We start from the raw sequence: 55,137 nt of genomic DNA, 5'->3' as shown, positions 1-55,137 counted from the left end.
GCTTCGAAGTTTTCGCCGAAGCCCGATTCGTTGCCCAGCGACCAAATCACGACGGCGCTGCGGTTTTTGTCGCGCTTGATATTGGCGCGGGTGCGGTCGAGCACGGCGTTTCGATACGACGGGTCGCGGGCGAAATAACAGACGTTGTCGATGGCCTGCAAACGCATACGTTCGGTTTCCAAATCGTTGGAAACGTTTAGGAAAATGCTGGGCTCGGGCGATTTGACGTAAACCATGCTGGAGCCGTGGCTTTCGATGTCGCTCTCTCCGATGACGTAAAAGCCGTATTCGCTGCAAAGCTCGTTAAACCACGGCGAATTGGGGTAGTGGGCGGTGCGGATGGCGTTGATATTATGCTCTTTCATCAGGCGCAGGTCGGTTTCTGCCTGCGCGCGGCTGATGGTGTAGCCGGTTTGCGGGTCACTGCTGTGGCGGTTGACGCCGCGGAATTTCACCGGTTTGCCGTTGATTTTGAAGATGCCGTCTGAAATTTCCACTTGGCGCAGGCCGGTTTTTTGGGCGATGAATTCGCCGTTGCATTCCATCAAGAGCGTGTACTGCTGCGGGTTTTCCGCGTTCCAAAGCACGGGGTCGGCGATTTTGGCGCGAAACGACGTGTCGGTTTGGGCGTGCAGCAGCGTGCCGTCGGGCGCGTAGAGTTGGAACGAGACGGGTTGCGGCGTTCCTTCGAATTCGGTTTCGACGCTGATGGCCGCGCTTTTGAGGCCGTCTGAAAATTCTGTGCGGATAAAGAAGTCGGCAAGGCGGTTTTCGGGGCGTTCGAGCAGATAGACGTCGTCGAAAATGCCCGACATACGGAATTTGTCCTGGTCTTCCAGATAGCTGCCGTCGCACCATTTCAATACGGCGGCGACCAGTGTGTTGGCGCCGTTTTTCAGACGGCCTGTGAGGTCGAATTCGGAAGTGCTGTGGCTGACTTGGCTGTAGCCGACAAATTCGCCGTTGAGCCAGAGGTAGAAGCAGCTGTCCACGCCCTCGAAATTCAGGAAATAGCGCCGGCCGTCTTGCGGGGCGAGGTCGAACGTGCGGCGGTAAACCCCGCAGGGGTTGTCGTGCGGCACATAGGGCGGGTCGAACGGAAACGGGTAGTTGATGTTGGTGTAGTGCTGGTGGTCGTAGCCCTGCGCCTGCCAGCAGGAGGGAACGGGAATCGCGGCGTCAAAGGTGCAGTCGGACGGGTTTTCGGGCAGATCCTCCGCGCTGTCGAACCAGGCAAAATCCCACAGGCCGTCGAGCAGGGTGAAACGCGACGAATCTTCGCGCCGACCGCCCAAAGCCTCGGTTTCGGTGGCGCAGGGAATGAAGTAGGCACGGTGCGGCGTGGTGCCGACGTGGAGGATTTCGGGATTTTGATGGAACTGCTGTTTCAACATGATCATGCTCCTTTAAGGTCCGCCGGATATTGGGGCGGTTCGGCGTTTTCAGACGGCCTTCTGCGGTTGGGAAAACGCCGCAAAACGGGACGGATGGAAATAATGCCGTCTGAAAACCGCGCGGGGCGTTTCAGACGGCATCTGCCGGTCAGCGGTCGTCGTAGCCGTTCGGATGGGTGGAATGCCATTTCCAGGCGGTTTCGATGATTTTGCCGATGTCGTCAAACTGCGGCTGCCAGCCCAAGACGCTGCGGGCTTTGTCGGACGCGGCAATCAGCGTGTCGGGGTCGCCCGGGCGGCGCGGGGCGAATTCGGCGGGTATCGGTTTGCCGGTGACTTTGCGGGCGGCTTCGAGGATTTGCAGGTTGGAAAAACCGGTGGATGAGCCCAAGTTGAACGCGGTCGATTCGCCGCCGCGGCGCAGGTAGTCGACGGCAAGGATGTGCGCGTCGGCCAGGTCGAATGGGTGGACGTAGTCGCGGATGTTGGTGCCGTCGGGAGTGTTGTAGTCGTCGCCGAAAATCATCAGCTTGTCGCGTTTGCCCTGCGCGACTTGGAGGATAATCGGCAGCAGGTGGGTTTCGGGGTGGTGGTCTTCGCCGATGGAACCGTCGGGTTTGGCGCCGGCAACGTTGAAATAGCGCAGCGGCACGAATTTGATGCCGTATGCCTGATCCGACCAGCGCATCACGGTTTCCATCATCAGTTTGCTTTCGCCGTAGGGGTTGATCGGTTTCTGCGGGTCGTCTTCGCGGATGGGCATACGCTCGGGAATGCCGTAGGTGGCTGCGGTGGAGGAGAAGACGATGCGTTTGACGCCGCATTCGTTCATCACTTCCAAGAGGCTGACCATGCCGCAGGTGTTGTTGTCGAAATATTTCAGCGGTTCTGCCATCGATTCGGCCACCAGCGAAAAGGCGGCGAAATGGATGACGGCGTCGATGTCGGGATATTCGGCAAATACTTGGCGCATAAAGGTTTTGTCGGCCAAATCGCCTTGGAGGAACGTTGCGTCGGGATGGACGGCAGCGCAGTGGCCGGTGGCCAGATTATCGACGACGACGACTTTTTCTTTTCCCGCTTCAACGAGGCGGTCGACGGTGTGCGAGCCGATGTAGCCCGCGCCGCCCAATACCAATACGGTCATGTCTGTTTCCTTTAATGTAACCGGTCATTTTTGAATGAGGCCGTCTGAAAAAGTAAATCCGTTTTCAGACGGCCTGATTTTACAGAATGCCCACGCTTTCGACAAAACGTACAAACGCCGCCATGCCCTCGGACGTGCGTTTATAGACGCCGGCGTCTTCCAATACGCGGGCGAAAATTCTGCCGACGGATTGGCGCACGATATTTTGCGCCTCCGCCTCCGAAGAAACGGCGGGGTGTTCCGCTTTCAGACGGCCTGCCCAGCCTAGGTGGTAGCCCTCGACGCCGCAGGGTCGGCCGAGCAGGAATTTTTCCACTTCGCGCATTTCGTCTTTCAGGCGCGGCGGCAGAATGGCCAGCCCCATAACTTCGATCAGGCCGATGTTTTCTTTTTTGATGTGCTGGACATCGGGGTGCGGATGGTACACGCCGTCGGGGAATTCGGCCGAAGTGTGGTTGTCGCGCAGAACCAGATCCAATTCGTAGCCGCCGTCTTTTTGGCGGGCAATCGGGGTAACGGTGTGGTGCGGTTCGCCGCCGCTTTCGGCAATGACGTCTGCGCTTTCGTCGGAATAGCCGCGCCAGGCTTGGAGGATTTTTTCCGCCAGGTCGGTCAGGCGGGCTTTGTCGCCGCCGTTGAGGCGGATGACCGACATCGGCCATTTCACAATCCCCGCGCGGATGTCTTCAAAACCCGCAAAGGTAAAACTTTTTTCCACCGGCGCTTTTTCCATCGCAAAGGTGTGGCGGCCGGTCTGGTAGTGGTCGTGGGTCAGGATCGAGCCGCCGACGATGGGCAGGTCGGCGTTGCTGCCTGCGAAATAGCCGGGCAGGAAATCGGTGATGGCGAGCAGGCGTGCGAACGTTCGGCGGGAAATAACCATCGGCACATGGCGCGTGTCGAGGACGATGCTGTGTTCGTTGAAATAGGCATAGGGAGAATATTGGAAACCCCACGGCGCGCCGTCCAAATCCATGCGGATGATGCGGTGGTTGGCGCGGGCGGGGTAGCCGATGCGCCCCTGATAACCCTCGTTTTCCATACAGAGCTGGCAGGCGGGGTAGCCCGAGGGTGCGGCTTTTTTCGCGGCGGCAATGGCTTTGGGGTCTTTCTCGGGTTTGGAGAGGTTGACGGTGATTTCCAAATCGCCGTATCCGGTCGGCACGGTGTAGTAGATGTTTTTCGCAACGGCTTTGGTTTTGACATAGTCGTTGCGTTTGCTCAATTCATAAAACGCCGCCACCGCGCCGGCAGGGTCGTCGGCGTATTGCTCGTAAAAACGGCGGTTGACCGCGCTCGGCGGCGGCGTGATGAAATCCATCAGCGCCGCGCCCAGACATTCCCGCTCGTCGGCGGTTTCACCCGCCTTACCGTTGGCCGCCGCCAGCGCCACCAGCGCGTCTTTCAGATCGATCAGGTTTTCAGACGGCACATTATCTGCGCCGTCCCCGCCTTCGCCGACCAGTGCCAGAACGCGGTTGCAGAGGTAAACGAAATCCTCTTCTCCGTAACTGCTTTGGGCAATGACGGCGCGGGCAAACGCTTCAATCAGCTTCATGGCCTATGCCTCCGCATCTTCGTCAAGCACGCGGCTGCCGTCCGAAACCTCGGCAATGTAAAACGAGGGCGCATAGCCGACGGCTTCGGTATAGATTCTGCCCACGTTTTCCTGAAACGCGCCGACTTCCGCTTTGGCGACGATGGCAATCGCGCAACCGCCGAAACCTGCGCCCGTCATGCGCGCCCCCGCCACGCCCGGTTGCGCCCAGGCGGCGTGTACCAGCGTATCCAGCTCGCGGCCAGTCACTTCGTAATCGTGTTCCAGCGAAACGTGCGAAGCGTTCATCAGACGGCCGAACTTGGCCAGATCGCCGTTTTGCAGCGCCGCTTCGGCTTCGGTTGTACGGCAGTTTTCCCAAACCGCGTGGCGGGCGCGTTTGAGGCGGGCGCCGTCGCGAATCAGATAGCCGTATTCGTCAAACGTCTGCCGGTCGAGTTCGCCCAAGGTTTTGATATTCAACAGCGTATTGAGTTCGGCCACCGCCGCTTCGCATTCGCCGCGCCGCTCGTTGTATTTGGAATCGGCCAGCTCGCGGCGTTTGTTGGTGTTCATGATGACAATCACGTTGTCCTGCAAGTCCAGCGGCACCGTGCTGTATTCCAGCGTACCCGTATCCAGCAGGAGCGCGTGCCCCTTTTTGCCCATACCGATGGCAAACTGATCCATGATACCCGATTTGACGCCGATAAATTCGTTTTCCGTCTTCATGCCTGTTTTGACCAAATCCAAACGGCTGACGTCCAGACCGAACAGTTTTTCCGCAATAATGCCCGTGAGCATTTCCAGCGAAGCCGAGGACGACAACCCCGCGCCGTTGGGCAGGTTGCCGCACACCCACATGTCCATGCCCGTATCGATGCGGCAGCCGGCCTCCCGGAGAAACTTAATCACGCCTTTCGGATAGTTCGTCCACGAATGCGCCTTGTCGAAACGCAGATCCGCAAGCGGCACTTCGATCACGCCCGCATCCGCAAAATCGGCCGAATAAAAGCGCAGCATCCCGTCGGCACGTTTGCGCGCCGCGCCGTACGTTCCCAGCGTAATCGCGCAGGGGAACACATGGCCGCCGTTGTAGTCGGTATGTTCGCCGATCAGATTGATGCGGCCGGGCGAAAAAAACGCCGCGTCGGCTTCTTCGTTGAAAACGGCGGCAAACTGCCGTCTGATGTCGTGTACGTTCATAAAATCTATTCTCCGTAGGTTCGGGTTTTGAAAGAATATTACTTTTCCCCGCCTCATTCCAGCGCCTGTAAAGTTAAACGGCAGGTTGTTTGATTTGAATCAGGAGAGGCTTGCTCCGAACCGCTGAAACGGTTTCCCGCGCGTGCGGTTCTTTGCTAAGATGGCGGCAGAGTCGGGGTGCGGCGCAGCCGCTGAGATGATACCCGTGAACCTGATACGGTCAGTACCGGCGTAGGAAACTCAACTGCCGCGCAGCTTTGCGGATGCGGCAGAACAAAGGGCACAACCTGCGCGGGTTGTGCTTTTTTGTTTTTCAGACGGCCCCAAGCGCTAAAGATTGGAGGGGTTAAAAATAAGAAATACCTGCCGTCATGCCGTCTGAAAAAGTTAATTCTTCAACCGACGTCATTCCCGCGCAGGCAGGAATCCACGTTTGGTTTTTTTGAAACCTGTTTCAAAAAAATACATTGCTGGTTTTTAACCGTGGATTCCCGCCTGCGCGGGAATGACGTCCGTAAAAATTCTTGCACTGAGCGCAGTCGAAGTGTCAGACGGCCTTTTTGATGTTCAAAAAAACTCATGCCGTCTGAAACCCCGCCAAACCCAAAATGGAACCGATATGAAATTTTCCCTTTTAAACCAAGTACGTGTGCAGAATCCTTTGGTGCACAACATCACCAACGCCGTGGCCGCATATTTTGCCGCCAACGGCCTGCTCGCGCTGGGCGCGTCGCCGATTATGGCCGACGAAACCGAGGAAATGGCCGATATGGCCGCCATTTGCGGCGCGTTGCTGATCAATATCGGCACGCTGCGGCAGCCGACCATAGCCGCGATGCTGGCGGCGGGTGAGGCGGCGAATACGCGCGGTGTGCCGGTGGTGCTCGATCCCGTCGGTGCGGCGGCGACGGCTTTGCGCCGCGAAACCGTGGCGCGGCTGTTGGCGGAAGTGAAGTTCGCCGCCATCCGCGGCAACGCGGCGGAAATGGTGTTTATCGCCGGTCAGGCGTGGCAAGGTAAGGGTGTGGATGCGGGCAGCGGTGCGGCGGATGCGGCGCAGATTGCGGCAAAAGTGGCGGCGCAATACGGCTGCATCGCGGCGGTCAGCGGCGCTACGGATTATGTTTCAGACGGCCTGACCACGTTTGCCGTGAAAAACGGCACGCCGCTGTTCCCGAAAATCACCGCCTCGGGCTGCCTGCTCGGCTCGGTTATCGCCGCGTTTCTGGCGGTGGCGGAGAGGGCGGATTCTCTAAACGCTGTAACCCAAGCCTGCACCGTCTATGCCGTGGCAGGCGAACGCGCGGCGGCGGGGCTGGCGGAAACGCAAAGCGGCACCTTCGGCGTGAAGCTGGTTGACGCGCTTGCGGCGCTCACGGCGGAAGATGTGGAACGGATGGCGCGGGTTGAGGCCGTCTGAAAACTGTTGGGATTTCCGACGCAGGCCGGGCTTTAACCCGGCAAATCCGGCTGTAATGCTTTAACGGCTGAACCGGTTTCACACCGCAAGGCCGTCTGAAAACCATTTTAAAAAAACAGGAGAAACACCATGAGCAACACCCAAACCGAAACTTCCGAATTCGTCCAAGCCCTGACCATTGCCGGTTCCGACTCGGGCGGCGGCGCCGGGATTCAGGCCGATTTGAAAACCTTCCAAATGCGCGGCGTGTTCGGCGCCAGCGTGCTGACCGCCGTAACCGCGCAGAACACGCAGGGCGTGTCGGCAATACACCTTCTGCCGGCCGACATTATCCGCGCCCAAATCGAAGCCGTGCGCGCCGATTTCCATATCCGCGCGTTCAAAATCGGCATGTTGGGCACGGCGGACATCATCGAATGCGTGGCCGACAGCCTGCAAAACTGCCGTTTCGGCAGGCTCGTTCTTGATCCCGTGATGATCGCCAAAGGCGGCGTGCCGCTGTTGCAGGATTCCGCCGTGGAAGCGATGAAACGCCGCCTGCTGCCGTTGGACGAAGTGCTCACGCCCAATCTGCCCGAAGCCTACGCGCTCACGGGCGTGGAAATTTCAGACGGCCAAAGCGCCGCGCGCGCCGCGAAAATCCTGCAAGACGCGGGCGTGAAAAACGTCCTCATCAAAGGCGGCCATCTGAACGGCAGCGGAAGCCGGAGCTGCACCGACCGGCTGTTTGCCGAAAACGGCGAAATGCTGGAGCTGAACGCCGAACGCTACCCGACCCGCCACACCCACGGCACGGGCTGTACCATTTCCGCCTGCCTGACTGCCGAGCTGGCAAAAGGTTTCAGCATCAAAGAAGCCGTCGGCACCGCGAAAAACTTCATCACCGCCGCCATCTCAAACCCGCTGGAAATCGGCGCGGGACACGGGCCGGTGAACCATTGGGCGTATAGGGATTGAGGCGCGGAAAACGACAAAAGGCCGTCTGAAATGTTTGGAGCTCCACGAATCTGTTCCCTCTCCCGTGGGAGAACGCTGTTTGAATTTGAACAAATGTCGGTTGCGATGTGTAGGCCGGGCTGAAGCCCGGCCTACATGTTTCGGGTTGGATAGAAACGAAATCGGTTTGGAACAATTTGATCCGGAAAAAGATTTTTTGTTTTAGGTTTGGCTCAAGCCGCTGCTGTTCGGACTGTTTGGAGCGTGGCAGAATATTCAGACGGCCTTTTGTTCCCACAAATATTTACAGGCCGAGACCTTTGCACAAATTAAGAAACGTCTGTGAAAGTTTCATACGGCCTTTTACCCATTTTCATGCTGTCTGAATCCATCAGGAGAACCCGTTATGAATCCGCAAAAAATGCGCGAAATCCTCAACCTTTATTTTGTCGCCGGCACGCAAGACTGCCGCCATCTCGGCGCGTTGCCCGAGGAAAACCTGCTCGGCGTGTTGGAGCAGGCGTTGCGTGCGGGGATTAGCTGTTACCAGTTTCGCGAAAAAGGCGAAGGCTCGTTGACCGATGAAGCACGGATGCGCGCGCTGGCGGCGGCTTGCCGCGATTTGTGCCGCCGCTACGGCGTTGCGTTTGTAGTCAATAATGATGTTTATCTGGCTTTGGAACTGGGCGCCGACGGCGTGCACATCGGTCAGTCGGATATGCCGGCGGCGGAAGCGGCGGCTTTGTGTCAAGGCCGGCTGTTTCTCGGTTTGTCGCATTCGAATATGGCGGAAATTGAAAAAAGCCTGCCGCTTTCAGACGGCATCGACTATTTCGCCGCCGGTCCGATTTTTTCGACCGTTTCCAAAGACGATGCTTCGCCGCAAACGGGTTTGGACTTTATCCGCGCCATCCGGCAAGCGGGTGTGGACAAACCGCTGGCCGCCATCGGCGGCATCGGTGTGAACGAGGCAGCGGCAGTGCGCACGGTAGGCGTGGACGGCGTGGCGGTGGTTTCCGCGATTACGCGCGCGGCGGATATTGCGGCGGCGGTAGCGGCATTGCGGGGGTAGGGCGGTTTTTCAGACGGCCTTTTTTGATTTTCCCACCCGCCGCAGGCCGTCTGAAAATCCCCAAGTTTCCGCTGGAAAAATCCCGTTGCGCCCGTTTTCAGACGGCCTCAACAGGCGTAAAATCCGTAGGAATTTACAGTTTCTTAACCCTTTATTCAGAAAGAGTCAGCCATGTTTTTCGACCGTATCGAAGCCGCGCCTGCCGACCCGATTTTGGGTTTGGGCGAAGCCTTTAAAGCCGAAACCCGCCCCGGAAAAGTCAATTTGGGCATAGGCGTGTATAAAAACGCCGCGGGGCAGACCCCGATTCTGAAAGCCGTGAAAGAAGCGGAAGCGCGTCTGTTGGCCGGCGAAACCACAAAAAATTACCTGACCATCGACGGCATCGCCGCCTATAACGCGCAAACGCAAAACCTGCTGTTTGGCGCGGATCACGAAATCGTTGCGTCCAAACGCGCCAAAACCGCGCAGAGCTTGGGCGGAACGGGCGCGTTGCGCATTGCCGCCGAGTTTGTCAAACGCCAAACCGGCGTGAAAAACGTTTGGATTTCCAATCCGACCTGGCCGAACCACAACGCCATTTTCAAAGCCGTCGGCATCAATATCCGCGATTACCGCTATTACGACGCCGCCGCGCACGGCCTCGATTGGGACGGTCTGATTGAGGATTTGAGCCAAGCCGAAGCGGGCGATGTGGTGTTGCTGCACGGCTGCTGCCACAACCCGACCGGCATCGATCCCACGCCCGAGCAATGGGAAACACTGGCGGAAATGTCGGCCGAAAAAGGCTGGCTGCCGCTGTTCGACTTTGCCTACCAAGGCTTTGCCAACGGCCTCGAAGCCGATGCCAACGGCCTGCGCGCGTTTGCCAGGCTCAATAAAGAGCTGCTCGTCGCCAGCTCGTATTCCAAAAATTTCGGCATGTACAACGAGCGCGTCGGCGCGTTTACCGTCGTTGCCGCCGATGAAGAAACTGCCAACCGCGCGTTCAGCCAAGTCAAAACCATTATCCGCACGCTCTATTCCAATCCCGCTTCCCACGGCGGCGCAACCGTCGCGCTGGTGTTGGAAGACGCCGCGCTCAAAGCGCAATGGGTGGCGGAGCTCGACGAAATGCGCGGGCGCATCAAAGCCATGCGCCAAAAATTCGTGGCAACGCTCAAAGCCAAAGGCGCGGCGCAAAACTTTGATTTCATTATGGAACAAAACGGAATGTTTTCATTCAGCGGCCTGAAGCCCGAACAGGTCGACCGATTGAAAAACGAGTTTGCCGTGTACGCCGTACGTTCCGGCCGCATCAATGTGGCGGGGATTACCGATGACAACATTGATTATTTGTGCGAAAGCATTGTGAAGGTATTGTAAGCGCCGGTTGGAATGCAAAAGGCCGTCTGAAAGTTTTCAGACGGCCTCGTTTTTTTAACCGGCAATCAAACCAAAATACCCAAAAAGTTCAGCAAAAACAACACTGAAAAGCCCACCAGATAAATCATGCCGACGATGGTCAGCGCGGTCACGCCGGCGGAAAGTTTGTGTTTTTCGTCGTGGCGCACCAGCCGGTAGTTCAGCCAGGCAAACACGGGCGCGGCGAGAAAAGCGGTAATCATGGCGAATTTCAAAAGTTCGGCCAACGCGCTGTTGAACCACAAAATCAGCGCCAGCCCGGACAAGCCGACCCACAGAATCCAGCCGATTAAGGCTTTGTTGCCGAAGCTGTCTTTACCGCCGGCCAGGCGCACCGATTCGGCCATCGCGCGGGCGTAGCCGTCGATAACGGTAATCGTCGTGCCGAACATACAGGCAAAGGCGATAAACGCCACCAGCGGGCGCGACCAGTCTCCGATGGTCACGGCATACATATTCACAAGCTGGCCGATGTATTTCGCACCCGCCATCTGCACCTCTTCTCCGTTGCCGTATTGTACAAACGCGCCAAGCGCCAGAAAAATCACCGCCAGCACCGCGCTGGTGATAAAACCGACGTTGAAGTCGAACATCCCTTCGCGGTAGCCGACCGGATCTTCTTTTTGACGCGCCGTCACCCAAAGCGAGTTGATCGCCGAAATCTCAATCGGCGCGGGCATCCAGCCCATCAGCGCGATGATGAAGCCCAAAGCCGCCAGATTCCACGGAGAGGGTTCGACAAAATCGGGCGCCATCTGCATCCCGCGCGAAGCCGCAACTGCCGCGGCAATCACGGTTGCCACGCTCAGGCTGGCGACGATGATTTTCGACAGGCTGTCCAAAGCGTTATATTTACCTGCCAGCAAAATCAAAATACACGCGCCGATCACAGCAACCGACAGCACATCGTTGGAAACGCTCAGCCCCGGCAGCGCCATTTTCACAATCACCGCCGTCAACAGCGCCACCGCCGCCGCGTTAATCGTAGCGGCAAAAAACACGAGAATCAGGAATACCCACAGATAAAAACGGTTTTTCTCCGCATACCCCTCAATCAAACTCCTACCGCTGTCGAGCGTGTAGTGCGCACTGAAGCGGAAAAACGGGTATTTAAACAGATTGGTCAGCACAATAATCAGCGCCAACTGCCAGCCGTAAAGCGCGCCCGCCTGCGTGGAAGCAATCAGGTGCGAACCGCCGATGGCGGCGGACGCCATCAAAATCCCCGGCCCCAAAGCATGAAGCCGTTGGCGCCAAGAAAAGATTTCGGAATCGGAATGTTGCATAAGTTTTCCGCCGTTCAGACGGCCTCTTGATGAAAAAGGCGTATTTTAATGTAATCAAACGGGAGGTGTGGTTTTTTGTGCGCAATAAAATGGTGAAAATTTTATTGGGGCTATTTAAATATTTTTGAAATGCTTTTTTGATAGAATTTTATGCTGAAAATGTAAAAATAAACAGGCGGAAAACGTTTTTACAGACAACAGGCGGCGTAACGGACGCAGAGGCCGTCTGAAAACTCCCGGGTTGCTTTAGCCGGGTGTCGGGAGCACTTTCCGTCAGGCGTTTTGCAGACGGGAATCATCCGATTATCTTTTCAAACGGCCTTTTATCGCAAAAATACCACGTTCATACCACCTTAATTAACTATAACTTACCAAAACCAGTATAATGTTTCCTCTTGAGCTTTCCGACCGAAACCATCATGACCGACGCAACGCCCGAATCACTCTACCGCCAAGCCGAAGCTCTGTTGGAACAAAATCCCGACAGCCCCGAAGCATTCGCCCTGCTGCAACGCGCAGCAAGGCAGGGGCACGCCGAATCCGCGTTTCTGGTCGGCGCGATTATGCTCGAGCACCAAAACCCCGACCACCCCGCCATCATTTCATGGCTGGAAATCGCCGCCTCGCAAGGCCATCCCTACGCCACCTACAACATCCTGCGCCTGCGCGAAATGGACGGCGTATCGTTTGACCGCCATCTGGCTGTTTACACCAATCTTGCCGAAAACGGCATGACCGCCGCCCAACTCAACCTGCTCGAATACTATTACGACCGCAACGACCCGCAGGCCGTTTACTGGGCGCAGAAAACCGCCGCACAAGGCCATCCCTTCGGGCAATACATCCTCGCCAGCCATTTCCAGTTTTCCGGCGAACCCGACCTTGAACGCGCCCGCAACCTCTACCATGAAGCCGCCGAAAAAGGCTTGGGCGTCGCCCATTGGCAGCTCGGTCAAATCTACCGTTACGGCATCGGCACGCCCGTTGATTTAACATGCGCCGCGCAACACCTCACACCCGCAGCCGAACAAGGCATCATCGCCGCACAAGTCATGCTCGCCGATGTGCTGGCCAAACAAGGAAATCCCGAAGCGCTCCAATGGTACCGAGCCGCCGCCGACAACGATGACGACGGTGCCAAAGCCGAGCTGGCACAACACTACCTCACCGGCCGTCTGACCGAACGCGACCCGCTGGCCGCCGCCAAGCTCGCCAAAGAAGCCGCCGAATACGGCCACCCCGAAGCCCTGCGTCTGATGGGCGACCTCTACCGCTACGGTTTGGGCTTGAAAGCCGATGCCGCCACTGCGCAGGAATACTACCGCCACGCCGCCGAAAACGGCAGCCTCGCCGCCTGCCAAAAACTCCTCAGCGACGCCGCCCTGCACGACCCGCAGCACTACGCCCTGCTCAAAGAAACCGCCCTCCAGCGCCAAAACATCGAAAACGCCTACCAAACCGCCCTCGCCCTGCAGGAAGGCCGGGGGCGCAGCATCGACTACGACCGCGCGCGCAAACTGTTTCTCGAAGCCGCCGAGTTCCAACACATCGGCGCCGCCACCCGTTTGGGGCTGATGTACCGCTACGGACAAGGTGTCAAAATCAGCCCCAGACAGGCTGCCTACTGGTTTGAGCTGGCCGCCGCACAAGGCAACGCCACCGCCCAATACCACCTCGCACGCCAGTATTACTACGGACAGGGCGTTCCCTACAACCTCACGCTGGCCTGCTTCTGGCTGCAAGCCGCCATCATCAACGGCTACGAAAACCCCGAAACCTTCAAACACCTGCTCGCCAAATGGCAGCACGAACGCGCCAACCCGCAGCTTGAAAAACCGTTTGAACGCCCCGTTCCCCAGCCTGCCCCGCCGCAACCGGGCGAACGGCGCGCCATCAAAACCGCCGCACCGAAAACCAACGGCAACACCGCCAAGCCCAAAGCCGCCAAACCGATCCAGCGGCTCGACAGCTACAAAATGCGCGACAGCATCTCTGCCTCGCCTAGCCAAGTGGTGTATTACAAAACGTATTAACCTTGCCACAGGCCGTCTGACACTTCGACTGCGCTCAGTAACCGAATTTCAGACGGCCTGATTTTTTATAAAAACACACTAAGCTGCCGCAGGGCGGATATGCCGTCTGAAAACAAACGGTAAACATCCTCCCGATAAAAAGGCAGACAAAGACCGAGACTTTTGCACAAATCAGAAACGTCCGCTTAAAGGCCGTCTGAAACGGTTAACTCATCAACGGACATCATTCCCGCGCAGGCGGGAATCCACGTTTGATTTCCTGAAACTTGTTTCAAAACAAAATATTGCCTGTTTTGGGCCATGGATTCCCGCCTGCGCGCACTACCGTCCGGGCGTCTGGAATAAATTTTCCTGAAATATCAAACTGTTACAAAATTGACGTTTCAGAAAAAATGAAAACTTTGAAATATCAAAAAGTTGTCTGGAATCAAACTCATAAAACCGGTTGATTTTCAACGCTACTTTTTGAAGTTCCTACAATCTGTTCCCTCTCCTGCACCTTGCGCGGGAGAGGGTTAGGGAGAGAATGGTGCTTCGTAGAAGCACGTCCTGCATGGCTTCCAGACGGTCTTACGAATTTACTCCGGACAGTGGCGCTCCTGCGCGGGAATGACGGATTTAGCGTTTCAGACGGCCTCACCGCCTTGCCCTTTAAGTGTTAAAATACCTCCGATTTTCACTACCCATCCGAGGCCGCCATGTACTCCCTGATCCGTCCGCTGCTGTTCAAATTCGACCCCGAACAAATCCACCATCTGACCATCAATGCGCTGCGCACCGTGCAAAAGCTCGGTCTGGTTCCCGTTACCGACAACACCGCCCGCCCGACCAAGCTGATGGGCATTACCCTGCCCAACCCCGTCGGGCTGGCTGCGGGTTTGGACAAAAACGGCGAATGTATCGACGCATTCGGCGCGTTCGGCTTCGGTTTTGTCGAAGTCGGCACCGTAACCCCAAAGCCGCAGGACGGCAATCCCAAGCCCCGTCTGTTCCGCGCGCCCGAATACCAAGCCATCGTCAACTGCATGGGGTTCAACAACCACGGTATCGACGCGCTGATTAAAAACGTCGAAGCCAGCCGTTACAAAGGCGTCATCGGCATCAACATCGGCAAAAACGCGGTAACGCCGATTGAAAACGCCGCCGACGATTATCTCATCTGCCTCGAAAAAGCCTACGCACACGCGGGTTACATCGCCGTCAACATTTCCTCGCCCAACACCAAAAACCTGCGCTTGCTGCAAAGCGGCGACGAATTGGCCGCTTTGCTGGAAACGCTGAAAAACAAACAGGCCAACCTCGCCGCGCAACACGGCAAATACGTTCCCCTCGCCGTCAAAATCGCGCCCGACCTCGACGAAGTCCAAATCGCCGACATCGCCCGCGTGGTCAAATCGGTGGAAATGGACGGCATCATCGCCACCAACACCACCATCGACAAAACCGCCCTCGGCAGTCACCCGCTCGCGCAGGAGCAGGGCGGCTTGAGCGGTTTGCCCGTACGCGACAAAAGCAATCGGGTTTTGAAACTTCTGGCCGAACACCTCGACGGCGCGCTACCGGTTATCGGCGTGGGCGGCATTATGCAGGGTGCCGATGCCGCCGAAAAAATCCGCTTGGGCGCAAGCGCCGTGCAGATTTACAGCGGCCTGATTTACAAAGGTCCCGCGCTGGTGAAAGAGTGTTTGGCGGCGGTTCGCTAGCGGAGCCGATGCGTATTCTGTTAATTTGCTGTTTTATATAAAAAGTTCGGGTCGTCTGAAAACATTTTCAGACGGCCCGAACTTTCTATTGCGGATACCGAACGGCGTGCTCCGTGCGGTTTGGTCAGAGGGTGTTACGACTCATCCGCTTTATAACCTTGAACCGCAAAGAAAATAATGTAAACGTAGCAGATGGCGGAAACGACAAACGAAATCATCAAGCCGTAGTTGTCGGCAGCCCAACCCTGAATCACGGGCACAACCGCGCCGCCCACAATCGCGGTACAAATCACGCCGGAAGCCGCGCTGGTGAATTTGCCCAGGCCTTTGGTGGCCAGCGAGAAAATGGTCGGGAACATGATGGAGTTGAAGAAACCGATGGCCAACAGCGCCCACATCGCCACGTCGCCGTTGCTGACCAAAATCGCCGTCAGCAAGAGCGCAACCGCCATGGTGGCGTTAAACGCCAGATATTTGTTGGGCGCAAGTTTGGTCATGACGGCCGAACCGAGGAAACGTCCGACCATCGCGCCGCCCCAGTAAAACGACAGATAATGCGCCGCATCGGAGTGACTCAAGCCTTTCAGATGGCCCATGACGTTGACCAGCAGCGAGCCGATGGATACTTCCGCACCCACATAGCAGAAAATGCCGGCTGCGCCGAAAACCAAGTGTTTGTATTGCCAAACGCTGGTTTTACCGTCGTGGTTGGCTTCGGTTTCTGCCTGCGCAATCGCGCGAGCATCCGGCAGTTTGATCATTTTCACGGCCATCGCCAAAATAATCAGCAAGCCCGCCAAACCCAGATACGGCATCTGTACGGACGAAATTTTATCGGCTTCGCTGGCTTTTTGAACCGCATCGCCCAAAATCAGAAACGCACCGATTTGCGGCGCAATCGTCGTACCCAAAGAGTTAAACGCCTGCACCAGCGTCAGCGTGGCCGACTCTTTGCCCGGTTTGGCCAACAGCGTCACATACGGGTTGCCCGCAACCTGAAGCAGGGTAACGCCCGAAGCCAGGATAAACAGCGCACCCAGAAAAATCGCGTAAGAGTGGCTGCCCGCCGCGGGATAAAACAGTGTACAGCCGACCGCAGTCAGCAGAAAGCCGCCGATGACGCCGTTTTTATAGCCGAGTTTGTCAACGAGATGTCCCATCGGAATCGACATAATCGCGTAAGCGGTAAAAAAGCAGAACTGAATCAGCATTGCCTGAACATAAGTCAGCTTGAAAATATCTTTCAGATGCGGAATCAGAATATCGTTCATGCAGGTAATAAAACCCATCATGAAAAACAGCGAGGTCAGCACCACCAGCGCGGGGGTGTGGTTTTGCTGTTGGTTTTGCGTAGACATTTTAATTGTGCCTTTCATTTCAAAAAAGTAACACCGAACCTCGGGTTAACTTAAATTAACGACAAAACGGAATCATACGGAAATTTTGTGCATTTGCAAGATATAAAATTACAAAGATAAGGCCGTCTGAAAAGGGAATGGTGGAAGCCAAACTTCTATCTATATGAAAAAAATGAAAAAATAAAATATTTGTACGGTTGTTTCCGCAGGGTGGCGAAACGGTTTTCAGACGGCAGTTTGATGTAACGCAAAAATACCGATGTAAATAAAATCAGTAGTTTAGGAGATTTGCTGTTACACTCCGCCATCCCGTTTTCCGTTTCAGCCATGTTATCCGCCTACATCGCCCTGACCGCCTCCGCCTTTACCTCCGCAACCATCCTGCCGGGCACGTCCGAAGCCGCTTTCGCCGCTTTTCTCTACCGCTACCCGCAGGAGGTTTGGGGCGCGTGGCTGGCGGCGGGTTTGGCCAACGGTTTGGGCAGCATGGTTTCCTACGGCATGGGGCGGCTTGTTCCCGACCGTAAGAGGCCGTCTGAAAAAGTATTGCGCCGGTTTGAGCGTTGGGGCGTGTGGCTGTTGCTGTTTGCCTGGGTACCCGTTGTCGGCGATGCGCTTCCCATTGCCGCCGGCTGGCTGCGGCTGGACCCGCTCAAATGCAGCCTGATGCTGCTCGCCGGCAAATTCATCCGCTACGGCGTGATTCTGGCCGGTATCAAGGCGCTGGTGTAACTGTTTTTCCCGCCAAAACAAAGGCCGTCTGAAATTCAGACGGCCTTTATCACACCCTCATGCCCCCGCGATGGTCATTGCGCCAATCAAAACCGAACCGATTTTGTTGGACGAACGTTTGAGCGGGTCGTCGGCGATGCCGGCGATGTTCAGATACATATCCTGCAAACGCCCCGCAATCGTGATTTCCTGAACGGGGTAGGCGATGACGCCGTTTTCCACCCAAAAGCCCGCTGCGCCGCGCGAATAGTCGCCGGTGATGGTGTTCACGCCCTGACCCATCAGTTCGGTGACGAGCAGCCCCGTGCCCATTTCCTTGAGCAGGTCGGACTGCGCGGCATGGGTGTGGCTCAGGTAGAGGTTGTGTGCGCCGCCGGCGTTGGCGGTGGTCTGCATACCGAGTTTGCGCGCGCTGTAACTGCCGAGGAAATAGCCTGCGACGACGCCGTTTTCAATCACGAAACGCGGTTTGGTCGCCACGCCTTCGGTGTCGAAATGGCTGCTGCCGAAGGCGCGGGGAATGTGCGGCTCTTCACGCAGGCTGACGAAATCGGGCAGAATTTTCCGGCCGAGGCTGTCGATGAGGAAACTGCTTTGGCGGTAGAGCGCGCCGCCGCTGAGTGCGCCGACAAGATGGTTGATGAGGCCGCCTGAAACGGTGGGGTCGAACAAAACGGGATAGCTGCCCGTGGGCACGCTGCGGCTGCCGAGGCGGCGGACGGTACGTTCGGCGGCGGTTTGGCCGACGGATTCGGGCGTGTCCAAATCTTCGCGGCGGCAGGCGGCGTCGTACCAGTAATCGCGCTGCATGCCCGCTTCGTCGGCGGCAACGACGCTGCACGAATAGCCGTGGTGCGTGCCCTGCTGGTGTGCCATAAAGCCGTGGCTGTTGCCGTACACATATTGAAAATGGTCGGTCTGAACGCCGGCACCTTCGGAATTTTCAATCCGCGCGTCGGTATCCAACGCCGCCTGTTCGCAGCGTTTGGCGAGTTCGACCGCCTCATCGGCGCTCAAATTCCATTCGTGATAGCGGTCGAACCCGCCGGTATCCGCCGCCATCAAATCCGCATCGGCCAAACCCGCGCAGTCGTCTTCGGCGGTGTAGCGGGCGATGTCGATGGCGGCTTTGACCGTGTCGTTTAAGGCTTTGGCGGAAAAATCGGCGGTGCTGGCGCGGCCTTTGCGTCGGCCGACGTAAACGGTGATGTCGAGCGAAGTGTTTTGCTGGAACTCGATTTGTTCGATTTCATTCAGGCGCACGCTGACGCTTTGGCCGACGGATTCGCTGAAATCCGCTTCGGCGGCGGTTGCGCCGTATTTTTTTGCCAGCGCGAGCGTGTCGGAACAGAGGGCGGTAAGTTGTTCGGGGGTATGGTTGAACAGCATGGAAACGTCCGGAAAAAATTTCCGCTATTCTAACCGTTTTCAGACGGCATTGGGGGCGGCTGGCGCATCCCGTGTTAAAATACGCGCTTTAAAATTCCGGCCGCAGCGAGCAGAAAATGATGGAGCAAGAAGACGAATGGGTCAGCAAAACCCACATGAAACAGCAGATGAACGATTTGCAGGATTTGGGCATGGCGCTGACCAAGCTCTCAACCGACACGCTGAAAAAAATCGGCATCGACGACGATTTGTTTGAAGCCGTGCAGGCCTACAAAAAAATCACCTCCAACAGCGCGCTCAAGCGCCAAGCCCAATACATCGGCCGCCTGATGCGCGACACCGACCCCGGGCCGATCAAGCGCTACCTTGCCAAACTGCGCGGCGACAACGCCGCCCACAACGCATTCCTCCAGCGCGTCGAGCAAGCCCGCGAACGCCTGATTGCCGGCGACGACGCGCTGACGAAATTCATCGCCGACTATCCGCACGCCGACGCAGGCAAATTGCGCACATTAATCCGCAATACCCGCAAAGAACAGGAACAAAACAAACCGCCGAAAAATTTCCGCGCGCTGTTTCAGGAAATCAAAGCCGTGATGGAGCAGGGCGCAGAAGCGGGCGGGGCGGAAGAATAAAAACAAGGTTTTTCAGACGGCCTTTGTCAGGTCTGACGCAGACAGCCAGCCGGTCAGGCCGTCTGAAAACAGACACGCCGCCTGCTCCTTGAATATCAAATCAAACACCGTACTTTTTCAGACGGCCTGCCGCACAAGGCCGTCTGAAATTCCGTTTCCAACCCAAAAAATCCAAGTAAAACACCACACCATGTCCGTCAAAATCCAAACCCGTCCGTTCGACCAAAACATCTGCGACGCCTTAATTCACTCCGGCGCCGACCCGCTGATTGCCCGCCTCTGCGCCGCGCGGGAAGTTAAAACGCCCGACGAGTTGGACGACAAACTCGCCGGCCTTTTACCCTATCAAACGCTGAGGGGCTGCGAAACGGCGGCGTCGCGGCTGGCGGATGCCGTGCAGAAGCAGGAAAAAATCCTGATTGTAGCCGACTACGATGCCGACGGCGCGACGGCCTGCGCGGTCGGCATGAGCGGTTTGGGCGCGATGGGTGCGCGCGTAGATTTTCTTGTGCCCAACCGCTTTGAACACGGCTACGGCCTTACGCCCGAGCTGGCGGAAATCGCCGCCGCGCAGGGCGTGGATTTGCTGGTAACGGTCGATAACGGCATCGCCAGCCTCGCGGGCGTGGCACGGGCGCAGGCGTTGGGGATTGATGTCGTCGTGACCGATCACCACCTGCCCGCGGAAAGCGTGCCGGACTGCATTATCGTCAACCCAAACCAGCGCGGCTGCGGCTTTGCCAGCAAAAATCTGGCGGGCGTGGGCGTAATTTTTTATGTCTTGACCGCCTTGCGCGCCGAATTGCGCCGCCGCGGCTATTTTTCAGACGGCCTCAAAGAGCCGAATCTGGCCGAACTCTTGGATTTGGTCGCATTGGGCACGGTTGCCGACGTTGTGCCGCTCGACCACAACAACCGTATCCTCGTTTCGCAGGGGCTTAAACGGATGCGCGCCGGCAAAATGCGCCCCGGCATCCGCACCCTGTTTGAAATCGCGCGGCGCGACTGGCGCAAGGCGCAGCCCTTCGACATGGGCTTCGCGCTCGGACCGCGCATCAACGCCGCCGGCCGCCTTGACGACATGTCGGTCGGCATCGCCTGCCTGCTCGCGCCAAACGAAGCCGAAGCCCAATCGCTGGCCGCACAGCTCAACGATTTGAACATAGAGCGCCGCGAAATCGAGCAATCCATGCTGCAAGACGCGCTCCGCGCCTTTCCCGAAACCCTGCCGAACGGCCAAACCACGCTCACCGCCTACCGCAACGACTTCCATCAAGGCGTCGTCGGCATCGTCGCCAGCCGTCTGAAAGACCGCTTCCACCGCCCGACCATCGTCTTCGCTCCCGCTGACAACGGCGAAGTACGCGGATCGGGGCGTTCCATCCCCAACCTCCACCTGCGCGACGCGCTTGATTTGGTCAGCAAACGCCACCCCGATTTGATTTTAAAATTCGGCGGACACGCCATGGCCGCAGGTTTGAGCATACGCGAAGCCGACGTTCCCCTTTTTCAGACGGCCTTCGAAGCCGCCGTGCGCGACATGGTTCACGAAGACGACCTCTCGCAAACCTTCATCACCGACGGCAGCCTGCCCTCCGACGAAATTACCTTGGCACAAGCGCAAAACCTCGCCCGACACGTCTGGGGACAGGGCTTCGCCCCGCCGAGTTTTACCGACGAATTTCACGTCGTACGCCAACAGTTTATGGGTGCGGAAGGCAAACACAAAAAAGTGTGGCTGCAAAAAGACGGCTACGAATTCGAAGCCATGTTTTGGCGTTGCAGCGACGAAATCCCCGCCCGCATCCGCACCGTGTACCGCCCCGTGGCAAACGAGTGGCGCAATAATGTGGAATTGCAGCTTTATGTGGATTATTGGGAAGCGGTTTGAGGCCGTCTGAAAAATGGTTTTCAACCTGCGTAGGTGCGGTTGGCTTTGCTCCAAGCAAAGTGTAACCGTACAAGTCTGTATGCCGTCTGAAAGCATTTCAACCTTTCAGACGGCATTTTTACCGTTTCAGGATGTTTGTACTACGGATTCTGAAAAAAAACATGGCTTGAAATTTTGGAAAATTGAACGGATTTTGCAGCCGGTTGAATCCGGTAAATAAACAGGGCATTTTGATTTTTGATCAAAATGCCCTATTGCTTGAGTCAGAAGATTAGTATGACAAATTCTGCCCTTGTCCTCTGGATTTGCAGTCGGTGACATGTTGCGACCAGCTTGTACGTTCGCTAGATGTATAACTGCCATCTTTAGGGCTCGCGGAACTATCCTGGCAGATAGGATCTGCCTGTTTTGAAGCGGAACCCATCGGATAAGGGTTGACAGCTAAGTCGTCACTGTCTGTATAGGCACAGGCGCTTATGCTGAAAATACAGGTGAGTACCAAAAACTTCTTCAATAATGGCATGTTAACATTACCATTTTTTTGAAAAAGTTATTGAACCAAAAGACGAAGAGTTAGTTCCTACGCCATTAACATGAGAAAAATTCTTTCCAACGGTAAAACCAAAGCCACCGTTATCAGGTTTATAGGCTAAACCGATGCTACCGCCGATATATTGTCCAGGGTTGCCACCGCCGCCACCAAACAAGGAAAAATTGCCGCCTGCTACATTTTCCAATTCATGTTGATTCAATTCTTGCATAATAATCTCCTTAAGATTAAAAGTTTAGACTCAAAATAATGAAGAAAGAAAAATTTCTTCATATCCGGATAGAAGAAACAACCGTGCTTCTTCCATCCAAATTCTTAATCTCGTTCTTCCTGTCGGAAAATGCTGTCTGTCCGGCGCGGATAAAAACCGAAGTATGCGGGTATCCAATCTTCGCCGCCGGCTACTTTTTCCAATTCTTTCAGGCTCAATAGTTTCATAACTGTATAACTGCCTTGCCAAGTTTGTGCATATTTGGCGTATGTTTTTTATTAAGAAAATATTGTCAGTTTTTTAATCTGACAAATAATTTGCCGAACCGTATGCGGCGTTTTCGTGTAGGACAGCAGTTTTCTGACTTCGTTCCCTTCTTTCAGGTTAGGTTTCAGAAAAGGCGTTTTAAATTTCTTTTACTTTGGAATCATAAAGTGATTTGATAATTTCATAATGAGATTAAGTTTCTTTTTCAAAATTTGCCGCATGTCGGGGTTTAAGACATTGAAGCAAAACATGGTCATGTTAAATTATTTTAATGGTTATTATATTTAAGGTAATTAATATGTATTTCTGTTAACCCTGACGGGTTTTATACGGCTTTGCCGTGAAAACACACATCTAATGTCGTCTGAAAAGTTTGAAATGCTTTCGGACGGCATTTTGTCCATCTAAGCCGTTCATACGGTTACGCCGCTTTAGGCGGCTGACCGTGCCTGCAACGGCAGATGCCGTCTGCCTTCCCCCTTTTCAGACGGCCCTAACCGTTTCTCTTGTATAATTCCGTTTCCCCAATCCGCGAAATTTCCGACATGATTTATCCGTGGCACCAACCCCAATGGCGGCAGCTGGCGGCGCATTGGCAGAACCGCCCGAACGCTTGGCTGTTTACCGGCCGGCAGAATACGGGCAAGACGGCGTTTGCGCGTTTTACGGCGCAGGCTTTGTTGTGCGAGTCGCCGACGGAGGGCTGCGAGCCGTGCGGCGTATGTGCGTCGTGCCATTTGTTTGCGCAAAACAGCCATCCCGATTTTTACGAGCTGACGCCGGAAATCCCCGACGGCGAGGCGGTGGGGCGCAAGCTGTTGCAGATTAAAATCGACGCGGTGCGCGCGGTGGTGGAGGATATTTATCTGACGTCGGTGCGCGGTGGGCTGCGGGTGGTGCTGGTGCATCCGGCAGAGAATATGAATGTTCAGGCGGCCAACGGTTTGCTCAAGGCTTTGGAAGAACCGCCGGCACACGTTGTTTTCCTGCTCGTCACCCATGCGCGCGACAAACTTTTGCCGACGATTAAAAGCCGCTGCCGCCAACTGGTTTTGCCGCCGCCCTCGCGGGAGGCGGCGCTGGATTATCTGCGTGGGGAAGGAGTGGAACAGGCGGAGGCGCTGTTGGCGTTTCACAGCGGTGCGCCTTTGTTTGAGGCGGCGCCGGAGTTGGACGGTGTGCGCCGCGAATTGCTGGATTTGCTCGCTGCGCCGCGCCTGTTGGCAATTTTGGATTTTGCGGCGGCGTTTGATAAATTGAAACAGCCGCTGGCGGTGTTTATCGATTGGATGCAGAAATGGCTCTTGGATGTGGGTTTGGCGCAACAGGGGATGCCGCCGCTGTATTACCCGGAATATGCGCAGAAGCTGGCGGATACGGCGGCGAAAACCGACGCGGGCAGGCTGTTTGCGCTGACAGGCCGTCTGAATGCGCTCAGCCCGTATGGCTACCATACGTTAAGTGTTAAAATGCAGCTCGAGTTTCTGCTCACCGAGTACCTTGAATTTTGGCAAAACAAATAGGAAAAAATAATGGAAAACAGCAACATTCCGGGCAAGATGATGTCCCTCCAACTCAAAGAAAAAGTCATGCTCTACAACTGCTATATGCCGTTTTTGGAAAACGGCGGGCTGTTTGTGCCGTCCGAAGACGTGTTTTCGCTGGGCGACGAAATCCTGCTGGCGGTTGAAATCGGCAATCACGCCAAGCGTTTTCTGCCGACCAAAGTGGCGTTTATCAACCCCGCGCGCACCTCTGCGCACCGTCCCAAAGGTGTCGGGCTGGCGTTTACCGACCTCGACATCTGTATTCAGACCAAAAACCTGATTGAAGCCGAATTAGGCAACCACCTGCGCGATGAACGCGCAACATTTACCCTTTAAAATCATGCAATTAATCGATTCGCATTGCCATCTGAATTTCGACGGCCTAAGCAGCCGCCTGCCCGAAGTGTTTGCCAATATGGCGGCGCAAGACGTGAAGCAGGCGCTGGCCGTCAGCGTCAGCCGCCAAAGTTTTGACGAAGTGTTCGCCATCGCCGAGGCAAATGCGCACATTTTCTGCACCGTCGGCATCCACCCCGACCGCGAAGACGCGGAAGAATTCAGCGTAGCCGAAATGGTCGAAAAAGCCCGCCATCCGAAAGTGGTCGGCATCGGCGAAACGGGGTTGGATTATTATTGGTGCAAAGGCGATTTGGGCTGGCAGCACAAGCGCTTCGCCGACCATATCCAAGCCGCCAACGAAGCGGGTTTGCCTGTTATCGTGCACACCCGCGATGCGGCGGCGGATACGCTGCGGCTGCTGAAAGAGGGCGCGGCCAATTCGGGCGTGATTCATTGCTTTTCCGAAGACACGGTATTCGCCGAAGCCGCGCTGGATTTGGGGCTGTATATTTCGTTTTCAGGCATTCTGACGTTTAAAAACGCGCCGCTGATTCAGGAAGCGGCAAAATATGTGCCGCGCGAACGAATTTTGGTCGAAACCGACGCGCCGTTCCTCGCGCCCGTCCCAAAACGCGGCAAGCCCAACGAGCCGTCGTATGTGCGCCATACCGCCGGGTTTCTCGCCAAACTGCGCGGCGAAACGCTGGAAGAAGTGGCTGAATATACAACGGAAAATTTCTACCGGCTGTTTCGCAAAGTGCCGGGACTGCAAGCAGAGGCCGTCTGAAAAATCCGGAGAAAGGAAATCTGTATGAACAAAACCTTGATTTTGAGCCTTGCCGCCGCGTTGACCGCCTGCCAATCGTAAAAATCCGCCGAACCCGAAGCCGTCGGCATGACTAATCCCGCGTCGGTGTTCTGCGTCAAACAAGGCGGCAGGCTGGAAGCGGAAAAAGACGTGCAAGGCAATGAATACGCGTTGTGCCATCTGCCGGACGGCAAAGTGGTGGAAGAGTGGGAATATTTCCGTGCACACGCGAAGTGAGTTGAAATGGCAAAAGGCCGTCTGAAATATTTCAGGCGGCCTTAATTTTTACTTCAAATCATCAGCTTACGCAGGAATGTGCAGTTTCTGGCCGACGTAGATTTTATCCGGATGGCTCAACATCGGTTTGTTGGCTTCGAAAAATTTCATGTATTGGTTGGCGTCACCGTAGTATTTTTTCGCAATGGACGCCAGCGTGTCGCCTTTGATCACGTCGTGATACTGCGCTTCGGTCGCGGCGGGGAGCTGCAAATCGTTTTGCACGTCAGACACGCCGGTCACGTTGCCCGCGGCCAAAACGGCTTTTTCCGCTGCTTCCTGCGACGGTGCGGTACCGCCCAAAACGACTTTGCCCGTTGCACCGTCGAATTCGACCGACGGGCCGGTCAGACCGAGGTTCTGTTGTTCGACATAAGCCTGCCTGAATGGCAGCGGCGGCTTTGGCGTTCAAATTCTCCACGCTCGCTGCGGATTGTGCGGCAACTTCCGCTTCGTCTTTTCCGAACAGTTTTCGCCGGCACCTTTGATAAAGCTAAACAAACCCATGTTTTCACTCCTGAAAAGTTGATTAATCTGTAAATGGAACAATTCCGGCGCAGTCGGACGGGGCATATATTTATATGAAAACAAGTTTAGGGAAAGTTTGCAGCGGCGGTCTTACCTTGTTTTACAAAAAGACGGTGTGGGCGGGTTGTTGTTACAATAGTGGCGGCTTTCAGACGGCCTAAAATCCTCCTTTTCCACTTTCTATTTTTTCAGACGGCCATGAACGGCGACATCACTTTTTTCACTTTATTCCTGCTCGGCTTTTTCGGCGGCGGCCACTGCGTCGGCATGTGCGGCGGCCTGAGCAGCGCTTTTGCCTTGCAGCTTCCGCCCAACCTCAACCGCTTCGGGCTGATTGTTCTGCTCAATTCCGGGCGCGTGGCCAGCTATGTCTTGATCGGCCTGATTGTCGGGCTGGTCGGGCAGGTCGGCATTTCGCTGGACGACACGCGGCTGTTGCAAAACGGCCTTTATCTGGCCGCCAACATTCTGCTGCTTTTGCTTGGGCTTTATCTGGCGGGGCTTTCCGCCGTTGCCACGAAAATCGAAGGCATCGGCCGGCCGGTGTGGAAACGGCTCAACCCGCTTTTAAACAAGCTGCTGCCGCTCAAATCCGCCACTGCCTGCTTCGGCGCAGGAATGCTGTGGGGCTGGCTGCCCTGCGGTTTGGTGTACAGCGCCTCGCTTTACGCGCTGGGCAGCGGCAGCGCGGTTGACGGCGCGCTGTATATGCTGGCGTTTGCGCTGGGCACGCTGCCCAATCTGCTGGCGATGGGCTGGTTTGCCGCACAGTTGAAAGGTTTTCTGCAAAAACGCAGCGTGCGGCTCGCGGCCGGGTTGCTGGTGGCAGGCTGGGCGCTGTGGCGGCTGGCGGTATTTTTTGTGCCGTTCGGGCATTGAGAAAACGGCGGAAACTGAAAAGGCCGTCTGAAAACAGCAATTCTGTTTTTCAGACGGCCTTGATGGTTTATATATAGCATTCAAATTATAGTGAAGTAAATAAGAAAGATACAAGGCGGCAAGCCGAAGACAGTAACAAGTAGTACGGTAAGGCGCAGCCAACGCTGTAGATTTCTTATTTTAATTCACTATAGTTTCAACGCCATATTCAGCGCAATTAAGAGCAGCAAAATGCCAAACGCGGTTTTGAGTTTTTTCGCCGGCAGTTTGTGCGCCGTTTTCACACCCAGCGGGGCGCAGGCGACGGTGGCGATGCTCAATACGGCGACGGCGGGCAGGTAGAGGAAACCGAGCGAACCGGCGGGCAGGTCGGAGACGTTCCAGCCCATAACGAGATAGCCGGTGGTTCCCGCCACGGCGATCGGCCAAGCGAGGCCGCTGGAGGTGCCGATGGCTTTGTGTGCTTCCATATTGCAATACATCAGAAACGGCACGGAAAGCGAACCGCCGCCGATGCCGACCCAGCTCGAGGCTGTTCCGAATACGATGCCGACGGCGGTCAGCCCGCCCGTTCGCGGCAGGCGGCGCGAGGGTTTGGGGTTGGCGCCGGTGAGCGTTTTGATGGCGATGGCGAGCAGGAAGACGATGAAGAAAATCTGCAGGCCGTAAGTGGGGATAAACTTGGCGGAAACCGCGCCGAGCAAGACGCCTGCAATCATGCCCGGGCTCATGCGCAACACGGTTTGCCAGTCGATAGAGCGCTTTTTATGCTGTGCGTAAACGCTGGAAAGCGTGGTGAACACCATCACAGCAAACGACGTGCCGATGGCCAGATGCTGCGCGTAGGGATGGCCGCCCGCGTTTTGCAGTTGCAATACCCACAAAACAATCGGCACGATAATCGTGCCGCCGCCGACGCCGAAGAGGCCGGCCAAAAATCCCGCAGCACCGCCCGCAGCAAGCAGGGCAGCAATCATCGTAAGATAATCCATTTTTCAGACGGCCTTTCTGCGCTTTCTCAACCAACGGCGCACCGCCATCACATAGCCCGAGAGGCTGTAGCCGAAGAAAAACAGAAACAGAACCAGCGACGGCTCCCAGGTAATCAGCAGCAGCAGCAATACCGCTACCACCATGCCCATAAACGGCACTTTGCGGCGGATGTTGATTTCCTTAAAGCTCCAAAACGGAATCTGCACAATCATCGACAAACCCGCAAACAGCGTGATGCCCAGCGCCCACCAGCCTACATGGGAGAAGCGCTCGACGCTGTGATCGACCCAAATCAGGCCGACAATCAGTGCCGCCGCCGTCGGGCTGGGAATACCGATAAACCAGCGCTTATCGACCTTGCCGATGAGCGTGTTGAACAGCGCCAGCCGCAAGGCCGCGCAGGCGCAGTAGATAAACGCAACCGAATAGCCGATTTTACCAAACTGCCAAAGCTGCCATTTATACGCAATCAGCGCGGGCGCGACGCCGAAGCTGACCATGTCGGCCAGGCTGTCGAGCTGTTCGCCGAACGCGCTCTGGCTGTTGGTCCAGCGCGCCACGCGCCCGTCCATGCCGTCGAGCAGCATGGAAATAAACACCGCAATCGCCGCAATTTCGTATTTGCCGTGCATCGATTGGGTAATGGCGAAAAACGCCGAAAAAAGCGCCGCGACGGTAAAGGAGTTGGGAAGCAGGTAGATGCTGTTCTGCCGCAGCGACGCGCGCGGCGGGATTGGGTTTTCAGGGTTTTCCATAGGATATTTCTGCGGGTTGGAACGTATTTTCTAGGCATACCTTATACGTTATCGCGGGATAGGGCAAGGGGTTTTCAGACGGCCTTAAACATGTTAATGCCGTCTGAAACTCAGGTTTCCCCTGTAATGCCCGGCGTTCTGCCCATGTGTTCCCTCTCCTGCGGGAGAGGGCTGTTTGAAACTCGGAAAACGGTGGTTTTTATGAAACCCGTAGGGCGGATACTTGTATCCGGTGTCCGCTCAAATATTCGAAATGTCGGATTCAAGAATCCGGTTTACATTTTCAGACAGCCTCACACCCCGATGCCGTCTGAAAACCTCAAGAAAAATCAAACAAATCCGGCTGCGCGTGTTCTTTCGTCACGCGCACGTCGGTTTCGCCGTCGGCAAACACGATGTGCAGCTTCTGCCCCTGCTTGAGCGCGGCGGCGTTGCGCACCACTTGGCCGCGGCTGTTTTTTACCACCGAAAAACCGCGTTCCAAAATCTGCTGCGGCGACACGGCTTCCAACAGGGCGGACTGTTTTTCCAAAGTTTGGCGGCGGCGGGTAAGCAGGGCGCCGAACGACTGCTCCAAGGCCGTCTGAAAACGCGCCAGCTCGAGCGCCGGGGCTGCCGTATCGGGGCGCAGGCGTTGCAGGTTTTCCGCTTGGCGGGCGAGGGTTTGGGCATGGAAACGGCGGGTGTTGCCCATCGCAAAATGCAGGCTGCGCGCAAGCGATTGCAGCGCGGCGCATTCGTCGGCGAGCTTTTGGCGCGGATGGCGGATTTGGCGGGCGAGCCAGTCGGTTTTCTGCGCGGCGTCGTAATAACGCTGCTGCAAGGTGTTTTTCAGACGGCCTTGCGCCTGCGCGAGTTTGGCCAACGATTCCAAACGGTTGGGGCTGACCAATTCCGCCGCGCCCGTCGGTGTCGGCGCACGCACATCTGCGGCGAAATCCGTGAGCGTGAAATCCGTTTCATGCCCTACGCCGCTGACCACGGGAATGGCGCACTCCGCCACTGCGCGCACCACCGCTTCCTCGTTAAACGCCCACAAATCCTCAATGCTGCCCCCGCCGCGGCAGATAATCAAAACATCAACCTCCGCGCGGCGCGAGGCCGTCTGAACCGCCTCTGCAATCTGAAATTCGCTGCCCGCGCCCTGAACCGCCGTCGGATAAACCACCAGCGGAATCTCCGGCGCACGCCGTTTCAGCGTCGAAACCACATCGCGCAGCGCCGCCGCCGCTAGGCTCGTCACAATGCCGATTTTCTGCGGGTGCGCCGGCAGCGGCTTTTTCCGCGCTGCATCAAATACCCCCTCGAGCTGAAGTTTGGCTTTCAGCTTCTCGTAAGCCTCGTAAAGCCGCCCCAAACCCACCAGCCGAACCTCGTTTACCGTAATCTGAAACTCACCCCGCGCCTCGTAAATACTGATTTTGCCCGACACCTCGATGTGGTCGCCTTCCTTCAAAGGCTGCGCCAGCCGCGAAGCCGCGCCCTTAAACATCGCACAACGCACCTGCGCACGGCTGTCTTTGAGCGAAAAATAATAATGCCCGCTGGCCGCGCGGGTCAGATTCGACACCTCGCCCGCCACCCACAGCCCGAAAAGATGGTCTTCGAGCAGGGCTTTGGCCAAAGCGTTGAGTTCGGAAACGGATACGGATGCAGGCGCGAAAAGTTCGGACATGGCGGGGGAGGGGGAAACAGGAGAATGCGGGAATTATAAAGGTTTTCGGCGGAGGTTGCGGGGAGGGGATTTTCAGACGGCGTTTGGAAGATTCAATGTCCGTTTGGATGTTTGGCAATACGGATGTTTTGAAACGGTAAAAATGCCGTCTGAAAAGTTTGAAATGCTTTCAGACGGCATAAAAATTTGTACGGTTATGCTTTGCTCGGGGCAAAGCCAACCGCACCTACGCGGGCTCTCTTTAAAACCCAAACCAATTCAATCTCTTTTTGACTTGGTTACCGACCCATCTAAAACTGTCGCCTACTTGATTATATACCCAGCGAGCACCATCGCCCACAGCATGTCCTACATCATACGTGAAATCATTGCCACCACTTACGTTTTCCAGTTCGAATTGATTCAGTTCTTTCATAATTAAACCTCTTAAGATTAAAAGTTTAAATCACGTCTGATTATTCAGACTCAAAATAATGAAGAAAGAAAAATTTCTTCATATCCGGATAGAAGAAACAACCGTGCTTCTTCCATCCAAATTCTTAATCTCGTTCTTCCTGTCGGAAAATGCTGTCTGTCCGGCGCGGATAAAAACCGAAGTATGCGGGTATCCAATCTTCGCCGCCGGCTACTTTTTCCAATTCTTTCAGGCTCAATAGTTTCATAACTGTATAACTGCCTTGCCAAGTTTGTGCATATTTGGCGTATGTTTTTTATTAAGAAAATATTGTCAGTTTTTTAATCTGACAAATAATTTGCCGAACCGTATGCGGCGTTTTCGTGTAGGACAGCAGTTTTCTGACTTCGTTCCCTTCTTTCAGGTTAGGTTTCAGAAAAGGCGTTTTAAATTTCTTTTACTTTGGAATCATAAAGTGATTTGATAATTTCATAATGAGATTAAGTTTCTTTTTCAAAATTTGCCGCATGTCGGGGTTTAAGACATTGAAGCAAAACATGGTCATGTTAAATTATTTTAATGGTTATTATATTTAAGGTAATTAATATGTATTTCTGTTAACCCTGACGGGTTTTATACGGCTTTGCCGTGAAAACACACATCTAATGTCGTCTGAAAAGTTTGAAATGCTTTCGGACGGCATGGATTTTGTACGGTTACGCTTTGCTTGGGGCAAAGCTAACCGTACCTACGCAGGCTGAATTTATTCATAATAGTGCCTTGTAAACTATAGTGACACCACCGGATACATCTTCGAGTTCATGCGGCTCTAATTCAGTCATATTTTTCATAAATATACCTCTCGGTCAGAAGTTAAAAAACCGTAGTCCGTACGGTTAGCCATCCCAAACGACGTAACCGTACGGACGCCTTGAAATGGTAAAAATGCCGTCTAAAAAGTTTTCGGGCAGCATGGGGATTTGTACGGATGGCTTTGCTTGGGGCAAAGCCATCCGTACCTACGCAGTCTGTCTGCCGGATAGCAGAGAGCAATTAACCGAATGTTCGAATAATCCATGCGGCAATTCTAGGACCTATCATAATGATACCGCCGGATACATCTTCGAGTTCGTGCGGTTCCAATTCAATCATATTTTTCATAAATATACCTCTCAGTCAGAAGTTGAAAAACCGTAGGTGCGGTTAGCCGTCCCAAACGGCGTAACCGTACCTACGCAGGTTTAATAGGCGGAGCCGACTATCCCGACAGACATTCTGACAAGTTTTCTATAGTCTACAGGTATAGTGAGAGTACCGCCCAAGGGCATACGCATACCGCCGGATACATCTTCGAGTTCATGCGGCTCTAATTCAGTCATATTGTTCATAAAAATAATTCTCCTTGTTTTAATTAACTCATATTTGAATAATTCATAAGGTATATTTTTATTACTTTTCCAATATACCTGCAATGACACCGCCTATAAAGCCGATGACAGCAATAACCCCGGCCCAATAGAGAAGCCGCTCTACAGTTAATTCTTTCATGGTAAATCCTTTATGCTATAAACAATGTAAATTTTTTGTCACGCATTTGATTATATACCCAGCGAGCACCATCGCCTACAGCATGTCCTACGTCCTTAGCAAATTCATTACCGCCTGCTACATTTTCCAATTCAAACTGATTTAGTTCTTTCATAATAAAAGCCTCATAAAAAATATTTACTATAGAATAATCAGACAAAATATACGGAAAATATATTTTGTCTGAATTCTTGATCAATACTTCAGCCGAAAAAATTAATCATTCCAGCCTTGTACAACACCTTTGCCGAAACTCCATACGCCATCTGCAACGGTAAGAATTGCTGCTCCTGCACCGAGGGCAACCAATGGGGCAATACCGCCACTTACATTATCTAATTCAAATTGATTCAGTTCTTTCATCATGATTACCTTGTAAAAAAGAAAATTTTACTTTTTTGTATATTCATGAAATATACAAAACTTAGTTTTAATTTAATAAGATAACTTAATCGTTCCAGCCTTGTACAACACCTTTGCCGAAACTCCATACACCATCTGCAATTCCGAGAATTGCTGCTCCTGCACCGAGGGCAACCAATGGGGCAATGCCACCACTTACGTTTTCCAGTTCGAATTGGTTCAGTTCTTTCATAATTAAACCTCCATAAGTAAAGTATTTAAATAATTTTCAAAAATATTGGCTTGATGTTTTACCACCAGCCGGTTTTTTTACCGACCCAGCTTATGCCGTCACCCGCTTTGTCCCATGCCCAGCGGGCAGCATCACCCACCGCATGACCTATGTCCTTAGCAAATTCATTACCGCCTGCTACATTTTCCAATTCATGTTGATTCAATTCTTGCATAATAATCTCCTTAAGATTAAAAGTTTAGACTCAAAATAATGAAGAAAGAAAAATTTCTTCATATCCGGATAGAAGAAACAACCGTGCTTCTTCCATCCAAATTCTTAATCTCGTTCTTCCTGTCGGAAAATGCTGTCTGTCCGGCGCGGATAAAAACCGAAGTATGCGGGTATCCAATCTTCGCCGCCGGCTACTTTTTCCAATTCTTTCAGGCTCAATAGTTTCATAACTGTATAACTGCCTTGCCAAGTTTGTGCATATTTGGCGTATGTTTTTTATTAAGAAAATATTGTCAGTTTTTTAATCTGACAAATAATTTGCCGAACCGTATGCGGCGTTTTCGTGTAGGACAGCAGTTTTCTGACTTCGTTCCCTTCTTTCAGGTTAGGTTTCAGAAAAGGCGTTTTAAATTTCTTTTACTTTGGAATCATAAAGTGATTTGATAATTTCATAATGAGATTAAGTTTCTTTTTCAAAATTTGCCGCATGTCGGGGTTTAAGACATTGAAGCAAAACATGGTCATGTTAAATTATTTTAATGGTTATTATATTTAAGGTAATTAATATGTATTTCTGTTAACCCTGACGGGTTTTATACGGCTTTGCCGTGAAAACACACATCTAATGTCGTCTGAAAAGTTTGAAATGCTTTCGGACGGCATGGGTTTTGTACGGTTACGCTTTGCTTCGGGCAAAGCTAATCGTACCTACACGGGGTGAAAACCATTTTTCAGACGGCCTGACTTTCCCTACAATACCGTTTCCTTTTATTCCCTCAAAAATCCGCCATGCCCAAGCTTCATCAGATTGCCGAACGCCATTGGCAGCGCCCGTATCCGCTGCTGTCTTTTTTGCTTAAGCCGTTTTCTTGGCTGTTTGGGCGGGTTGCGGCCAAGCGGCGGGGGAATTTTTTGGCGGGCCGTCTGAAAAGTGAGCGGCTGCCCGTACCGGTGGTGGTGGTGGGGAACATTCATGCGGGCGGGGTGGGGAAGACGCCGGTGGTGTCGGCGCTGGTGTCGGGTTTGCAGGCGCGAGGGCTGCGGGCGGGGATTGTCAGCCGCGGCTACGGGCGCAAGGGCGGCGGGGTTTGTGTGCTGACGGCGCAGACGGCGGCGGACGAGGCGGGCGATGAGCCTTTGCTGCTGTTCCGCCAAACGGGCGCGCCGACTGCGGTGGGCAGCAGGCGCGCGGAGGCGGGGAGGGCGCTGTTGGCGGCGTTTCCGGATTTGGATGTGATTGTGGCGGATGACGGTTTGCAGCACTACGCGCTGCGGCGCGATGTGGAAATCGCGGTGTTTCCGGCGGCGGATACGGGGCGGCGGGATTTGGATCTGCTGCCCAACGGCGGCCTGCGCGAGCCTTTGGCGCGGCTGGGTTCGGTGGATGCGGTGGTGGTCAGCGGCGGACGGGAACTGGCGGATGCGGCGTTTAGGCCGGCTGAAAATATGTTTTACAGCCGTGTGGAAGTAGGGGAAATCTACCGTTTGCAGAATAGGGCGGAGAAGTTGGATTCCGGCCGTCTGAACGGCCTGCGTGTGGCGGCGGTGGCGGGGATTGCCAAGCCCGAGCGGTTTTTCGAGACTTTGAAAAACATGGGGATTCCGCTCGCGCAAACGGTTTCCCTGCCCGATCATGTGGCGGTTTCGGCGGCGGATTTTCCCGCGGCGGATGTGGTGGTCGTTACCGAAAAAGACGCGGTCAAATTTTCAGACGGCACAGGCTTGGAAAATGTGTGGGTGTTGCCCGTTTGTGCGATAATCGAGCCTGATTTGGCGGACTTTGTCATCGGCCGTCTGAACATTACCGCAAGGAAAACATGATGGAAAAGAAATTTTTAGACATCCTCGTCTGCCCTGTAACCAAAGGCAGACTCGAATATCATCAAGACAAACAGGAATTGTGGAGCCGTCAGGCCAAGCTCGCGTATCCGATTAAAGACGGCATTCCCTATATGCTCGAAAACGAAGCGCGCACGCTGACCGATGAGGAGCTGCACGCATGAGCGGATTTGTCGTTCTGATTCCTGCACGGCTGTCATCTTCGCGCCTGCCGGGCAAGGCTTTGGCCGATATTCACGGCAAACCGATGGTGGTGCGCGTGGCCGAGCGGGCAGCGAAAAGCCGTGCCGTGCGCGTGGTGGTGGCGACCGACCATCCCGATATTCAGACGGCCTGCCAAGCGCACGGCATCGAGGTGGTGCGGACTTCCGACAAACACGAAAGCGGCAGCACCCGCCTCGCCGAAGCCGCCAAACTCTTGAAACTGCCGCAGCATCAGATCGTGGTGAATGTTCAGGGAGACGAGCCGTTGATCGATCCCAATCTGATCAACCGCACGGCGGAAGTTTTGGTGGAAAACAACGTGCAGATGGCGACCGCCGCCCACGCAATCCGTGATTTTGCCGAGTTTCTCAACCCCAATGTTGTCAAAGTCGTGCTCGACCAAAACCGCAACGCGCTCTATTTCAGCCGCGCCCCGATTCCCTATCCGCGCGACAATATGCTCAAAGGCGCACAGCAGTTTGCCGACGGCGCCCCGCCGCTGCGCCACATCGGCATTTATGCCTACCGCGCCGGCTTTTTGCAGCGCTACGCCGAAATGACGCCTTCGCCGCTGGAAACCGCCGAATCGCTGGAACAGCTGCGCGTGTTGTGGCACGGCTGCCCGATTGCGGTCGAAATCACCGCCGAAGCCCCCGCCGCCGGCGTGGACACGCCCGAGGATTTGGCGCGGGTGTTGGCTGTGTTCGGGAAACAGGGGTCGTAGGTCGGATACTTGTATCCGACTTTTGCCGAATATCTGCATTGTCGGATACAAGTATCCGACCTACGACTGCCGAGGCCGTCTGAAAACGGCCTTTCCCTTTATTACTACGGACAAAAAAACATGACGGATTTCAGCCGATTAAATCCGACGGAAGTGCGGTTTTTAAACGAAGTCAAACAGTTGGTCGATAACGACGATCAGGAAGTCGATTACAGCCTGCTGAAAGTCAATGCGCCAGATGAAGCGGGCGGGGAGTTTTGGTTCCGTTTTGCCGAAATCCTCAGTACACTGCCGCCCAACCGCTCGCTGGATCTGCGTTTCAACGGGCGGCTGGCCGAGGCAGTGTCGCTGCTTTCCGTGATGATTGAAGACACCGGCGGGCGCGTGCCCGAGCTTTGGGCGCAGAAAACCATCGCACTGAATTTTCTGGCGCACGGCCACGCCACCCGCGCCTGCGGGCTGATGCAGCTTCCCGAGCGCAGCGCCGATGCGCAGGAAGAAGACTATCTGGCGCAGGTGTTCGCGCAAAATCTGTGTAAAACGCTGCGCGAGGCCGTGGCGCGGTTTCCCGACGACAAATGGTTTGCCGATTTTCAGGCCGATGTGGCGGAACATTTCGACAAACCGCAGCCAAACTGAGGCTGTCTGAAAAAGCGGCCGGCCTTTTCAGACGGCCTTTAAAGTATTAAGATTGTAAACAATCGCGATCCCGAAAAATCCCGTTTCAAACTCATTTAAAATAAGGAACAACCATGAAAGTATTGTTACTCGGCGCACCCGGCGCGGGCAAAGGCACGCAGGCGCAGTTTATTGCCGCGGCGTTCGGCATTCCGCAGATTTCGACCGGCGATATGCTGCGTGCGGCGATTAAAGCGGGTACGCCGCTGGGCTTGGAAGCCAAAAAAATCATCGACGAAGGCGGCCTGGTTCGCGACGACATCATCATCGGCATGGTCAAAGAGCGCATCGCGCAAGCCGATTGTGCCAACGGTTTCCTGTTTGACGGCTTTCCGCGCACGCTGGCGCAGGCCGAAGCAATGGTCGAAGCGGGTGTGGATTTGGACGCCGTGGTCGAAATTGATGTTCCCGACAGCGTCATCGTCGACCGCATGAGCGGCCGCCGCGTGCACTTGGCGTCAGGCCGCACCTACCATGTTTCCTACAATCCGCCGAAAGTTGCGGGCAAAGACGACGTGACCGGCGAAGATTTGATCCAGCGCGACGACGACAAAGAAGAAACCGTAAAAAAACGCTTGGCGGTGTACCACGAGCAGACCGAAGTGTTGGTCGGTTTTTACAGCAAACTGACCGGCGAACACGCGCCGAAATACATCAAAGTGGACGGCACGCAGGCGGTTGATACCGTGAAAGCGGAAGTGCTGGCGGCTTTAGGCAAATAAGTTTTCCAAACGGCAAAAGGCCGTCTGAAAATGCAATCGGGCGTTTTCAGACGGCCTTCCCTTTGACTGCAACTTACAGTTTCCCGAAATCCACCAAAGCATCGCGCGTGATGTCGGCAACGCATTTGTTGCTGGTCAAGGTCATGGCAACCTGCATTTCTTTTTTGAAAATGTCCAGCATATTTTCTACGCCGGCACGGCCGGCGGCAGATAGGGCATAGACAAATGCGCGGCCGAGCATGGTTGCGTCGGCACCCAAAGCCAGCATCCGCACGATGTCCAAGCCGTTGCGCACGCCGGAATCGGCGAGGATTTTGATGTCGCCTTTGACCGCGTCGGCAATCGGCGGCAGCGCTTTGGCGCTGGACAACACGCCGTCGAGCTGGCGGCCGCCGTGGTTGGAAACGACGATGCCGTCCGCACCGAAACGCACGGCGTCTTTGGCGTCTTCGGGGTCGAGTATGCCTTTGATAATCATCGGGCCTTCCCAAAATTCACGAATCCATTCCAAATCTTTCCACGAAATCGACGGATCGAAGTTGGCGCCGAGCCAGCCGATGTAGTCGTCCAAACCGACCTGTTTGCCCATGTAAACCGACACATTGCCCAGCGTGTGCGGCTTGCCCATGATGCCGACGTCCCACGCCCAAGCGGGGTGCAGCGCGCCTTGGATAATGCGGCGGATTTCTTTGTTGGGGCCGCTCATGCCGGAATGCATATCGCGGTAACGCGCGCCGGGCGTCGGCATATCGACAGTGAATACCAAAGTCGAACAGCCGGCGGCTTTGGCGCGTTCGAGCGCGTGTTTCATAAAGCCACGGTCTTTCAACACATAAAGCTGAAACCACATCGGGCGTTTGATGGCGGGGGTGACTTCTTCAATCGGACAAATCGAGACGGTGGATAAAGTGAAAGGAATACCTTTGTTATCAGCAGCTTGAGCCGCTTGAACCTCGCCGCGCCGCGCGTACATGCCCAATGCGCCGACCGGCGCCAATATAGCGGGGATGGACAGCCGCTCGCCGAACAATTCGATTGAGGTATCCAGTTCGGACATATCTTTCAACACCCGCTGGCGCAGGGCGATGTCGCCCAAATCGCTGACATTGTGTTTCAGGGTCTGCTCGTTGTAAGAACCGCCGTCGGCGTAGTGGAACATAAAAGGCGGCACGCGCCGGCGCGCGGCTTCGCGGTAGTCGTTGGCTGATGAAATAATCATGTTTCGCTCTCTTTCTTGCAAACGGGTGGCTGTTTTTGAATAAGGATATTTTCTTAATGCAAACTATTACCATTGCCTATGGTATATAAAATTTATCAGGTATCGCAAGGGAAAGGATGGGCGGATTTAATAACTGTTTGTGTATGAAGAGAATTGTTTTGAAAAACAGCAGGGCGCAAACAGGCGGGGTGTGTTGAAACGGCGGCTGCTTCCCGCAGCGGTTTTCAGACGGCCTTCCAAGATTTTTTTGGAAACGAACACCCCAATCCGTCGCAACGCCGCGGTTTTCCCGCGATTCGGCGCAAGATGTCTATTGGGCGGGGAAAGCTGTTAGAATAAAGAAAATTGTTAAGTAGATACGGAAACTGCGATGAACCCTTTAATCACCGATTTTCAGACGGCCTCTGCGCGCACGCCTGTGATTGTGGCGCTGGATTTTGCCGACGAAAAAAGCACGCTCGATTTCGTGCGCCGTTTAAGTCCCGATTTGTGCCGTCTGAAAATCGGCAAAGAGCTGTTTACCGCGACCGGGCGGCGTTTGGCGGATAATCTGATTAATCAGGGGTTTGATCTGTTTCTCGATTTGAAATACCACGACATTCCGCATACCGTCGCGCAGGCCTGCAAGGCGGCGGCGGAAATGGGCGTTTGGATGGTCGATATGCATGCATCGGGCGGGCGGCGGATGATGGAAGCCGCGGCGGAAGCGGTGGCGGATTATGCGAAACGACCGCTGCTGATCGGCGTAACGGTTTTGACCAGTATGGAACAGGCCGATCTGGCGGAAACGGGCGTTGCCGCGCCGGTTGAAGAGCAGGTGTTGCGGCTGTCCGGTCTGGCGCAAAGCTCGGGGCTGGACGGCGTGGTCTGTTCTGCGCTCGAAGCCGCGCCGCTGCGCCGTGCGCTCGGGGAAGATTTTGTTTTGGTCACGCCCGGCATCCGTTTGGACAAAGCCGGCAACAGCGACGACCAGCGCCGCATCATGACGCCTGCCGAAGCGCTGGCGGCAGGTTCGACCTATCTGGTGATGGGACGCCCGATTACGCAGGCCGCCGATCCTGCGGCGGTGTTGCGCGATGTGAATGCGGCGGCGAACGCCTGATTTTGAAAGATCATGCCGTTTGAAAACCTTTTTACGGAAAATTTTATGTTTGCCAACCTGACTTCCGAACAACTTCAAACCCGTTTTTCCGCCGCCCGCGTTTTGGTCGTGGGCGACGTAATGCTCGACCGCTACTGGTTTGGCGACGTTTCGCGTATTTCTCCCGAAGCGCCTGTTCCCGTGGCCAAAATCGCCAAAACCGACCAACGCGCGGGCGGTGCGGCCAACGTCGCGCGCAACATTGCCTCGCTGGGCGGAAAAGCCGGCCTGCTGTCGGTAACGGGCAAAGACGAAGCCGCCGGCGCGCTCGACAAACTGATGGAACAGGACGGCGTGGAATCCTACCTGATATGTGACGAAAAAATCGCCACCACCGTCAAACTGCGCGTCGTCGTCCGCAACCAGCAGCTGATCCGCCTCGATTTTGAAGAAACGCCGAACCATGAAGTCTTGGAACAGGTCAGATCAACATACCGCGATATTCTGCCGCAATACGATGCCGTGATTTTTTCCGACTACGGCAAAGGCGGGCTGACCCATATCGCCGACATGATTGATTGGGCGAAAGCCGCGGGCAAAGCCGTTTTGATCGATCCCAAAGGCAGCGACTACGAAAAATACGCCGGCGCGACGCTGATTACGCCCAACCGCGCCGAGTTGAAAGAAGTTATCGGCAGTTGGAACAGCGAAGAAATGCTGACCGAAAAAGCCCAATCCCTGCGCCGCCACCTTGCGCTGAACGCCATTTTACTAACCCGAAGCGAAGAGGGCATGACCCTGTTTGACGACGGTGAACCCGTTTACCAACCCACCCGCGCACAGGAAGTCTATGACGTTTCCGGCGCCGGCGACACCGTCATCGCCGGCATGGGCTTGAGCATGGCCTCAGGCTTCACTATGCCGCAGGCCATGCATCTCGCCAACACCGCCGCAGGAGTTGTGGTGGCAAAACTGGGTACGGCGGTTTGCACGTTTGAAGAATTGGTGCGAGCGTTGGCGGAAGAGTAGTTTTTTCAGACGGCCCGAATCGCGTATGCCGTCTGAAAAATGTTTTGATTTTGCTCTGCGGACAAACTGCGCCAAAGCAGTACGGACGGAAAGGAAATCCCATGCTACAACCCGATTTGGAAAAAATCCGCTGCAAACAGGTGGAGCTGGAAGCAGCTTTTGCGGCTTGGATTGCCGAAAAAAGCAAATACGAAATACTGGCGTTTGCTGACGAGCAGGGCAACATTGTCCGCCATTATCCCGATGGGTATGCGGAAGTGATTGTTTATGCTGATAAAAAACGCTAAAGCCATTTTTTACTGCGGTACAAACGGCGCAGGAAAAACCACGTTGCGCGGGTTGAACCATGATGCGATGTCCGTTGTTATTGATTCGGATCACATTTCTGTAGAGCTTAATCCCGATAATCCGCGGACGGCTAATGTCGAGGCCGGCCGTAGGGCGGTGGCGCTGTTCCGGCAGGCAGTAGCGGGTGGGATTTCGTTTTCAATGGAATCGATGCTGTCGGGCGTATCGGTCTTTAAGACGGATGCGGCAGGTGAAAGAGGCAGGGTTTCATGTCGTTTTAAACTATATCGGTCTGACTGCCGTCGATTTGTATATCGAACGCGTCCGCAGCCGCATCCGCAACGGCGGTCATCCGATAGATGAGGCCGTTGTCCGTAAACGCTTTGCGGAGAGCCGTGCCAATTTGGCAGAAGTGGTAAAATTGGCAGACGAAGTTTATCTGTATGATAATTCAGGAAATAAGCCAAAATTGACTGTCTATGTTTCAGACGGCCTTATCTTCCCGCAAAGCGGGAACATTCCCGAATGGGCGGCAGAATTTGTTGAACAACCAAAGGCCGTCTGAAACCCCACATTCAGCCGTTTTTCAGACGGCATCAGGAAAGGAAAAACAGTATGACCATCATCGTAACCGGTGCCGCTGGCTTTATCGGCAGCAACATCGTCAAGGCGCTGAACGGACGCGGGATTAACGACATTCTCGCGGTGGACAGCCTCACGCGCGGGGAAAAATTTAAGAATCTGGCCGAGTGCGAAATCGCACATTACCTTGATAAAAAAGAATTTATCGAGCTGGTGCGCACCCACCGCCTGCCGTATGCCGACATTGAAGCAGTGTTCCACGAGGGCGCGTGTTCCGATACGATGGAACACAACGGCCTCTATATGATGGACAACAACTACCAGTACACGCTGGATTTGTTTGACTGGTGCCAAGACGAGCGCATTCCGTTCCTCTATGCCTCAAGCGCGGCGGTGTACGGCAAGGGCGAAGTGTTCCGCGAAGAGCGCGAATTGGAAAAACCGCTCAATGTTTACGGCTATTCCAAATTCCTGTTCGACCAAGTGCTGCGCCGCCGCATGAAAGAAGGCTTGACCGCTCAGGCCGTGGGCTTCCGCTATTTCAACGTGTACGGTCAAATGGAGCAGCACAAAGGCCGCATGGCATCCGTCGCGTTCCACCATTTCAACCAATACCGCGAACAGGGCTACGTCAACCTTTTCGGCGCCAATGACGGCTACGGCAACGGCGAGCAGACGCGCGATTTCGTCAGTGTCGAAGACGTCGCTAAAGTCAACCTCTACTTCTTCGACAACCCGCAGCTTTCAGGCATTTTCAACCTCGGTACCGGCCGCAGCCAACAGTTTAACGATCTCGCCGCCGCCACCGTCAACGCCTGCCGCGCCGCCGAGGGCAAGCCGGAAATGAGTTTGGAAGAGTTGGTCAAAGAAGAGCTGATCCGCTACATCCCGTTCCCCGACGCGCTCAAAGGCAAATACCAGAGCTTTACCCAAGCCGACATCAGCAAGCTGCGCGAAGCAGGCTATCAGGAAGAGTTTCTTGATGTGAAACAGGGTGTTACGCGCTATGTGGATTGGATGCTGAAAAACTTGGCGTGAGTTTGATGTCAATAAAACAGGCCGTCTGAAAAATTTTCAGACGGCCTGTTTTATTGACAAAACGGTTGTAGTCCCTAATGACAGCCGCTTTTCGGTTTGCGCCCGCCGCAGCGGTCGCAGCCGTTGCAGATGCTGCTGTTTTTCGGTTTGAAAATAAATTTTCTCAAAATATAGGCGGCGCAGCCTGCGACAATCAGGCCGACGATAATATATTGTTCCATTACACGATCCTCGAAGTAATCTGATAAACTACAAAGGCAAAGAAGTAAGCCAAAACAAACAGATAGCCTGTAATCATCAGCGTATGTTTGGTTGAATTGGTTTCCCGTTTGATGACCGCCAGCGTCGCCATGCACATCGGTGCGTAGATGTACCATGCCAAGAAGGCGAAAGCGGTGGGCAGCCCCCATTTGTTGTGCACAATCGGAATCAGCGCGTTTTGTACGGCGTCTTCCGAGCCGGCTCCGACGGCGTATACCGTGCCCAGCGCGGCGACGACGACTTCGCGGGCGGCGATGCCGGGAATCATGGCGATGCACATTTCCCAAGTGAAGCCCAGCGGTGCAAAGAGCGGCTGAATGAAGTGGCCGATTTTGCCGGCGAAGCTGTAGTCAATCGCCGCGCCGCTTGCGCCCTCCGGCATGGCGGGGAAGCTGGTCAGCGCCCACAGCACCACACTTAAGGAGAAGATAATCGTACCCGCGCGTTTCAGAAACGCTTTCACCCTGTCCCAAAGGCTGGTCAGAATGTGTTTGAAATTGGGCATGCGGAAAGTCGGCAGCTCCATCAGAAGCGGAAACTGCTGCGCTTGGCCGTTGCGGCGGGCGATGCGTTTCATTGCGTAGGCCGCCAAGCCTGCGGAGGCGATTCCTGCGACATACAGGCCGAACAGCGTCAGACCTTGCAGGCTGAAGCCGGCGACGCGGGTTTCGGGAATGACGGCGGCGATAATCAGCGCGTAAACGGGCAGCCGTGCAGAGCAGGTCAAAACGGGGGCAATGGCGATCGTTACCAGCCGCTCGCGCGGGTCTTGGATGGTACGCGCCGACATTACGGCGGGAACGGCGCAGGCAAAGCTGGAGAGCAGCGGGATAAACGCTCGGCCGGAAAGGCCGGTTTTCGCCAGCGTGTTATCCAGCAGGAAAGCCGCGCGCGGTAGGTAGCCCGAGTCTTCCAAAAGCAGGATAAAGGCAAACAGAATGGTAATCTGCGGCAGGAAAACCAAAACGCTGCCCATACCGGCAATCACGCCGTTGACTACCAAATCCTGCAAAATACCCTCCGGCATGACCGTGGTTACCCACTCGCCCAGCGAGCCGAACAGCCCTTCAATCCAATCCATCACCGGTTCCGCCCAAGTGTAGACCGCTTGGAACACCATAAACAGAATGGCCAGCAGAATCACCATGCCCCAAACGGGATGCAAAACCAACTTGTCTAAATTTTTGTGCCATTGCGGCAGCGTCATCCGCGTTTTCACGACCTGCTGCAAAATGTCTTCGACCTGCCCGTAAAGTACGGCGCTGTCGAGCTTCTCCAATGCTTCGGCGGCGGCTTCTTTGTCCATCGCTTGCGAATGCAGCGGCAGTTTGGCCGCGGCCTCTTTGAGAAGGCGGATGCCTTCGCGGCTGACGGCTACGGTTTCCAATACGGGTACGCCCAGCAGCTCGCTTAATTTGTCGGCATCAATCTGAAGGCCGCGCGCACGCGCTATGTCGCTCAGATTGAGCGAAACCACCATCGGCAGTCCCAATGTTTTCAGCTCTAAAATCATACGCAGGGTCATGCGCAGGTTGGTCGCGTCGGCTACGGCGATGATGGCGTCGGGCGGTGCGCCGAATTCGCCCAACACCATGTCACGGGTGACTTTTTCGTCCAAACTGGTGGTGCGCAGGCTGTATGTGCCCGGCAGGTCGATGATGCGGACATTTTTATTCTCGGTAAATTCGCCCTCAAGACGGTCGACCGTGACACCGGGATAGTTGGCAACTTTAGCGTTCATTCCCGTCAGGCCGTTGAACAATACCGTCTTGCCGCAGTTAGGTGCGCCGACGAGTGCGAAATAGCTGAAACTCATGGTTTGATCTCCTATTCTTGTTCTTGGCTGCTTGGGACCGATGCCGTCTGAAAATGACTCAGGCAGGTTCGGTTACATGGCAGAGAACCTTCTCCGCTTCGGCGGAGCGCAGCGAAAATTGGGAATGATTGCCCAAACGGACGGCAAACGGGCCTTTGCCGAGCACGCCGACTGCAATGACGGTCAGCGGCATGCCGTCTGAAAAGCCCAAGTCGGCCAGCCGGCGCGTCACCAGCGGGTCGATTTCACCGAAAACGGGATTGGGGGCGATGGATGCGATTTGGGCGGTTGCGCCTTTGCGCAGACGAGAGAGAGGAGTGACGGACATGGCAACCTCTTTGTTTTGTTTCGGAAAAACGGAATGGGAAAAGAGGGAGACAAGACGTTTGGAAAATTGATTTTAGTTCTTGTTTATAAAGATAATAAAACTTTTGAGGTTTATCCGCAAGTCTGAGCAGGCTAATCTGCGGGTTAAATCTTATGACTTTAACAATAGAAAATTAAGTGATGTTTGAGCTTGCGCAAAACCGCCGGTATTCTCATACGGCATGTTGCCGATAAAGGCCGGAAAACGGTTGGCGGATGAACAGGCCGGTTTGCACGCAGGTTGTTTGCTGCTATCGTATCGGCGTTTTCAAACCGTTTAACGAAAGGATGATTATGAGCGAAACCGACAAAATCAAAGTCAACGACCTGCTGAAGCAGCAGAAAAATGCGAAGCGCTCAAGCTGCCGGTAATCAACAACGATGAAAAACGCGGCGGGTACGGCGAAGGTAGCTGCTGCGGCGCATGCGGCGGTTAAACAAACCCTGCAAAAAGGCCGTCTGAAACCCGCTTGGCGCAAGCAACCGGGTTTCAGACGGCCTTTTTTCCTTTTTTAACACGCTTCTTCTATATTTTGTAAGCGCAATTTATCGGCTGCGGATCTTGTGTTACATTCTTTTCCATTCATAGTTGATTAAAATCGTAATGATACGGCGTTGCCGACGCCCTTATGTACTATTCGTACACTGCGGGCGTTGCCGCCTTGTCTCATTCTTGTTTTAATCAACTATACAGTTGCAAACCGCTGAAAGAAGAAAAAATGTTTTGGTACATCGTAGGATTTCTCGCCGCCGTCGTGGCGCTGCTTTCGCTTTGGGTCAACGCCGGCGCTTTCGGAATGCAGGAAGACGGCACGCCGCAGTCGGAATATGAAAAACGGCTCGGATTAGGCGCGAAGCTGAAAGACAAAGAAACCGCTGCGCGCGAGAGGGAGGCGGCGCGGCTGCATCCTGATGATTGAGGCCGTCTGAATATCCGCAGGCAGGCAGTTTGGGTTTTCAGACGGCCTGAGGCGGATATTCGGGCGTTTGGTTTTTAAACGGCAAGGAGTTGGAAATGTTGAAATTTTATTATTTTCCCGGTGCGTGTGCCTTTGTATCGCAGGTGGCGCTGGAATGGACGGGTGCGGAATTTGAAGCGGTGGCGGTGGAGCGAGACCGTCTGAAAGAGCCGGAATTTCTGGCGCTGAATCCCGTCGGCTCGGTGCCTGTTTTGCAGGACGGCGACTGGGTGCTGACGCAAAACATGGCGATTTTGGACTACCTCGATACGCTTTATCCCGAAGCGGGACTGTTTGGTAGGGGCGATACGAAAGCTCGGGCGAAAGCGCGGCAATGGCTGGCGTTTGCCAACAGCGACGTACATGCCACACTGCGCTCGGTGTTCGCACCGAACCGTTTTATCGAAGGCGAGGGCGAAGCCGCGCAAATCCGCGCCCGTGCGACCTTGCGTGTCTTGGAGCAGCTCGGCGTTGCCGACCGCGCTTTGGAAAATCAGGACTATCTGGCCGGTGAGAAAACCGTTGCCGACGTGTATTTTTATCTGTTTTTGCGCTGGGCAGTGATGCTGAAAATTGATGTGTCGGCGCTGAAAAATCTGGCGGCGCTTTCTCAAAGAATGGATGCCGATGCGGGCGTGCAGAAAGTGCTGAAACAACAGGGGCTGGCGTAGGCGTTGGTTGGTTGTACCGATTGTAGAGGCCGTCTGAAAACCTGATGGATTGGGATTTCAGACGGCCTTAGGTTTGTTGCAGGAATGATATGGGAATGAAAAGTTGGCGTTTTGAAAAATTCGTAATAACCGGTTGAAGGCCGTCTGAAAAGAAAAACGGGCTGCTCAAATCAAGCAACCCGTTTTAGGCGGCCCGTACTTTTCAGACGGCCTTGGTGTCGTGCATGGCGCGTTCGAGCGCGAGTTTTTCTTGGCGGTAGGCTTCGGCGGCTTCGCGTTCGCGGCGGGTGGCCTGCCGCATCATCCAGTAGTTGATGATGATGACGATGGTGCCGATGATGCCGATGAGGATGGTGGCCAACACGTTCATCTGCGGGTCGAGGCCGAGTTTGATCTTGGAGAAAATCACTTGCGGCAGGGTGGAAGAACCCGGGCCCGAGAGGAAAGAGGTAATCACCAAATCGTCCAGCGACAGGGTAATGCCGAGCAGGAAGCCCGAGGCGATGGCGGGGGCAATCAGCGGCAGGGTAATCACGAAGAAGATTTTCAGCGGGCGCGCGCCCAAGTCCATGGCGGCCTCTTCCAGCGACTGGTCCAGCTCAATCAGGCGCGAGCGGATGACGACGGTGATGTAGGCCATGCACAAGGTGGTGTGTCCGAGGAAAATGGTGAAAAAGCCGCGGTCGAAGTAGAGCGCCTGCAACCATTCGCTGTTTTGCAGAAACATCTGCACTTGGATAATCAAGAGCAGCATAGACAAACCGGTAATCACGTCGGGCATAACCATCGGCGCGGAAATCATGCCGGCAAACAGCGTGCTGCCGCGGAAGCGCTTGATACGCGCCATGGCGTAACCGGCGAGCGTGCCGAGGACGACGGCGGCCAGTGAGGACACCAGCGCAATCCGCAGCGACAGCCACGCGGCTTCGAGGATGGTGCTGTTTTGCAGCAGCGCGCCGTACCATTTGGTCGAGAAACCGCCCCATACCGTTACCAGCTTGGATTCGTTAAACGAATAAATTACCAAGACAAACAAGGGGATATACAGAAACGCCAATGCCAGAAGGAGCATCAGTTTCAGAAACCAAGACAATTTGTTTTTCTGCATTATTTGCTTCTTTCTTCGAGTTCGCGGTTTTCATAGTGTTGGAACAGGGCGATCGGCACGACCAAGAGCGCCACCATCACCACGGCGACGGCGGAGGCCAGCGGCCAGTTGTTTTGGTCGAAGAACGCCTGCCACAAGACTTTACCGATCATCAGGTTTTCCGAGCCGCCGACGAGTTCAGGAATCACAAATTCGCCGACTGCGGGCACGAAGACCAGCATGGAGCCTGCAATGATGCCGGTTTTCGACAGGGGCAGGGTGATGGTGAAAAACGATTTGACCGGCCCTGCACCCAAGTCGGATGCGGCTTCCAAAAGGCGGCCGTCGAGTTTCACAAGCTGGGTATAGAGCGGCAGAATCATAAACGGCAGGTAGGCGTAAACCATCACCAGATTCAGCGAAAACGCGTTGTAAAACAAGTCTAAAGGCTGGCTGATGATGCCGTATTTCATCAACAGGGTGTTGACGATGCCGTTATGTCCAAGCAGACCCATCCAAGCGTAAACGCGCAGCAGGAAAGAAGTCCAGAAGGGCAGCATAATCGCCAGCAGAAGGCCGTTGCGCACCGACGGATTGGCGCGCGAAATCGCATAAGCGGTCGGGTAGCCGATCAAGAGGCAGATTAAGGTAGTGGTCAGCGCGGTTTTGATGGAAGACCAGTAGGTCAACAGGTAGATGTTGTCGCCGTTGCTTTCGCTGAACGGATTGAGCATCTGACCGAGCGTGGAGGTGAAGTTTTGGAAGATGTCGGCGTAGTTTTGGTAGCTGAGCAGAATGTTCAGACGGCCTAAATCTTCGTCAACCGTAGTCAGCGGCGTAAACGGCGGGATGGAAATTTCCTGCTCGGCGAAGCTGATTTTCAACACAATCGCAAACGGAATCAGAAACAAAACCAACAGCCAGACATACGGCACGGCAATCACCGCCCGCTGTCCGGGGCGGCGGAACAGCTTTTTCTTCAAGGTTTTTAAGTTCATCTTATCGTCCCCTGATTAGCGGAACAACGGCGTCGGCTGGTTTTCCGGCCAGCTGATATAGACGGTTTCGTCCCAGGTCGGCGGCGTGATGTTGCGCACATACCAGTAAGGCGCGGGCACTTGGCTTTTGACGACGCGGCCGTTGGCGAGCTTGATGTGGTAAATCGCAAAACTGCCCAAGTAGGCGATTTCTTTGACCGTGCCTTTGGCCCAGTTGAAATTGCCCAGATGTTCGGGTTTGTCTTTGTAAACGTCGATGTCTTCGGGGCGGATGCTGACCCACAAATCCTGCTCGGCGGGGCCGCCCAAGCCGTGGTCGATGCGGACGTGGTTTTCCATGCCCTCGCACTCGATCACCGCATAATCGGCGTGGTCTTCGATGACAACGCCCGGGAAAATATTGGTTTCGCCGATAAATTCGGCGGTAAAGCGGCTGTTGGGATAGTCGTAAACGTCGCTCGGAGTGCCGACCTGCTGGAGTTTGCCGTCGGACATAATCGCAATGCGCGTCGCCATCGTCATCGCTTCTTCCTGATCGTGCGTTACCATGATGCAGGTTACGCCGACCTGTTCGAGTGTGTTGACCAGCTCAAGCTGGGTTTGCTGGCGCAGTTTTTTATCCAGCGCGCCCAAAGGTTCGTCGAGCAGCAGGATTTTCGGGCGTTTGGCCAGACTGCGCGCCAGCGCGATACGCTGCTGTTGTCCGCCTGAAAGCTGGTGCGGTTTGCGTTTGGCAAACTTGGTCATCTGCACCAGACGCAGCATTTCTTCCACGCGTGCGTCGATTTCGCCTTTAGGCATTTTGTCCTGCTTCAGGCCGAAAGCGATGTTTTGCTCCACGCTCATGTGCGGAAACAGCGCGTAGCTTTGGAACATCATATTGATCGGGCGGTCGTAGGGCGCGAGTTTGGTAATGTCCTGACCGTCGAGGATGATTTTGCCCTGATTCGGAATTTCCATGCCCGCCAGCATACGCAGCAGCGTGGATTTACCGCTGCCCGAGCTGCCCAAAAGGGCGAAAATTTCATTTTGGTAGATGTCTAGGTCGATGTCATCGACAGCGTAATTGTCACCAAACTTTTTCACCAAGCCTTGGATTTTCAGATAAGGTTTGGACGAAGACGCAGTGGTTGCGGTCATAATGGCAATACTCCAGATAAAAAACGAGTACCGGCAAAACGGATTTTCGATGGGTGATAATAAAGCTGTTTGATTGCTGTCGTATGGTTCAGACGGCCTTTTCTTTGAGAGGCCGTCTGAAACACCGTTAAAGCGCACGGGCAGCACGGGTTGGTCACAAAATCGCTCCGGCGGAAAACCCCGCGTCATCAGCGGCAATTCTGCTTGCGAACGAACCCGACATTATATTAGCCCCCGTGTTTTTATGAAACAAAAAATCACATTACAGCCTGATTTTCCTGAAAAAGCCGCCTTATTTTCAGCAGTTTCATTTAAATCGGGTAAAATAATCTGAAATTTTGATAAAACACGGGAAAACAATGAGCATCAAACAGTGGCCGGAAGGCGAGCGCCCGCGCGAAAAGCTGATGGAACGCGGTGCCGCCGCATTAAGCGACGCCGAACTGCTGGCCGTTTTACTGCGGGTCGGCACACGCGGCATGAGCGCCGTCGATTTGGCGCGTTATCTTTTAAACGAATTCGGCAGCCTCGGCGGCCTGATGAGCGCCGACGCCAAAACCCTTTCTGCCTGCAAAGGCATGGGTATGGCCGGTTATACCCAATTTGCCGTCGTGCGCGAAATCGGGCGGCGGATACTCAGCGAAGAGCTGAGGCAAAACATCACTCTGACCGATCCGCGCACCGCCGCCGACTACCTGCGCCTGCAACTGGGGCACGAAAAAGTCGAAGTCAGCAAAGTTCTGCTGCTCAACCGCCGCAACCAGCTCATCGCCGAACGCGAACTTTCGCGCGGTACCGTCGGCGAAAACGCCGTTTTCATCCGCGAAATCGTCAAATTCGCCCTCGACGAATACGCCGACGGCCTGATTCTCGCCCACAACCACCCGGGCGGGCTGCCCGAACCGTCGGATAACGACATCCGTCTGACAGGCCGTCTGAAACAGGCGCTGGACTTGGTGGACGTGGCTTTGGTCGATCATTTCGTCATTACCGCCAACGCCGCCTGCTCGATGCGTTCGGCGGGCTTGATTGTTTGAAAAGGGTTCGGAAAACGAACAGGCCGTCTGAAAACTTCGGTTACGCTTGATAATCGAATTTTCAGACGGCCTGTTTGCTCTATTAAACGTAAACGGCTAAACGCCAAGTGCTTATTTTACATCCACCCACCATACTTCCTGCGGAAGTTCGCCCAAGTTGAACACCTGACCGATTTTCGGCGTGGCGGCCGGCAGGTTTTTGGCTTGGGCGGCGGGGAGGAAGCGCTCGATGGGTTCGCGCCATTTGTGGTAGGCGAGGTCGAATTTTGCCCAATGTATCGGCATCACCGCTTTTGCGCCCAAATCGGCGGCGGCCTGCACGGATTCTTCGGGCGTCATGTGGATTTGCGCCCAGTCTTTGTTGTAGGCGCCGTTTTCCATCAGGGCGAAATCAAACGGGCCGTAGCGGCGGCCGTTTTCCGCAAAATGGCGGCCGTAACCGCTGTCGCCGTTGAAATACAGCGAAAAATCAGGCGATTGGATTACCCATGACGCCCACAGCGTGGCGCCGTCGCCACCGGGCCGCCGTCCTGAAAAATGGCGGGCCGGAGCGGGCGTCAGGCGGATGTTGCCCAGAGTTGAAGTTTCGTGCCAGTCGGATTCGGTGATTTTTCCGCTGTCCACGCCCCAGTGCTGCAAATGGGCCTTGACGCCCAGCGGCACGAAATAGCGGCGCACTTTCGGGTCTAAGGCTTTGATGGTGCGGTAGTCGAGATGGTCGTAGTGGTCGTGCGACAGGATAACGGCGTCAATCGCAGGAAAATCGGCGGGCAGCGTGGGGTGTTGCTGGGCGAAAGGCTCGGCGGTAAAGGGAACGGGCGAGGCGCGGTAAAATACGGGATCGGTCAGCAGCAGCTTGCCGTCGGTTTTGAAAGCGACCGTCGAATGGCCGAACCAGACGAAATCGCCGTTTTGCATTTTGGTGAAGTCCGGTTTTTCAGACGGCAACGGCTCGCGCGGATTTTTGTCGGGCGGCGGGGTGAAAAATGTTTTCAGCCAGCCTAAAAATTGAAAACTGCCGTCTTCGGTGGTTATTTTCTGCGTCGGCTCGGCATTGACGAATTTTTCACCGTCAAACTGTGGTGAGGCTTGGATTTTAGCCGCGCTCTCTGCATCGGGTTTGCCGCCGAAAACCGGATGGAATGCGGTAAACAGGTAAGCTGCCAGCGAAACGACAGCGATGATAATCAGCAGGTATTTGAGGATTTTAAGGATCAGCATAGGCGGGATAAAAAACGGTAAGCAGGTATTGTAGCAGCGCGGGGCGTGTATGGATTAAAGAAAAGGCCGTCTGAAAAATCAGACGGCCTTGTTTCAAACGGATTTTTAAAAGAGCTGAAAGACGAAAAAAATCAGCGTATGCAGCGCAAACAGCGGAACCAGAATGCCGAACGACCAAGCCATATAGCCGAAGAAACTCGGCATTTTCACGCCGCGCTGTTCGGCGATGGCTTTGACCATGAAGTTCGGCGCATTGCCGATGTAGGTCAGCGCGCCCATGAATACCGAGCCCATGGAAACGGCCAAAAGCGTGTGGAACAAATGTCCGGTCATCAGCGCCTGCGCGTCGCCGCCGGCCATGTTGAAAAAGACGAGGTAGGTCGGGGCATTATCCAAAAATGCCGACAAAATGCCGCTCATCCAGAAATACATGGTATTGACCGGATTACCCGCCGCATCGTGCACCAGCGAAACCACGCCGGCCAATGCGCCTGCTTCGCCCGCTTTCAATATCGCCAAAACGGGCGAGATGGTGATGAAAATGCCCAAAAAGAGTTTGCCCACTTCGGCAATCGGCTCGAAGTTAAACTCATTGCCCGCGCGCACCTGCTTGGGCGTAAGCCACAGCGAAACACCCGCCAAAACCAGTAGAATACCGTCGCGAACCAGATTTTGCAGCGCGTAACGGCTGCCGAGGATTTCAAATCCGGGATGGTCGGGTTTCCAAATGCCCGAAAGCAATACCGCACCGACTACGCCGCCCAGCAGCAGAAAATTGAATTTCCCGAGAATTTTCAAGGCGCTGTCGGGTGTCGGGTCTTTGGGTTTGAGCTCGTCTTCGCGGGCGTAGAGTTTGCTGTCGATGATGTAGAACAGCGTCAGCAGAACGACCGAGCTGATCAATACGGGTACGGCCATGTGTTTGACCGTCCACATAAAATCCACGCCTTTCAAAAAGCCGAGAAACAGCGGCGGATCGCCCAGCGGCGTCAGCCCGCCGCCGATGTTGGCAACCAGAAAAATAAAGAAAACGACAACATGGACATTATGCCTGCGGTTGTCGTTGGCCTTGAGCAGCGGGCGGATCATCAGCATCGCCGCGCCTGTCGTGCCCATCAGCGAGGCCAGCGCCGTGCCGATGGCGAGCAGGGCGGTGTTGAGTTTGGGCGAACCGTGCAAGTTGCCCCAAACCAAAATGCCGCCTGAAACCGTATAGAGCGCGAGCAGCAGTAGGATAAACGGAATGTATTCTTCCACCAGCGCGTGTGAAACAGTATGAACGCCGGTTTCCAAGCCGAACGTGCCGACGAAGGGAATCAGAAACAGCGCCGTCCAAAGCGCGGTGATTTTGCCGAAATGATGATGCCAGAGATGCGGAACCAGCAGCGGCCCCAGAGCGATGGAAAGCAGAATCAGTGCGAAAGGCAGCCCCCACAGCAGGCTGACCGAAGCGCCGTCGAAAGCGGCGGCGTGTGCGGCGGCGGGCATCAGGAAAATCAGAGGAATGAAGCGTAGCGGTAGGTGCATTGTCGTTTCCTTTTCTTATTGTGCAATCATCGACGACAATCCAAACCGGCTTTGTCGATGAAATGTGAAGATACTGTAACTTCCCGCTGTTTGCCGCCGTAATTTGGAATTTTATTGACCTCGCTCTATCATAAACAGAGTTATCGTTATCTTGAAAATACGGCAGCGCTTAAAGATTCGGCATAATTGCCGAACCGTTTCGATTGTAGCGGAAAAGAATGCGGAAAGAAAACCGTCGGGCATATCCGGTTTGCCGGCACATTGGGAGAAATCCGTAAGAAAGGCCGTCTGAAAAGCCCTACCGGCAGTTTTCAGACGGCCTGTTACGCATCAGGCAGCCGCCACATCCATCCCGCAAGGGCAAAGCAGAACAGCGCGCAAACGGCGGCGGCTTGCGGATATTCGGGCAGCCGCCACAGTAAAAACAGGCAGGAAACCGCCATCATGGCAAATGCGAAAAACTTGGCTTTGCGCGGCACGGCGCGGTTACGTTCCCAGTTTTGTATCATTGTGCCGAAGCGGGGATGGGTATAGAGCCAGCGGTGGAAACGCGGTGAGGTTTTCGCCCAGCAGGTTGCGGCGAGAAGGATAAACGGCGTGGTCGGCAAAACGGGCGTGATGATGCCGATGATGCCGAGGCAGAGGGCGATGGCGCCGCAGACGAGGAGGAGCAGGCGGTGGAACATGGCGTTTTGGGGAAGGGGGGCGACGTAGGCCGTCTGAAAATACCGGTGTTTGCGGGAATGGGCGGCGCGGTTTCCGGCGGTTTTCAGACGGCCTGAAATATTTGTAGGGATTTCAAAAGACCGATTGCAGGCCGTCTGAAAAAACGCCCTGCTTATTTTCCTTCGTCGTGATGAAACGGGCAGCGCGGAATGTCCAGTTTGTCCCAACCCGCTTTGCCCATTTTTTCCAGCAGCGCGATGTTGCGGTCGAAGATCGCGGAGGCGTCCGGAAAGGCTTGCGCGGCTTTGGCGATGCTGTTTTCGCGGATGAGGTGTAGGGTCGGGTAGGGCGAGCGGTTGGTGTAGTTGCCGATGTCGTCGGATTCGGTGCCGGCGAATTGGAAATCGGGGTGGAACGGCGCGATTTGGATGACGCCTTCCAATCCGTTGTCGATAACGGCTTGGTCGGCGAGGTCGAGCATGTCGTTGAATTCGAGAAAGCCGGCAAACAGCGCGGGATGTACCAATAATGTGGTTTCCAGCTCGTCGGCGGGCGTTTCGCCCAATAATTGCAGCTCGCGGTCGAGGTCTTCCAAAAAGGCGTCGGGATGGCGCGCTTGGCTGACTTGGATGCGCACGAGGTTTTTGGCGTGCGGCGCTTTGGCAAACGGGCAGAGGTTGAGGCCGATTACGGCTTTTTCCAGCCATTGTTGGGTGTGGTCGGCGACGGTTTGCGGGTCGGGTATGGTCATGGTTCGGCTCGGTTCGGAAAGAGGAAAAAAGTATAGCAAAACTAAAGGCCGTCTGAAAAACAGGCCGGTTTCAGACGGCATTTGCATATTTATAAGCAAGCAACCGCTTAAAACAGCGCTTCAATCCCGATCTGGCAGTTGTGTTTTTTTCGCGGCCGTTGAGGCAGCCGGCTTTGGTTTGGGCAGACAGCCCCGCCGCAATGCAGGCCGTCTGAAAGCGGCGGTATGCTAAAATCCGTTTCATTATTTTTTCAGACGGCCTGACGAATTTATGCTGAACCGCCCACGCAAACTCGCCGAACTTGTGCGCATTTTAGAAGAACGCGGCTATATTTTTCCTGCCGATCCCGTTCGGGTCGGCGAATCTCTGCACCATATCGACGGCGGCGCGGAGGAGAAAATCATCCGCCGCGCGCAGATGCTCGACCGCAACGGCCTCTTGCAAGACACGCTCGCACGCGCGGAAGGAGGCG

58 protein-coding genes, 1 pseudogene and 1 riboswitch (2 of these 60 only partly in view) are annotated in these 55,137 nt (G+C 54.8%); of the genes and pseudogenes, 28 read left to right on the top strand and 31 right to left on the bottom strand.

The window, feature by feature from the left end; all coding sequences use genetic code 11:
* From BG910_RS02755 to BG910_RS02740, 4 genes are all read right to left on the bottom strand, one after another.
* On the bottom strand, positions 1–1,394 hold the 5' portion of the coding sequence (locus BG910_RS02755) for a glycoside hydrolase family 2 TIM barrel-domain containing protein (RefSeq protein WP_089037105.1). Its footprint begins 1,639 nt before the window's first position; only the first 1,394 of its 3,033 coding nucleotides appear in the window; its start codon is at positions 1,392–1,394; its stop codon lies beyond the left edge, outside the window.
* A 148-nt stretch (positions 1,395–1,542) separates the two neighbouring features.
* Entirely contained in the window at positions 1,543–2,541 is a 999-nt protein-coding gene (gene galE, locus BG910_RS02750) for a UDP-glucose 4-epimerase GalE (RefSeq protein WP_089035521.1), read from the bottom strand.
* 79 nt (positions 2,542–2,620) lie between these two features.
* Positions 2,621–4,099: a UDP-glucose--hexose-1-phosphate uridylyltransferase gene (galT, locus tag BG910_RS02745; protein ID WP_089035520.1), complete on the bottom strand. Its 1,479-nt coding sequence runs from the start codon at positions 4,097–4,099 to the stop codon at positions 2,621–2,623.
* A gap of 3 nt (positions 4,100–4,102) precedes the next feature.
* Positions 4,103–5,284, bottom strand: coding sequence for a galactokinase (locus tag BG910_RS02740; RefSeq protein WP_089035519.1), 1,182 nt, complete (start codon positions 5,282–5,284; stop codon positions 4,103–4,105).
* Positions 5,285–5,447: 163 nt separating this feature from the next.
* A riboswitch (TPP riboswitch) is annotated at positions 5,448–5,539 on the top strand.
* A gap of 364 nt (positions 5,540–5,903) precedes the next feature.
* On the opposite strand from BG910_RS02740, the gene thiM reads away from it, so the two are divergent.
* The 4 genes from thiM to BG910_RS02720 all read left to right on the top strand — a co-directional run bounded on the left by thiM (position 5,904) and on the right by BG910_RS02720 (position 10,077).
* A complete protein-coding gene (thiM, locus tag BG910_RS02735; protein ID WP_089037104.1) occupies positions 5,904–6,704 on the top strand; it encodes a hydroxyethylthiazole kinase in 801 nt (266 codons plus the stop codon).
* A 129-nt stretch (positions 6,705–6,833) separates the two neighbouring features.
* Entirely contained in the window at positions 6,834–7,661 is an 828-nt protein-coding gene (gene thiD / locus BG910_RS02730; RefSeq protein ID WP_089035518.1) for a bifunctional hydroxymethylpyrimidine kinase/phosphomethylpyrimidine kinase, read from the top strand.
* Positions 7,662–8,046: 385 nt separating this feature from the next.
* A complete protein-coding gene (gene thiE, locus BG910_RS02725; RefSeq protein ID WP_089035517.1) occupies positions 8,047–8,712 on the top strand; it encodes a thiamine phosphate synthase in 666 nt (221 codons plus the stop codon).
* Between the two features lie 171 nt (positions 8,713–8,883).
* A complete protein-coding gene (locus tag BG910_RS02720) occupies positions 8,884–10,077 on the top strand; it encodes an amino acid aminotransferase (protein WP_089035516.1) in 1,194 nt (397 codons plus the stop codon).
* Between the two features lie 65 nt (positions 10,078–10,142).
* Here BG910_RS02720 and BG910_RS02715 read toward each other — a convergent pair whose 3' ends face one another.
* A complete protein-coding gene (locus BG910_RS02715) occupies positions 10,143–11,402 on the bottom strand; it encodes an NRAMP family divalent metal transporter (protein WP_089035515.1) in 1,260 nt (419 codons plus the stop codon).
* A 419-nt stretch (positions 11,403–11,821) separates the two neighbouring features.
* On the opposite strand from BG910_RS02715, the gene BG910_RS02710 reads away from it, so the two are divergent.
* Both BG910_RS02710 and BG910_RS02705 read left to right on the top strand, forming a co-directional pair.
* Positions 11,822–13,435, top strand: a complete 1,614-nt coding sequence (locus BG910_RS02710; RefSeq protein ID WP_089037103.1) for a tetratricopeptide repeat protein — start codon at positions 11,822–11,824, stop codon at positions 13,433–13,435.
* Positions 13,436–14,133: 698 nt separating this feature from the next.
* Positions 14,134–15,138, top strand: coding sequence for a quinone-dependent dihydroorotate dehydrogenase (locus tag BG910_RS02705; protein ID WP_089035514.1), 1,005 nt, complete (start codon positions 14,134–14,136; stop codon positions 15,136–15,138).
* A gap of 134 nt (positions 15,139–15,272) precedes the next feature.
* On the opposite strand, the gene BG910_RS02700 is transcribed toward BG910_RS02705, so the two are convergent.
* Positions 15,273–16,496 (bottom strand): sugar MFS transporter, encoded by a 1,224-nt coding sequence (locus BG910_RS02700; RefSeq protein WP_089037102.1) that lies wholly within the window; start codon positions 16,494–16,496, stop codon positions 15,273–15,275.
* Between the two features lie 327 nt (positions 16,497–16,823).
* On the opposite strand from BG910_RS02700, the gene BG910_RS02695 reads away from it, so the two are divergent.
* Positions 16,824–17,228: a YqaA family protein gene (locus tag BG910_RS02695; protein WP_089035513.1), complete on the top strand. Its 405-nt coding sequence runs from the start codon at positions 16,824–16,826 to the stop codon at positions 17,226–17,228.
* A 57-nt stretch (positions 17,229–17,285) separates the two neighbouring features.
* Here the strand turns inward: BG910_RS02695 and pmbA are convergent, their stop codons facing one another.
* On the bottom strand, positions 17,286–18,617 hold the full coding sequence (gene pmbA / locus BG910_RS02690; RefSeq protein WP_089035512.1) for a metalloprotease PmbA: 1,332 nt from the start codon (positions 18,615–18,617) through the stop codon (positions 17,286–17,288).
* Between the two features lie 116 nt (positions 18,618–18,733).
* Here pmbA and yjgA point away from each other — a divergent pair, with 116 nt between their 5' ends.
* Both yjgA and recJ read left to right on the top strand, forming a co-directional pair.
* Positions 18,734–19,252, top strand: coding sequence for a ribosome biogenesis factor YjgA (gene yjgA / locus BG910_RS02685; protein ID WP_089035511.1), 519 nt, complete (start codon positions 18,734–18,736; stop codon positions 19,250–19,252).
* A gap of 190 nt (positions 19,253–19,442) precedes the next feature.
* Entirely contained in the window at positions 19,443–21,143 is a 1,701-nt protein-coding gene (gene recJ / locus BG910_RS02680) for a single-stranded-DNA-specific exonuclease RecJ (RefSeq protein WP_089035510.1), read from the top strand.
* Positions 21,144–21,673: 530 nt separating this feature from the next.
* Here the strand turns inward: recJ and BG910_RS12120 are convergent.
* Together BG910_RS12120 and BG910_RS12940 are read right to left on the bottom strand one after the other, a co-directional pair.
* The gene (locus BG910_RS12120) at positions 21,674–21,904 is read right to left on the bottom strand and encodes a bacteriocin transporter (protein ID WP_123805295.1); all 231 of its coding nucleotides are present in this window, start codon (positions 21,902–21,904) and stop codon (positions 21,674–21,676) included.
* Positions 21,905–22,008: 104 nt separating this feature from the next.
* Complete coding sequence (locus BG910_RS12940) at positions 22,009–22,131, bottom strand: hypothetical protein (RefSeq protein ID WP_269766458.1); 123 nt, start codon at positions 22,129–22,131, stop codon at positions 22,009–22,011.
* A 585-nt stretch (positions 22,132–22,716) separates the two neighbouring features.
* On the opposite strand from BG910_RS12940, the gene BG910_RS02675 reads away from it, so the two are divergent.
* The 4 genes and pseudogenes from BG910_RS02675 to BG910_RS12710 all read left to right on the top strand — a co-directional run bounded on the left by BG910_RS02675 (position 22,717) and on the right by BG910_RS12710 (position 25,102).
* Entirely contained in the window at positions 22,717–23,694 is a 978-nt protein-coding gene (locus BG910_RS02675) for a DNA polymerase III subunit delta' (RefSeq protein WP_089035509.1), read from the top strand.
* 9 nt (positions 23,695–23,703) lie between these two features.
* The gene (locus BG910_RS02670; RefSeq protein ID WP_089035508.1) at positions 23,704–24,054 is read left to right on the top strand and encodes a PilZ domain-containing protein; all 351 of its coding nucleotides are present in this window, start codon (positions 23,704–23,706) and stop codon (positions 24,052–24,054) included.
* Between the two features lie 4 nt (positions 24,055–24,058).
* Positions 24,059–24,844, top strand: a complete 786-nt coding sequence (locus BG910_RS02665) for a TatD family hydrolase (protein ID WP_089037101.1) — start codon at positions 24,059–24,061, stop codon at positions 24,842–24,844.
* Positions 24,845–24,868: 24 nt separating this feature from the next.
* Positions 24,869–25,102, top strand: a pseudogene (locus tag BG910_RS12710) (putative hemolysin).
* Between the two features lie 66 nt (positions 25,103–25,168).
* Here the strand turns inward: BG910_RS12710 and lysM are convergent.
* Positions 25,169–25,534: a peptidoglycan-binding protein LysM gene (gene lysM, locus BG910_RS02655; protein WP_267897813.1), complete on the bottom strand. Its 366-nt coding sequence runs from the start codon at positions 25,532–25,534 to the stop codon at positions 25,169–25,171.
* Positions 25,535–25,867: 333 nt separating this feature from the next.
* Between lysM and BG910_RS02650 the strand changes: the two genes are divergently transcribed.
* The gene (locus BG910_RS02650; protein ID WP_089035506.1) at positions 25,868–26,548 is read left to right on the top strand and encodes a sulfite exporter TauE/SafE family protein; all 681 of its coding nucleotides are present in this window, start codon (positions 25,868–25,870) and stop codon (positions 26,546–26,548) included.
* 188 nt (positions 26,549–26,736) lie between these two features.
* Here BG910_RS02650 and BG910_RS02645 read toward each other — a convergent pair whose 3' ends face one another.
* From BG910_RS02645 to BG910_RS12930, 10 genes are all read right to left on the bottom strand, one after another.
* Positions 26,737–27,540 (bottom strand): sulfite exporter TauE/SafE family protein, encoded by an 804-nt coding sequence (locus BG910_RS02645; RefSeq protein ID WP_089035505.1) that lies wholly within the window; start codon positions 27,538–27,540, stop codon positions 26,737–26,739.
* A gap of 3 nt (positions 27,541–27,543) precedes the next feature.
* Complete coding sequence (gene pssA / locus BG910_RS02640; protein WP_089035504.1) at positions 27,544–28,296, bottom strand: CDP-diacylglycerol--serine O-phosphatidyltransferase; 753 nt, start codon at positions 28,294–28,296, stop codon at positions 27,544–27,546.
* Positions 28,297–28,615: 319 nt separating this feature from the next.
* Positions 28,616–29,971, bottom strand: coding sequence for an exodeoxyribonuclease VII large subunit (xseA, locus tag BG910_RS02635; protein WP_089035503.1), 1,356 nt, complete (start codon positions 29,969–29,971; stop codon positions 28,616–28,618).
* Positions 29,972–30,212: 241 nt separating this feature from the next.
* Positions 30,213–30,386, bottom strand: coding sequence for a bacteriocin (locus BG910_RS12110; protein WP_157694014.1), 174 nt, complete (start codon positions 30,384–30,386; stop codon positions 30,213–30,215).
* Between the two features lie 124 nt (positions 30,387–30,510).
* Positions 30,511–30,633: a hypothetical protein gene (locus BG910_RS12935; protein WP_269766458.1), complete on the bottom strand. Its 123-nt coding sequence runs from the start codon at positions 30,631–30,633 to the stop codon at positions 30,511–30,513.
* Positions 30,634–31,923: 1,290 nt separating this feature from the next.
* Positions 31,924–32,067, bottom strand: a complete 144-nt coding sequence (locus BG910_RS12105) for a hypothetical protein (protein ID WP_157694013.1) — start codon at positions 32,065–32,067, stop codon at positions 31,924–31,926.
* A 101-nt stretch (positions 32,068–32,168) separates the two neighbouring features.
* The gene (locus BG910_RS02620) at positions 32,169–32,318 is read right to left on the bottom strand and encodes a class IIb bacteriocin, lactobin A/cerein 7B family (protein WP_089035500.1); all 150 of its coding nucleotides are present in this window, start codon (positions 32,316–32,318) and stop codon (positions 32,169–32,171) included.
* A gap of 82 nt (positions 32,319–32,400) precedes the next feature.
* Positions 32,401–32,547 (bottom strand): class IIb bacteriocin, lactobin A/cerein 7B family, encoded by a 147-nt coding sequence (locus BG910_RS02615; protein ID WP_089035499.1) that lies wholly within the window; start codon positions 32,545–32,547, stop codon positions 32,401–32,403.
* A 58-nt stretch (positions 32,548–32,605) separates the two neighbouring features.
* Complete coding sequence (locus BG910_RS12100; RefSeq protein WP_157694012.1) at positions 32,606–32,761, bottom strand: hypothetical protein; 156 nt, start codon at positions 32,759–32,761, stop codon at positions 32,606–32,608.
* A gap of 104 nt (positions 32,762–32,865) precedes the next feature.
* Positions 32,866–32,988: a hypothetical protein gene (locus BG910_RS12930; RefSeq protein WP_269766458.1), complete on the bottom strand. Its 123-nt coding sequence runs from the start codon at positions 32,986–32,988 to the stop codon at positions 32,866–32,868.
* Positions 32,989–33,549: 561 nt separating this feature from the next.
* Between BG910_RS12930 and lpxK the strand changes: the two genes are divergently transcribed.
* From lpxK to adk, 5 genes are all read left to right on the top strand, one after another.
* Positions 33,550–34,581, top strand: a complete 1,032-nt coding sequence (gene lpxK / locus BG910_RS02610; protein ID WP_089035498.1) for a tetraacyldisaccharide 4'-kinase — start codon at positions 33,550–33,552, stop codon at positions 34,579–34,581.
* A complete protein-coding gene (locus BG910_RS02605; RefSeq protein ID WP_089035497.1) occupies positions 34,581–34,763 on the top strand; it encodes a Trm112 family protein in 183 nt (60 codons plus the stop codon). Before lpxK ends, BG910_RS02605 begins: the two co-directional genes overlap by 1 nt.
* Complete coding sequence (gene kdsB / locus BG910_RS02600) at positions 34,760–35,527, top strand: 3-deoxy-manno-octulosonate cytidylyltransferase (RefSeq protein ID WP_089035496.1); 768 nt, start codon at positions 34,760–34,762, stop codon at positions 35,525–35,527. The genes BG910_RS02605 and kdsB overlap by 4 nt, the downstream gene beginning before the upstream one ends.
* 120 nt (positions 35,528–35,647) lie before the next feature.
* On the top strand, positions 35,648–36,166 hold the full coding sequence (locus BG910_RS02595; RefSeq protein ID WP_089035495.1) for a 3-deoxy-manno-octulosonate cytidylyltransferase: 519 nt from the start codon (positions 35,648–35,650) through the stop codon (positions 36,164–36,166).
* 113 nt (positions 36,167–36,279) lie between these two features.
* Positions 36,280–36,927, top strand: coding sequence for an adenylate kinase (adk, locus tag BG910_RS02590; protein WP_089035494.1), 648 nt, complete (start codon positions 36,280–36,282; stop codon positions 36,925–36,927).
* A 73-nt stretch (positions 36,928–37,000) separates the two neighbouring features.
* On the opposite strand, the gene lldD is transcribed toward adk, so the two are convergent.
* Positions 37,001–38,146 (bottom strand): FMN-dependent L-lactate dehydrogenase LldD, encoded by a 1,146-nt coding sequence (gene lldD, locus BG910_RS02585; protein ID WP_089035493.1) that lies wholly within the window; start codon positions 38,144–38,146, stop codon positions 37,001–37,003.
* Positions 38,147–38,516: 370 nt separating this feature from the next.
* On the opposite strand from lldD, the gene pyrF reads away from it, so the two are divergent.
* The 5 genes from pyrF to rfaD all read left to right on the top strand — a co-directional run bounded on the left by pyrF (position 38,517) and on the right by rfaD (position 42,164).
* On the top strand, positions 38,517–39,248 hold the full coding sequence (gene pyrF / locus BG910_RS02580; protein WP_089035492.1) for an orotidine-5'-phosphate decarboxylase: 732 nt from the start codon (positions 38,517–38,519) through the stop codon (positions 39,246–39,248).
* A 45-nt stretch (positions 39,249–39,293) separates the two neighbouring features.
* A complete protein-coding gene (gene rfaE1, locus BG910_RS02575) occupies positions 39,294–40,256 on the top strand; it encodes a D-glycero-beta-D-manno-heptose-7-phosphate kinase (protein ID WP_089037100.1) in 963 nt (320 codons plus the stop codon).
* Positions 40,257–40,357: 101 nt separating this feature from the next.
* Positions 40,358–40,543, top strand: coding sequence for a hypothetical protein (locus BG910_RS02570; protein WP_089035491.1), 186 nt, complete (start codon positions 40,358–40,360; stop codon positions 40,541–40,543).
* A gap of 251 nt (positions 40,544–40,794) precedes the next feature.
* A complete protein-coding gene (locus tag BG910_RS12515; RefSeq protein WP_198344821.1) occupies positions 40,795–41,109 on the top strand; it encodes a hypothetical protein in 315 nt (104 codons plus the stop codon).
* Between the two features lie 50 nt (positions 41,110–41,159).
* Positions 41,160–42,164, top strand: a complete 1,005-nt coding sequence (gene rfaD, locus BG910_RS02560) for an ADP-glyceromanno-heptose 6-epimerase (protein ID WP_089035490.1) — start codon at positions 41,160–41,162, stop codon at positions 42,162–42,164.
* A gap of 74 nt (positions 42,165–42,238) precedes the next feature.
* On the opposite strand, the gene BG910_RS02555 is transcribed toward rfaD, so the two are convergent.
* From BG910_RS02555 to BG910_RS02545, 3 genes are read right to left on the bottom strand one after another with little or no spacing between them, the layout of a single operon-like run.
* On the bottom strand, positions 42,239–42,385 hold the full coding sequence (locus BG910_RS02555) for a FeoB-associated Cys-rich membrane protein (RefSeq protein WP_089035489.1): 147 nt from the start codon (positions 42,383–42,385) through the stop codon (positions 42,239–42,241).
* Positions 42,385–44,241 (bottom strand): ferrous iron transporter B, encoded by a 1,857-nt coding sequence (gene feoB, locus BG910_RS02550; protein WP_089035488.1) that lies wholly within the window; start codon positions 44,239–44,241, stop codon positions 42,385–42,387. The genes BG910_RS02555 and feoB overlap by 1 nt, the downstream gene beginning before the upstream one ends.
* A 58-nt stretch (positions 44,242–44,299) precedes the next feature.
* On the bottom strand, positions 44,300–44,569 hold the full coding sequence (locus tag BG910_RS02545; protein WP_089035487.1) for a FeoA family protein: 270 nt from the start codon (positions 44,567–44,569) through the stop codon (positions 44,300–44,302).
* Between the two features lie 757 nt (positions 44,570–45,326).
* On the opposite strand from BG910_RS02545, the gene BG910_RS02535 reads away from it, so the two are divergent.
* Entirely contained in the window at positions 45,327–45,527 is a 201-nt protein-coding gene (locus tag BG910_RS02535) for a hypothetical protein (protein WP_089037099.1), read from the top strand.
* Between the two features lie 95 nt (positions 45,528–45,622).
* Positions 45,623–46,237 carry a glutathione S-transferase family protein gene (locus BG910_RS02530; protein ID WP_198344820.1) on the top strand — a complete coding sequence of 205 codons (615 nt, stop codon included), beginning with the start codon at positions 45,623–45,625 and terminating at the stop codon, positions 46,235–46,237.
* Between the two features lie 202 nt (positions 46,238–46,439).
* Here BG910_RS02530 and BG910_RS02525 read toward each other — a convergent pair whose 3' ends face one another.
* From BG910_RS02525 to BG910_RS02515, 3 genes are read right to left on the bottom strand one after another with little or no spacing between them, the layout of a single operon-like run.
* Entirely contained in the window at positions 46,440–47,345 is a 906-nt protein-coding gene (locus tag BG910_RS02525) for an ABC transporter permease subunit (protein WP_089035486.1), read from the bottom strand.
* Complete coding sequence (locus tag BG910_RS02520) at positions 47,345–48,322, bottom strand: ABC transporter permease subunit (protein ID WP_089035485.1); 978 nt, start codon at positions 48,320–48,322, stop codon at positions 47,345–47,347. Before BG910_RS02520 ends, BG910_RS02525 begins: the two co-directional genes overlap by 1 nt.
* Positions 48,323–48,337: 15 nt before the next feature.
* The gene (locus BG910_RS02515; protein WP_089035484.1) at positions 48,338–49,462 is read right to left on the bottom strand and encodes an ABC transporter ATP-binding protein; all 1,125 of its coding nucleotides are present in this window, start codon (positions 49,460–49,462) and stop codon (positions 48,338–48,340) included.
* Positions 49,463–49,821: 359 nt separating this feature from the next.
* On the opposite strand from BG910_RS02515, the gene radC reads away from it, so the two are divergent.
* Positions 49,822–50,499 carry a RadC family protein gene (gene radC / locus BG910_RS02510; RefSeq protein ID WP_089035483.1) on the top strand — a complete coding sequence of 226 codons (678 nt, stop codon included), beginning with the start codon at positions 49,822–49,824 and terminating at the stop codon, positions 50,497–50,499.
* Positions 50,500–50,610: 111 nt separating this feature from the next.
* Here radC and BG910_RS02505 read toward each other — a convergent pair whose 3' ends face one another.
* The 4 genes from BG910_RS02505 to BG910_RS02490 all read right to left on the bottom strand — a co-directional run bounded on the left by BG910_RS02505 (position 50,611) and on the right by BG910_RS02490 (position 54,664).
* Positions 50,611–51,720, bottom strand: coding sequence for an MBL fold metallo-hydrolase (locus tag BG910_RS02505; protein WP_089035482.1), 1,110 nt, complete (start codon positions 51,718–51,720; stop codon positions 50,611–50,613).
* A gap of 105 nt (positions 51,721–51,825) precedes the next feature.
* Entirely contained in the window at positions 51,826–53,247 is a 1,422-nt protein-coding gene (locus tag BG910_RS02500; RefSeq protein WP_089035481.1) for a sodium:proton antiporter, read from the bottom strand.
* 323 nt (positions 53,248–53,570) lie between these two features.
* Positions 53,571–53,933: a YbaN family protein gene (locus tag BG910_RS02495; protein ID WP_089035480.1), complete on the bottom strand. Its 363-nt coding sequence runs from the start codon at positions 53,931–53,933 to the stop codon at positions 53,571–53,573.
* A gap of 152 nt (positions 53,934–54,085) precedes the next feature.
* Complete coding sequence (locus BG910_RS02490) at positions 54,086–54,664, bottom strand: DUF1415 domain-containing protein (protein WP_089037097.1); 579 nt, start codon at positions 54,662–54,664, stop codon at positions 54,086–54,088.
* A 271-nt stretch (positions 54,665–54,935) separates the two neighbouring features.
* Here BG910_RS02490 and BG910_RS02485 point away from each other — a divergent pair, with 271 nt between their 5' ends.
* A protein-coding gene (locus BG910_RS02485; RefSeq protein WP_089035479.1) for a DUF2868 domain-containing protein crosses the window boundary here: on the top strand, positions 54,936–55,137 show its beginning. The gene runs 1,148 nt beyond the window's last position; the window shows 202 of its 1,350 coding nt (coding positions 1–202); its start codon is at positions 54,936–54,938; its stop codon lies beyond the right edge, outside the window.

Source organism: Neisseria chenwenguii, from assembly GCF_002216145.1.
In the GTDB taxonomy this organism is placed as follows: domain Bacteria; phylum Pseudomonadota; class Gammaproteobacteria; order Burkholderiales; family Neisseriaceae; genus Neisseria; species Neisseria chenwenguii.
The sequence above is the reverse complement of the archived record's forward strand: the minus strand, read 5'-3'. Positions and strand labels throughout refer to the sequence as shown.

Bases quoted from the DNA above. Each gene is read 5' to 3' on its own strand.
- galE (WP_089035521.1), bottom strand. From the start codon at position 2,541: ATGACCGTATTGGTATTGGGCGGCGCGGGCTACATCGGCTCGCACACC.
- galT (WP_089035520.1), bottom strand. From the start codon at position 4,099: ATGAAGCTGATTGAAGCGTTTGCCCGCGCCGTCATTGCCCAAAGCAGT.
- BG910_RS02740 (WP_089035519.1), bottom strand. From the start codon at position 5,284: ATGAACGTACACGACATCAGACGGCAGTTTGCCGCCGTTTTCAACGAA.
- thiM (WP_089037104.1), top strand. From the start codon at position 5,904: ATGAAATTTTCCCTTTTAAACCAAGTACGTGTGCAGAATCCTTTGGTG.
- thiD (WP_089035518.1), top strand. From the start codon at position 6,834: ATGAGCAACACCCAAACCGAAACTTCCGAATTCGTCCAAGCCCTGACC.
- thiE (WP_089035517.1), top strand. From the start codon at position 8,047: ATGAATCCGCAAAAAATGCGCGAAATCCTCAACCTTTATTTTGTCGCC.
- BG910_RS02720 (WP_089035516.1), top strand. From the start codon at position 8,884: ATGTTTTTCGACCGTATCGAAGCCGCGCCTGCCGACCCGATTTTGGGT.
- BG910_RS02715 (WP_089035515.1), bottom strand. From the start codon at position 11,402: ATGCAACATTCCGATTCCGAAATCTTTTCTTGGCGCCAACGGCTTCAT.
- BG910_RS02710 (WP_089037103.1), top strand. From the start codon at position 11,822: ATGACCGACGCAACGCCCGAATCACTCTACCGCCAAGCCGAAGCTCTG.
- BG910_RS02705 (WP_089035514.1), top strand. From the start codon at position 14,134: ATGTACTCCCTGATCCGTCCGCTGCTGTTCAAATTCGACCCCGAACAA.
- BG910_RS02700 (WP_089037102.1), bottom strand. From the start codon at position 16,496: ATGTCTACGCAAAACCAACAGCAAAACCACACCCCCGCGCTGGTGGTG.
- BG910_RS02695 (WP_089035513.1), top strand. From the start codon at position 16,824: ATGTTATCCGCCTACATCGCCCTGACCGCCTCCGCCTTTACCTCCGCA.
- pmbA (WP_089035512.1), bottom strand. From the start codon at position 18,617: ATGCTGTTCAACCATACCCCCGAACAACTTACCGCCCTCTGTTCCGAC.
- yjgA (WP_089035511.1), top strand. From the start codon at position 18,734: ATGATGGAGCAAGAAGACGAATGGGTCAGCAAAACCCACATGAAACAG.
- recJ (WP_089035510.1), top strand. From the start codon at position 19,443: ATGTCCGTCAAAATCCAAACCCGTCCGTTCGACCAAAACATCTGCGAC.
- BG910_RS12120 (WP_123805295.1), bottom strand. From the start codon at position 21,904: ATGCAAGAATTGAATCAACATGAATTGGAAAATGTAGCAGGCGGCAAT.
- BG910_RS12940 (WP_269766458.1), bottom strand. From the start codon at position 22,131: ATGAAACTATTGAGCCTGAAAGAATTGGAAAAAGTAGCCGGCGGCGAA.
- BG910_RS02675 (WP_089035509.1), top strand. From the start codon at position 22,717: ATGATTTATCCGTGGCACCAACCCCAATGGCGGCAGCTGGCGGCGCAT.
- BG910_RS02670 (WP_089035508.1), top strand. From the start codon at position 23,704: ATGGAAAACAGCAACATTCCGGGCAAGATGATGTCCCTCCAACTCAAA.
- BG910_RS02665 (WP_089037101.1), top strand. From the start codon at position 24,059: ATGCAATTAATCGATTCGCATTGCCATCTGAATTTCGACGGCCTAAGC.
- BG910_RS02650 (WP_089035506.1), top strand. From the start codon at position 25,868: ATGAACGGCGACATCACTTTTTTCACTTTATTCCTGCTCGGCTTTTTC.
- BG910_RS02645 (WP_089035505.1), bottom strand. From the start codon at position 27,540: ATGGATTATCTTACGATGATTGCTGCCCTGCTTGCTGCGGGCGGTGCT.
- pssA (WP_089035504.1), bottom strand. From the start codon at position 28,296: ATGGAAAACCCTGAAAACCCAATCCCGCCGCGCGCGTCGCTGCGGCAG.
- xseA (WP_089035503.1), bottom strand. From the start codon at position 29,971: ATGTCCGAACTTTTCGCGCCTGCATCCGTATCCGTTTCCGAACTCAAC.
- BG910_RS12110 (WP_157694014.1), bottom strand. From the start codon at position 30,386: ATGAAAGAACTGAATCAATTCGAACTGGAAAACGTAAGTGGTGGCAAT.
- BG910_RS12935 (WP_269766458.1), bottom strand. From the start codon at position 30,633: ATGAAACTATTGAGCCTGAAAGAATTGGAAAAAGTAGCCGGCGGCGAA.
- BG910_RS12105 (WP_157694013.1), bottom strand. From the start codon at position 32,067: ATGAAAGAACTAAATCAGTTTGAATTGGAAAATGTAGCAGGCGGTAAT.
- BG910_RS02620 (WP_089035500.1), bottom strand. From the start codon at position 32,318: ATGATGAAAGAACTGAATCAATTTGAATTAGATAATGTAAGTGGCGGT.
- BG910_RS02615 (WP_089035499.1), bottom strand. From the start codon at position 32,547: ATGAAAGAACTGAACCAATTCGAACTGGAAAACGTAAGTGGTGGCATT.
- BG910_RS12100 (WP_157694012.1), bottom strand. From the start codon at position 32,761: ATGCAAGAATTGAATCAACATGAATTGGAAAATGTAGCAGGCGGTAAT.
- BG910_RS12930 (WP_269766458.1), bottom strand. From the start codon at position 32,988: ATGAAACTATTGAGCCTGAAAGAATTGGAAAAAGTAGCCGGCGGCGAA.
- lpxK (WP_089035498.1), top strand. From the start codon at position 33,550: ATGCCCAAGCTTCATCAGATTGCCGAACGCCATTGGCAGCGCCCGTAT.
- BG910_RS02605 (WP_089035497.1), top strand. From the start codon at position 34,581: ATGGAAAAGAAATTTTTAGACATCCTCGTCTGCCCTGTAACCAAAGGC.
- kdsB (WP_089035496.1), top strand. From the start codon at position 34,760: ATGAGCGGATTTGTCGTTCTGATTCCTGCACGGCTGTCATCTTCGCGC.
- BG910_RS02595 (WP_089035495.1), top strand. From the start codon at position 35,648: ATGACGGATTTCAGCCGATTAAATCCGACGGAAGTGCGGTTTTTAAAC.
- adk (WP_089035494.1), top strand. From the start codon at position 36,280: ATGAAAGTATTGTTACTCGGCGCACCCGGCGCGGGCAAAGGCACGCAG.
- lldD (WP_089035493.1), bottom strand. From the start codon at position 38,146: ATGATTATTTCATCAGCCAACGACTACCGCGAAGCCGCGCGCCGGCGC.
- pyrF (WP_089035492.1), top strand. From the start codon at position 38,517: ATGAACCCTTTAATCACCGATTTTCAGACGGCCTCTGCGCGCACGCCT.
- rfaE1 (WP_089037100.1), top strand. From the start codon at position 39,294: ATGTTTGCCAACCTGACTTCCGAACAACTTCAAACCCGTTTTTCCGCC.
- BG910_RS02570 (WP_089035491.1), top strand. From the start codon at position 40,358: ATGCTACAACCCGATTTGGAAAAAATCCGCTGCAAACAGGTGGAGCTG.
- rfaD (WP_089035490.1), top strand. From the start codon at position 41,160: ATGACCATCATCGTAACCGGTGCCGCTGGCTTTATCGGCAGCAACATC.
- BG910_RS02555 (WP_089035489.1), bottom strand. From the start codon at position 42,385: ATGGAACAATATATTATCGTCGGCCTGATTGTCGCAGGCTGCGCCGCC.
- feoB (WP_089035488.1), bottom strand. From the start codon at position 44,241: ATGAGTTTCAGCTATTTCGCACTCGTCGGCGCACCTAACTGCGGCAAG.
- BG910_RS02545 (WP_089035487.1), bottom strand. From the start codon at position 44,569: ATGTCCGTCACTCCTCTCTCTCGTCTGCGCAAAGGCGCAACCGCCCAA.
- BG910_RS02535 (WP_089037099.1), top strand. From the start codon at position 45,327: ATGTTTTGGTACATCGTAGGATTTCTCGCCGCCGTCGTGGCGCTGCTT.
- BG910_RS02530 (WP_198344820.1), top strand. From the start codon at position 45,623: ATGTTGAAATTTTATTATTTTCCCGGTGCGTGTGCCTTTGTATCGCAG.
- BG910_RS02525 (WP_089035486.1), bottom strand. From the start codon at position 47,345: ATGCAGAAAAACAAATTGTCTTGGTTTCTGAAACTGATGCTCCTTCTG.
- BG910_RS02520 (WP_089035485.1), bottom strand. From the start codon at position 48,322: ATGAACTTAAAAACCTTGAAGAAAAAGCTGTTCCGCCGCCCCGGACAG.
- BG910_RS02515 (WP_089035484.1), bottom strand. From the start codon at position 49,462: ATGACCGCAACCACTGCGTCTTCGTCCAAACCTTATCTGAAAATCCAA.
- radC (WP_089035483.1), top strand. From the start codon at position 49,822: ATGAGCATCAAACAGTGGCCGGAAGGCGAGCGCCCGCGCGAAAAGCTG.
- BG910_RS02505 (WP_089035482.1), bottom strand. From the start codon at position 51,720: ATGCTGATCCTTAAAATCCTCAAATACCTGCTGATTATCATCGCTGTC.
- BG910_RS02500 (WP_089035481.1), bottom strand. From the start codon at position 53,247: ATGCACCTACCGCTACGCTTCATTCCTCTGATTTTCCTGATGCCCGCC.
- BG910_RS02495 (WP_089035480.1), bottom strand. From the start codon at position 53,933: ATGTTCCACCGCCTGCTCCTCCTCGTCTGCGGCGCCATCGCCCTCTGC.
- BG910_RS02490 (WP_089037097.1), bottom strand. From the start codon at position 54,664: ATGACCATACCCGACCCGCAAACCGTCGCCGACCACACCCAACAATGG.